Raw genomic sequence first — 57,671 nt, 5'->3', positions numbered from 1 at the left:
AAGACCTCATATTTAATCTAGATATTAGCTCAATGTCCATTTTAAGAGATGAGGGGACGGGTTGTTTATCCCCACAAAAAAAATGCCATTTTAATACTTTTTTTAAATATTTGACCTCATCCCTCTTCCGAAAAACATGGGACCTATCTTGCGCTCCCCCGATACAGGCGAACTCTATATGGCAGTCAGGATATCACTGAGAATCATAAAAATTTATTAGCAGAAATTTTTATGATGATGAGATCTAACTATAACGTGCACTCAAATAAGAGGGGAAGCTAATAGTATATCGAATTATAGAAGTATATGCTAATGAACATTACTTTTCGTTCGTAATTTCGTATTATGCGAGGAAGAACTGTAATTAGGAGAGGTTAAGGGAAAATGCTTCAAAAGAAGTAGGAGGAACATACGTCTTGAAAAAAATACTATTAGTAGGATTAGAATACAGTGGGGCTGATATCGAGCAGGTAGTTATTGAGACAAAAGGATTAGGGGAACCAGAGATATGTGGAGAGCATGCAGCTTTACCTCTATATGAATATGATGTTATTATTATTAATCCACAAAGTTACTCACACTTTTTATTTGGGAGAGCTACAGAACACTCCGCTTCTTTAAAGGAGTTAGGGAGTTTAAAAAAGGAAAACGATAGGTATGATTTTGACACTGTATTTGACGACGGAGAACGTATAAAAGAACTTAATATAGCAATTAGTCAAGGTGCAAAATTAGTCTGGATTGCAGTTGAGGATAAGAGAGAATCTTTTTATGGGAAACGTACTTCATATCAGGGCTATCTAAACGATGATGTAAAAGACGAACTTGAGCATAGTTGCAAATATCGTAAAAGATCAACTCGATTAAAGATAATAAAGAAAAATAACTTTAGTGGATATTTTGAATCGCTCAGCCAGTGTGGTTGGGGATTGACTTGGCAACCACGTAGTAAGGATGAGTCATGGTTGGCTGAGACACCTGAAGGATATTGTCTTGGGAAAGAAATAATGGTAGATGGTAGTACCGCTTGGTTATTAACGCCCCCTACGTCTCCTGAAGCATTAAACGTCCTAATAAAATGTATGCTGTCAGGCGAAGTTGGCATAACAAAACAGAAAAAGGTAGAGGATAAAGTTAAAATTAAGCATATTCCTAGTGGCGATATCATTTCCCATATCGGCAGAATGAATCTACTACTCGTTACTGCGACGGAAATAGAAACAAGGACAATTCTCAAATATCTTGCTCCCTTAGACGGTCAAGAAGAACTACTGGAAGGGACTATCGATAATTTAACATATCGAGTTGGAAAGTTCGGGGCATATAATGCTGTTCACTTTCAGTGCGGAATGGGTACGACGGGGCGAGATGCCTCAACGCTTTCTACATATGATGCAATACATAAATGGCAACCAAAGGCTATCGTCATGATTGGTATAGCATGCGGTAAAGATCCGATAAAGCAAAAGATTGGAGATGTACTAGTATCTGAATCGATTACTGCATATGAACCTATGAGAATTGGATCGAAAACAATTCCACGAGGTCCCACTTCTTTAGCAGGACAAGTATTGCTCAATCGATTTAGGAATATGTTGGATTGGGAATTTATGACTTCGCCTAAAACAAAGTCAAGAATGATAGTTGGAGAAATGTTGTCTGGTGACAAACTTATAGATGACCAAGAATTTAAAGATGAACTATTTGAGTTATTCCCAAACGCCATCGGTGGCGAGATGGAAGGGGCGGGAGTATATGCTGCTGCTGCGAGATTAAAACTTCCAGAATGGATAGTTGTAAAGGCAATTTGTGATTGGGGAGACGGTAGTAAAACAAAAGAATCACAGCCGCTAGCGGCTGAAATGGCTACATCATTATGCCATGCGGTATTCAGTAAGCCACACTCATTTGACCAGTTATTATGTCAAACAGAGACAGTACAAGCTGACGTAGTAACGGATTTATATAAGGAATCAAGTAGTAATGAGATACTGCCGATTGATAAAAAATTACTCACAGAAGTATCCGCAGTCTTTACAGGATATAAAATGCATCAGTTTTTTGAAGAATTATCTAACTCAAGGTCAGTATATTTAGAAATGATGACAGATTTTGAAATCGGTTTAAGTCGTTTATTAGCTCCAGATAAAAAAATGAGGAATAGGGATTTAGAAGAAGTGCGTTCATCCTTTCTTTATGCAATTCAAGAATTCCTAAACTTTTCTACTACCACTTTTTCTTCTATTAATAACGTAACTGCAAGGTTCTATGGGGGTGTTAGTGAATTTCAATTGTTAACAACTCATAGAGAGGGTTTTGATAAAGAAGACGTCGAATATTTAGAACTTATACGTAGAATCTATAAAAGATGGGAAGAATTACATGAGCAAGTGCGCGGAGCTCTTCCGGATTTTGATTGGTGCTAGATTGTTTAATTCATTCTACAAGGGCGTAGAATCAGTTCAAACAAAGTGAAATAGAGAGTATAATTAAGATGTCAGTGTACTACTGATTATCCATTTTACAACCAGTGCCTCATTTGAATAAAGCGCTACTTAATAGATCATGTCAACATGTACATAAACCTAAAGCGCTATTAACAGATATCGGAACAGAAGAACTAGCTCACATGGAAATGATAGCAGCTATGGTCTATAAATTAGTGGATGGAGCTACGCCTAAAGACTATGAAGAAGCTGGCTGGGGCGGACAATATGCTCAGCATAATCATGGTCTATTTTGGACAGATGCCAATGGCGTACCTTGGTGTGCGTCCTATATTGCCTGTCTTGGTGATCCGATTGCGGATTTAACAGAAGATATGGCAGCAGAGCAAAAAGCACGAGTAACGTATGAGCATCTGATTCAGTTGACTGATGATCCATGTGTAAAAGATACATTACGATTTTTGTGGCAACGTGAAGTCGTACATTTCCAGCGCTTTGGAGAAATGCTCAATACGGTGCAGGAACATATGAGTAAGAGCAATATGTGGTGTGGATGTGAGATGAAGGAGTAGAAAATGGAAAAGGCATCTGAGAATCAGTGGTGATACTGGATTTTCAGATGCCTTTTCTATCATGATTTTCAGCAAAAACATACTGGATGAATTTTTGAATTGTCTCCGGAACTTTCGGTTTGTCATTTTTTACATAAAGAAAAATTTTAACGGGTTTTAGATCCGAACTTATATCTATCGCATAAGCCATCTTTTCTGTTTTTAATCTTATGGGTAAAACGGCTATGCTAGAGCTGGTTTCTATACCGGTAAGGATTGGCTCTATGATGTCATATTCAATCAACTTATAATTCGTTATAACGTTTCGGTTTAAAAAATCAATCGTGGCTTTTCGATAAGGGCAATTTTTATCACGGCTCATCAGGATAGGATGTTTGGAAATGTCTTGAATGGAAACCAAATTATTGGCTGTCAGCCAACCGATTGTTTCATCGCATGAAAAAATCGGTTTGAGCTCTTGCTGTTCGACGGGGCGATTGAGAAGGATGGCATCAAGATTTCCATGAAGTAGAAGAGAAATCAATTCATCCAGTGGTCTTGTATAAACAGATAAGTTTAGAGGAAGGGCGGGCATGAGGGATGCCAGATATCCTGTAGTTATCGAGGGAGTAGCACCAATTTTCAATTCTGGTTCGTAATTTGAAATGGCGGATGAGGCTTCTGCTAATAAAGCCAATATCTTATCCGCATATTCAAATAAAAGTTTACCACTGGGTAATAGTTGTACGCCACGGTTAGTTCGAATGAATAGCGGTAAGGCAAGTTCTTCCTCTAACGCTTTGATTCGTAATGTAACATTGGATTGTACGTAACCTAGCTGTTCTGCTGCACGTGAGATTGAGCCCAATTGAGCTACTTTATAAAAAATTTTTAAGTCGTTACTTTCCATTCACCATTCTCTCCTGTTATTATTCAAATTAATACCAAGTATCGTTATTGATTATTATACATGGATAAGGTGAAATACTATAATAAAATCATCAGAAAAAAGCGACTCACATTGAGAATGCTTTAGAAAAAAATGGGGTGAGTTTATGATAGGCATGCAATACAAAGTGATATTGCCAAGCAACTATGATATGGACATGATAAGAGAAAGGGTAAAAAATAATGGATTTAAGATGGACGGTTTCCAAGATTTGAAATGGAAGATGTATTTAATCGCAGAAAAAGATAAAAACGGCAATCTGCAAAACGAATATTCGCCACTTTATCTATGGGAAAAACATGATGGAATGAATAAATTTTTATTTGAAGGTTTTTACGATAACATACTCAATTCATTTGGCTGGCAACATGTCAATATAGGGGTTCCTATCTTGGATACGACGTCAGAAAATATAAAGAATGCCAGATTTGCTGTAGAAATTACTTATGAAATTGAACCTAGTTTGAGTTTGAGAAAGTTAGTCAGCGAGATGAAAGGGCAAGAACTTGGCTTGAGAAATGATTTAGAAAGTATTACGATTTATAATCCAGATAAGTGGAAATATACAAAATTTTATTTTTTGCAAACGTTGGAAGACAATGTTTTTGAATTTGGAAAGGTGTATACGATACTCCATATTTCACAGTAAAAGAGACATTACATTTTTTGTGGCAACGTGAAGTCGTACATTTTCAGCGCTTTGGCGAAATGCTCAATACGGTGCAGGAACATATGAGTAAGAGCAATATGTGGTGTGGATGTGAGATGAAAGAATAGCAATTTAAAAATCCTCTGACAATCAGTTATCGTACTGATTGTCAGAGGATTTTTGTATGGCTCTTTTGGTGTGCCCAATTGAGGTTACTTGACTTCTTCTTCTCATATATGACAAAATAAGAACAACTGTCAGTTGGATCTTATTTGACGTAATCTATAAGCATAAGAAACCATGCTGCCTAGATTCAGAAAAAAATTATAAACGATGTAATTGTATTGAAAGTTGATCTAGTAATGCACTATTGTCAATTCCCATCATCAAAAGGCCATACCGGAGACCAGCATAGATGGGCTGGTAACTAAGGTCAATCACTTGTAAACCTGGACATGTACCAGCTAGTTCTTTAATAACTTGACGGTGGATAATTGCATTTTTTAATACACCACCAGATAGGACTAGGCTAAATTCTGCGTTCTGCAGGTCTAATTTTTTTATGACTGTAAAGGCCATGTCTTGGAGTTCGCGGCAAGCACCTTGGATAATTTTCTCCCCTTGAGGGTCACCTTCTTCTGCTAGTTTCATGATGATTGGCGTTAAAGCGGCAACTTGTGCTACAGAGAAGCGAGGGCTATATACCCAATTGATCAATTCATCAACATCTGCCAAGGAGATTTCACTTAACAGTGCAGCTAACATGCCAGAGGATTTTTCCCGGCCATCATAGCTTTTTAGAACATGAGTAATCGCGGCTTTACCAATGGAATATCCACTACCTTCGTCACCAACGAGGTATCCCCAGCCACCGACACGAGTCTCCAAGCCTTCTTTGGTGATGCCGCAGGCAATGGAACCAGTGCCTGCAGCGATTAGTACACCGTTATTTTGTCCCACTGATCCTTTTAATGTCAGCATGGCATCATTACATAGATAGATGGTATCAGCCGTTATATTTGCGGAAATTAATGCTTGATTTACGATTGATGCCAGGGCGGCTTCATCTTTTTTTGTGTCTAGACCAGCTAAACCCAAGACTACACAGTTGATATGTACAGTCTGTTTTTTTACAAGGGTGGTTAATAACACAATCAAATTCTCAGTGGCCTTTTCTGCACCAATGCTATGATAGTTACAAGAATTGCCTTGGGCAAAGCCAAGTATCTGTCCGTTCTTATTACAAAGTGCTGCTCGGCACCCTGTGCCACCTGCATCTACAGCTAAAACTGCTACTTCCTTCATATCAATTGCCACCTTCTGACTAGAATTTTTCTTCTATCATAATACCGGTAAAGTGAACTTGCAAGATCAATCATTACAATGGAGTGTGAAAGCGTGACAAAAGAACAAGAATTAGCCAATCAAATTCAGGGAATGGTTGGTGGTAAGGAGAATATTCGTACGGCAACTCACTGCATGACTCGCCTGCGTCTTACGATCATTGACGAGTCTAAAGTCGATGTGTCAGCTCTAAAAAATCTTAAAGGTGTCCTTGGAGTCGTTGAAGGGTCAGAGCAGCTGCAAATTATTCTTGGACCTGGTGTTGTTGGTCGGGTAGCTGCAGAAGTAACAACGCTGACAGGGGGACAACTGGAAGAAGTCAAAGATTTAAAAAGCCAAATTAAAGAGAAAAACCGCACGCCGGTTAAAATGTTCTTAGGTAAGCTGGCTGCTATTTTTGTGCCGCTGATCCCAGCCATTGTTGGGTCTGGTATGGTGGCAGGCTTAACCAATATTGCCATCCAATCAGGCGCTAATCCCCAAGGAAATTTTATTACGATCTTGAATGTAATCGGCTGGGGGTTCTTTTCTTACCTCGGTATTTTTGTAGGAATCAATACAGCCAAGGAATTTTCGGGTACACCAGCTATCGGGGGGCTGGCAGGAATCTTGATTATCAATCCTGCCATTGCGACGATAACGATCAATGGAATGCCTCTCGTTCCTGGGCGGGGTGGTTTATTTGGCGTGATACTTGTTGCTTGGTTTATGACCATGGTAGAGAAACAAGTGCGTCGAGTCGTACCGAATGCTCTTGATATTGTGATTACACCACTTGTTACTTTACTGATTGGTGGATTTGCTTGTTTCTATGTATTGCAGCCGATCGGCGGTGTATTATCTGATGGCATTATCAATTTATTTAAAAATCTGCTTGATATGGGTGGAGCTGTTATCGGCTTTATCCTTGCTGGAACTTTTTTACCTGTTGTCATGACCGGTCTCCATCAAGGATTAGTACCGGTTCATATGGAATTTTTAAATATACAACAGGCCAATCCGCTCATGCCTATCTTAGCGATGGCTGGTGCTGGACAAGTAGGGGCTACAGCAGCGGTATACCTAAAAACTAAAAATAATAAGTTGAAAGAAATCATTAAAGGGGCACTGCCAGTAGGTATTCTTGGTATCGGTGAGCCGCTGATCTTTGGCGTTACATTGCCTCTAGGCCGACCATTTATTACGGCTTGTATTGGAGCAGGTTTTGGCGGAGCATTTCAAGCGGCTATGCATGTAAACTCCATTGCACTAGGGTTGTCAGGACTGCCGCTGGCTTTTCTAATTAAACCTGGTCATATCACTTATTATTTAATGGGAATTTTGATTGCTTATGTGGCTGGATTTATCATTACTTGGCTAGTTGGTTTTGAAGATCTGCAAGAAGAGGACTATGAACAACAAGGGAAAGGGGGAATATAAGAATGTGGGAAAAAGGTATATCGGCCTATGTGGGAATGGGGTATTCTCTTGAAAGCATCTATCGTTATCTAGAGCTTGCTAAAGACTATGGATATACTCGCTTGTTTACATCGCTGCATATTCCGGAAGCAAATGCTGCTGTGATGTTAAATGATTTTCATAAGTTTATGGCTCATGCAGTGAAATTGGGTTATTCCATTACAGCAGATATTTCTCCTCGCGTCTCTCAAATGCTTGGTGCTACTCTATCGGATTTTTCTGCATTAAAAAAGCTGGGTTTATCAGCAATACGTCTTGATGATGGCTTTTCGCCAGAACAAATTGCGGCCATGAGTGTAACAAGCGGACTGGATATTGAAATCAATGCCAGTACGATCACTCCAGACACGTTGCAGCAAATCCATGATGCTAAAGCCGATATAACTCGGATGCGCGCTTGCCATAATTATTATCCACGTCCTGAAACAGGGTTGGCGTTTTCTCTCTTTGCTGAACGTTGTCAGCTCCTGCGTAGTTATAAGATACCTGTCCTTGCCTTTATTCCGTCTCGGAGTTGTCCTCGTGGTCCTATTTTTGCTGGCCTGCCTACACTAGAAAAGCATCGATTGATTTCCCCGCAGCTAGCTGCCAAAGAGTTATTGGCATCTGCGTTAGTCGATGGACTTCTCTTCGGTGATCCAATGGTGGGGGAAGAGGAATTGGCTTCTGTAGCTAGCCTTGAGCCTAGCAATATTGAACTGCAGGTGATCGTAGAAGCAGACGCCTCTGCTGCAGAGCGAGAAATTTTATTTGCTGCTCATACCAATCGTACTGACCCTGGAGAATGGGTCATTCGTTCTCAAGAAGCTCGCGGTATATGCCAGACAGTCATTCCAGCACGTGTAAGCATACCACGTAAGGTTGGAGCCATAACCATCGACAACCAGGACTACCTTCGCTATATGGGTGAAATGCAAGTGGTTCGATCCTCAATGCCCGCTGATCCGCGCGTTAATGTGGTGGCGCATATTATTGCTGAAGAACTTTTTCTGCTGGATTATATCAGGCCGGGCGGGACTTTTCGGTTAAAGGAGTTTGTTGCAAATGAATCTTGAGAAACTAGTAACGGAAGCTCGTAATCCAGACACGATCAATATTGACAATCAATCCAGTCTAGAGATTATAGAACTTATAAACCAAGAAGATCAAAAAGTTGCTATGGCTATTCGAAATATTTTGCCGGATATTGCTAAAGTCGTTGACTACATTGTTGAGGCTTTGCAGTCGGGAGGTCGTCTCTTTTATCTTGGTGCTGGGACAAGTGGTCGGATCGGAATTCTTGATGCATCAGAGTGCCCACCGACTTACGGTACGGATCCTGAGCTGGTACAGGGACTCATCGCTGGCGGAGCACAAGCCATTTTACGGGCTGTAGAAGGAGCTGAGGATTCGGATACTTTGGCAGCTGAAGATTTAAAAAGTAAACAACTAAGTCCATTAGATATCGTGATTGGTATTGCTGCCAGCGGCCGAACTCCCTATGTAATTGGTGGTCTGCGCTATGCAAAGTCAATGGGATGCAAGACCGTATCCTTAACCTGCAGTCCTGATTCTGAGATGAGCAAAGTCGCTGATCACAGCCTAACAGTAGTAACGGGACCCGAAGTCATTATGGGATCGACACGGATGAAAGCGGGTACTGCCCAGAAAATGGTGCTCAATATGCTGACAACAGCCACTATGATCAATCTCGGGAAAGTCTATAGTAACTTGATGGTCGATGTACAGGCTACGAACCTAAAGCTAAAGGAACGTGCAAAGCGAATTGTTATCTTGGCTACTGGAGCTGACCATAAAGAGGCTGAAGAAGCTTTAAATGCTGCAGGCGGCTTAGTAAAACTAGCGATTATCATGATATTGGCAGGGGTTTGTGCTGAAGATGCATCCCAATTGTTAGAAACAGGTAACGGCTTTGTTGCAAAGGCTTTGGCTCTGGGAGACTGCAAAACCAACTAATTGCTGGCAAATCAAACAGCAAGAAAAAAATTATTGTGAGGTGTCTTTATGGATATTCCAGGAATCGAAACAATATTTACGAAAAGTATGACCCTTACCATCGAAAAAAGAATGGAAAAAACAGATTCCATCAAATTTTGTGATCGCCAAACAACTCCAGCTTTATCCGCGGACCTTGCTGCAGGATTTTGTGTAGGAGCAGCGCTGGGTAAGATCACACTCAAACAACCGCTGATTGATGCTGGTTGCTCTTATTTAGAGGCAATCTCAAATAAAAATTTGGAGGAAGCGGTTGCACGTACATATGATTTTTATAACTTGACGCGTGCGCGTTTAAGAACTGCAAATGAACTATTTCAGCTGTTTATTGAACAGGCTACGATTGATACAGAGACTAAAAAATTGGCAAGCAATGTTGCGGAGCTGTTTTTTCAAACAACCATTGAGGGTGATGAGTAATTTTATGTGGTAAATAATTAGGAATGATGAAGATCAAAAAAATAAGTGGACATTAGATAAGGTGCTGTGCAGAAATGAATTGTTCTGTACAGCACCTTATCTAATTCAAAACTAGAATATCGTAAGCCATCCCATTTTCCTACTGTCGGTTATCGATTTTTGAAGAGAGAGCAGCTGGCTTGTCACGATCAAGAAGGAATCTTTGTAGTAAAGCATAGCGTACTATGAAAAGGTTACTAAACTCTCGATAAAAGGCGAGCTACAATAAGGCCTAGTTGCAGTTTGAATTGGTCTTGTGAATTTTCGGGATCGAATCCGGTGATCTCGTAAATACGATTTAACCGATATTTGAGAGTATGCCTGTGAACGTAGAGTTTTTGTGATGTTTCTTTTATCCTGCTATTACATTCGAGGAAAGCTTCAAAAGTGGTAACTAGTTCACTTTTATGATTTAGATCATAATCAATGATTGGGGATACAGTCTGCAAGTAATAGTTGTACAATTCCTTTTCGTTCACGTTATTACCAAACAGATTATAGGCGCCTAGGTCTTCATAGTATAAAATACAATCTTTTTTTTGTAACCGATAGCCAATTGATAAGGCGTGTTCAGCTTCTTGAGAACTTTTAGGAATATCAGAGAGTTTGTTATAGATCTGACCGATTCCAATGGAAGCAGTAATTTGCATTTCTCCTCTTATGATTGCTTGTAATGAGTGAGCTATTTTTGAAATTTCTGCTTTACCTGTCGCGGTGTTAACTTGAAGCAAAATGATGAGTTTATTACTTTTATATTTTAGCAATGCTTGTTTTTGATAAGATTGTAAAAAAAAACGAATCAATGAAAATAGATTCTGCTTAATTTCCTGTAGATGTTCTTCACTATGATTTAGAATAATATCGTTTAAGTTATCAATTGATACGGAAAAAATGATGAATTTTTTTGCTAAATCAAAACCAAGATAATTTGCTCTACGATGTAAGATCTTTTCTGTTTTTATATTATTTTCGAGAAGATCATCAATGAAGTCACCTTTAACCCTCTCTTCTGCTTCCCATATAGCTTTTTCTTTTAGGATCTCTAGAGTGCTAATCGTGGCAGCAGAAGAAATTGCGATTTTTTTCATATCTTCAAGGACTTTTTCATCGGTGAGTACAGAGATATAACCATAGATATCATTACCAACCATGAGAGGCTGTAAGAACTGATAAGGAATGTCAGAAGGCGTATTCTTAAGAGATAGTATCGAGTTTATCGCATAAGTGAGTAATTTTCTTTTTTTCAAAGACTGATACTCCATTTGAATTTTTTCAGAATCTACATAACAAGAGCTCTTATCTAGCCCTGAATAGGTTAGAAGATTAAAGTATGTATCTAAAATTCTTACTGGTGCTTTAATCAGTTCAGATAATACCTTTGCAACTTGTGGGAGTCCTTCATTTTGCAATATCACCAGAGTCAAACGATCGTGAATCAGACGAGCATATTCGAGCATTTCCATTTGGCTATTTATAATTTGTTTAGCAATAGCCTTGGTCAGCTCTGAAAAGACAATATGTTTTGGTAATTCTAAGAGGGGAAAATTGTATTCATTACACTTTTGAATAATGGTGGGAGGTATTATGTCTAAGTAATAACCAGTTTGGATAGCAAGACCAGCTAAATTGCGTTTAGCCAAGTAGGGAATTAATTCATCAAGTAGGTTAGGACTATCAGTCAGGTCAAAAGCGGTAGTGATTAATAATTCACCTTCTTGTAATGAACTTACTTCATCAAGTAATTCCATAACACTGACCCATTTGATCTCTCGATCGAGTCCGGTTTTACCTGCGATGATTTTTGTTTGGTTCATCACATCGATGGCCAAGGCTGCTTGTACTGTAATTCCCATAACATAACACCTACAATCATATTTTGCTTTTTTATTATAACAATGATGGGCATTTAGACACTGAGTATAACTGGATGGCATTAGAATACTGCCTCTGGTCCAATGAAGCCGTCATATCAATATGGTATATTGACATTATCTTAAATGGAGCAGCTCAACGATTCTTGTGAAAGTGAATGATGAATTACTTCCAATAATAGTGTTTTTCTTTTGCTAACTCTTCAAAACGTTTGATTCGATCAATGGACTTATCATGGAATTTGGTGATTGATTCCATGATGATGGTATTGATTACGACTGATGCAGCTCCCATTGAGTCAGTAAAGGCAACGGAATGAGACGGTGCATAAATCACATAATCAGACAGAGGGACGCAAGGAGATAGTTCATCATTTGTTATGGAAATGATGGGCCACTTGAGGGTTCTTAAATATTCAACGATTTCCAGTGTTCTTGCAGGATACCTAGGATATCCAAAGACAATAACCGCTACTTTTTTACCCTCCCAGGGTAAAAAGGAGTCAAAGGTATGAACGCCTCCGTCATTAATGGTCAGTACTTCTTTTGATAAAGCGCGAATGAACATATAGCTGCAATAATTGGCTAGAGCAGCTGATGAACGCAAACCGATAATCACAACTCTCTCGGTTTCGCCGAGCAAATCAGTAACATCTGACATCACTTGTGGAGAAAACTTGGCAATCAGTTCATTAAAATTTTGTTCTTCAGCTTTTATGATATCCATTAAAATATTGGTTTCATCACGTTTGGTTTTGACGGATAATTCCGCATATTTAACCATTGTCATTTCATTACGGATGATTTGCTGCATCTTTTCTAAGAATTCAGGATATCCTTTGTAGCCCAGAAAGCGAACAAAACGGATCACGGAAACTTCCGATGTTTCTACTTCAGTTGCCCATTGCTGTGCTTTCATAAATGCAACATCAATAAAATTATTAACGACGTAGGTCGCTAGTTTTCGATACACACTAGTATAACTTTCTTGTTTGGATTGGATATGTAAGAGAAAATCATCTTTATTTTTTATATTATTAATTGATAAATTCATAATCAATACTACCTTCCCTTTTTTCAATAGACTGTTTTATAAAGTATAGCATTAATAGTTTTTAATTAAAACATGTTGTAAAAGCAACCACAAAAAAAAATTGACGGAAAAACTACAACGTTGATATAATTCAAAGTAAAACATTGATAGAAAATAGTGCTATATTGACTCTTAATAGCAGAAAATTCTAAGTCTAATAGGCTTTATTATAACAAGAATGGAAAAAGGAGGTGATTATACAATGTAATTGATCATTTTTAAGACAACTATTATTGAAAAAATCTAAATGTTAGGTGACAAAACCTTAATGAGTGAAACGCAGTACAATTCAAATGCGGAATTTACCATAAGGCAAACCGGTACTAATCGTGACTAAGACAAAATTAAAATTTAATATTTGAGAAGGAGCTGAAAGAGATGGATGATACTAAAAAACACGTATCGTTTAAAGTAGCTATACTTAATATTTTAATTCTTGTGGTTTCAGTAGGAATAGGTAACGGTTTATACAAAATGCCCCTCGACACTTCATTTATTGTAGCAATAACAGCCATTGCTGGAGTTGTTATGGTCAGCAATGGGTATAAAGGCAAGGAAATACTAGACTATTTCTTCGATGGAGGTAAGAAGTCAGTCAGCGTTATGATCCTTCTTATGGGTGTAGGTGCGGTCATTGGTTCATGGATTATATCTGGTGTCGTGCCAACTCTCATCTATTATGGATTAAAGCTGATATCACCATCTTATTTTTTAGTCAGTGGTTTTCTTTTTTTATGCTTGATTTCCTTTTTTATAGGAAGTGCATATGCGACGGCTGGGACAGTTGGTGTAGCTCTTATGAGCATTGGTTATGGAATGGGATTTCCACCAGCAGTAACGGCTGGTATGGTTTTATCGGGAGCCGTATTTGGAAACAAAATATCACCTTTTGCTGATACCACGAATATGTGTATCGCTGTAACAGGCGTAGATCTAGTCGAACATATTAAGTCCATGTTGTATTCCGTCATACCAATATTTTTTGCCAGTGCAGCGATCTATACATATATGGGAATATCCTTTGCTCATGAATCCCTGGATCAGTCCAATATCAATTTAATAATTGATTTAATTGATAAAAACTTTGTCATTAGTCCACTTTTACTATTAGTGCCGATTCTTACGATTGTACTCATTATTAAGAAAATGCCTCCGGTTATTGCCTTGTTGTTGGCGACTTTAGCTGGGGCCGTTGTCGGGCTTATTTTTCAACCGACGTATGATTTAAAAGCGATCTTTACTGCCATATCCAAAGGATTCCAAATTAATACAGGAGTACCTAAAGTGGATTCTTTGCTCAATCGAGGTGGTATTGCAAGTTTTATGGGAATTGTTGAGAATGTTTTCTTTCTTATGGGGGCTAGTGAGATCTTACAAAGGACAGGTACTACAACTGCCATACTAGAGAAAGTAAGCAAGGTGATTCGAGGTTCTACAAGTTTGGTAATTGCAAACTTATTTACAGGTTTGGTGGTAGATGGGGTCACAGGAAGCCAATATCTAGCAATCATTTTACCTGGAGAAATGTTTAAACCCTTATATCAAAAATTAAAAATAAAGCTTACAGTGCTCTCTAGAACACTAGAGGATTCAGGAACAATATTCGCCTTTCTGATTCCCTGGTCACTAAATGCGATCGGTATGGGCGCAATATTAGGTGTTCCAGTGACTGAATCATATATTTATGCTTATCAGCTTTGGTTGTCTCCTATTCTCTGTATTCTGTTCGCTGTGACTGGAATTGCCATATGGAAAGAAGATTCAGCGGAAGAACAAACTCAGGAAGTTAGAAAAAATTTGGCTGGTTAATTAGTTATAATAAGGGGGAGAAAAAATGATTATTGGTGTATTAAAAGAAAACAAAGAAGGCGAATCAAGGGTTATCGTAACCCCAACTGGTGTATCCGAATTATGCCGTTGTGGTCATACGGTATTGGTGCAGAAAGATGCAGGGACTCAAGCTGGTTTTTCCAATGATGAGTATGTAGAAGCAGGGGCTCAATTGCGTGAAAGTATGCAAGACATTTATGCAGAAAGTGAATTAGTTGCTAAGGTTAAAGAACTTTTTCCAGAAGAATATGATTTAATTCGCGAAGATCAGATTATGCTTGCTTGTTTTCATCCAGCAGCAAATCGGGAAGAAACAGATGTCATGTTAGATAGAAAGATCATTGGATTTGCGGCTGAAGATACACATCGCTATGGATCGCCAAATTGTGAGGTCGCAGGGAAATTAGGAGCGATCATGGGGACCTTATGCCTGACCACTATGTATGGCGGTAGTGGAAAATTAGTTGGTGGTATGGGTGGTGCGCCAGGCATTAATGCGATTGTTATTGGGGCTGGCATTGTTGGAAAAGGAGCGACTGAGGTACTCGCCTCTCTAGGTGCTAAGGTCATTCTAATGGATGTCAATGTAGGAGTACTAAGAAGTTGCGGTACTATATTCCCTAAAAATGTACATACAGCTTTTTCAAATCAAAAAAACATTGCAGATTTACTTCCTACGACTGACCTTGTGATTAATTGCGTAAAATGGCCTAAGCATAGAAAGGACCATTTAATTAGTCGTGATATGCTAAAATTGATGCAAAAAGGATCTGCAATCGTCGATATCAGTGCTGATTTAGGAGGTGCTATTGAGACTTACCGTCCAACAAGTCACCATAATCCTACTTACATCGTTGATGGAATTGTTCATTACGGCGTTGATAATATTCCAGGTGCTGTTCCTCATACAACGTCAATTGCTTATGCTGCAGTTGTATTACCCCATTTACTTTCCATTGCCAATAATGGAGTGGAAGAAGCATGTAAAAGAGATGCCTATTTAAGAAGAAGTTTGGTGACCTACAAAGGGACATTAACACATGCTGAGACGGCATTGATACAAAATCGTGAAAGAATCACTCCTGAAGAGATGTTAGGATTAACTGATTGCCAAAACCTTGATCGTATCTAAAAATAATCAAGTCATTTGATTTGATCATAAGACGGATCCACATAACACTAAGGCAGTGTTTCAGTATCAATTGCTGAACACTGCCTTTTTTATAACCATCATTTATACATCGTGTATAATTTGGATAAAGAAAATTATGGCATAATTGCCAAAGAATAAGACGGTAGGTAAATGCTATAGTTATATCATGTTCAGGCAGAAAATGCTTATAGAGTACAAAGTATGAATTGAGCGTAATCATGCCAAAAATTACGTTAGGTTATGGCAAAAAGAGTATGAAGAATCCAAATTGAGGGGGAAATAGGATGCGTAACTATAAAGATATTCCACTGTGGAGTCACGTTTCAGAAGAGGAATGGAATGACTGGAATTGGCAAGTTCGTAATCGGATCACCAATGAAGAAGAATTAAAGCAAGTCATTGAACTATCCAGCGAAGAAGAAGATGGTATAAGACAATGTTTAAAAATGTTACGAATGGCCATCACTCCCTATTATGCAACTTTAATGGATCCTGTGGACCCAAACTGTCCGATTCGTAAGCAGGCTGTACCTACCATACGAGAATTGCATAATGGAAAATCAGATATGGCCGATCCGTTGCATGAGGATATTGATTCCCCTGTCCCAGGTCTTACTCATCGCTATCCAGATCGGGCGCTGCTGTTATTGACGGATCGGTGCTCAATGTACTGTAGATTCTGTACGAGACGAAGGTTAGCTGGTGCTACTGATCAAGCTAGAACGATTGAACGTATTGATGCATGTATTGACTATATTCGTAAAACTCCTGTGGTCAGAGATGTGGTCTTATCTGGGGGCGATGCGCTGTTGGTCTCTGATAAGCTTCTCGAATATGTCTTACAACAATTAAGAGACATTCCTCATGTAGAAATCATTAGAATTGGTACACGGGCTCCAATCGTGCTTCCTCAGCGGATTACTCCTGAACTTTGTACAATGATTAAAAAATATAACCCAGTATTTATAAATGTACATTTTAACCATCCCTTAGAAGTCACCAAAGCTTCTGCTGCCGCTTGTTCGATGTTGGCGGATTCTGGTTTTTCCTTAGGTAATCAAAGTGTATTACTCACTGGTATCAATGATTGTCCTAATGTTTTGAAGAAGTTATTTCATGAATTATTAAAGATCAGAGTACGGCCCTACTACTTGTATCAATGTGATCTTTCACAAGGAATCGAGCATTTTAGAACTTCAGTTGCGGCAGGAATTGAAATCATTGAAACGCTGAGGGGACATACTTCAGGATTGGCGATCCCTACTTATGTGGTCGATGCGCCTGGAGGAGGAGGTAAAATTCCTGTCATGCCACAGTACATGATTTCTCAGTCTGATGGTCAAGTCATTCTTCGTAATTATCAAGGAAATATCTTTGGTTATACTCAGCCGCCAAAACATTATGTCGATCCTGAGCAACCATGTAGTCTTTGTGGCGAAGGACACGTTGTAATGAATATGGAGAGATGAGGACGTTGTGATTTTAAATTTCATAGGGGTAGACGAGGAGGCGTTTTATGATGAAAGGATCAATCTATGGTATTCATCGTGTGATTGAACCAGTAGGGACTTTGCCACAAGCTGCGTGGAAAATTGATAACAACATGGACATCAATGATAATGAGATCCTCATTGATGTTGATGTATTAAATATTGATGCTGCTAGCTTCACCCAAATCAAAGAAGAAGCTCATTATGATATAGAAAAAATTAAAAATATCATGCAAGACATTGTGAAGCAACGAGGTAAACATCATAATCCAGTGACTGGTTCTGGTGGTATGTTGGTTGGAACGGTAAGGGGGATTGGATCAGATTTAAAAGATCGCATTGACTTAAAAGTAGGAGATCGGATTGTCACCCTTGTATCTTTATCTCTTACGCCATTGGTCATTAAAACAATCAAGAAAGTTCATATAGATCGAGATCAGGTTGAAATTGAAGGGCAGGCTATTTTATTTGAAACAGGTTTATATGCTAAGCTTCCTACTGATTTGGCAGATACATTGGCGCTCGCTGTGCTGGATGTGGCAGGGGCCCCCGCTCAAACCGCTAAATTGGTGAAACCTGGAGATACAGTCGTAATTATTGGGGGCGGAGGTAAATCAGGCACTCTCTGTATGTACGAAGCACGGAGAAGAGCGGGTGTAACTGGCACAATCATTGGTATCAGCTATGATGAAGCCAGCTGCCAGCGTTTACGGGAGCTGGATTGGGCTGATCATGTCCTTCAGATGGATGCAAGAGACGCCGTTTCTGTTATGGATGCTGTGGCAAAAGTCACCCAAAATAAAATGGCTGATGTGACCATCAATTGTGTCAATATTCCAGGTACTGAGATGGCTTCAATTTTGGCTACGCGCGATGAGGGAACGGTTTACTTCTTTTCCATGTCCACGAGCTTTACCGCGGCAGCTTTGGGTGCAGAGGGAGTCGGTAAGGATGTTACTATGATGATCGGGAATGGTTATACCCACGGGCATGCAGAGGTCGCTCTCAATATCTTAAGAGAAAGTCCACAGATTTGTCAGCTTTTTCAAAAGATTTATGTGTGAGCAAAGGAAAGAAACAGAGGGATTTGACAAAATATTATGCAACCGTGAGATGACGAGCATTGCGATTGTCGGTATGGCGAAAAATGTTGGTAAGACAGTTACATTGAATTATTTGGTCAAGCAAGCTACAAGGCAAGGATTATGTTTAGGACTTACCTCAGTAGGCCGAGATGGTGAAAGGCGAGATGAGGTTTATCATACACCCAAACCTAGAATATTTGCCCCAGCGGGCTGTCTTTTGGCGACAGCACGGGGGACTTTGAAAAATAGTGAGATCGAAATTGAAATAGTCAAAGAGACTGGATTTTCCACAGCCATGGGAGATGTGATCATCGGGCGGGCCCGTGAATCAGGTTACGTAGAATTAGCTGGCCCCACATTGATGAAAGATCATCGAAGTCTACTACATGAGTTGTTACAAAGCGGAGCTGACCGCGTTATGGTAGATGGGGCATTGGATCGGGTCAGCCTAGCAACCCCTTCTTTAGCTCAAGGAATTATTCTAGCAACGGGAGCCACTTTAGGTGGTAGCGCAGATGTGGTGATGGAAAAAACAAGAGATCGAATTGAACGGTTTACATTACCACAGGTTGATGTCTCTTATTTAGAGTACTATCACCAAGTTATGGAGCATAGTAAAGTCGCGCTGATTGACGTTACTGGGGTAGTAACTAGTTTGCAAGTCGAGGGATCTCTTGTAGCGGGTGAAATGCTTAGGCAGCAGATAACCCCATTAACACGAACCGTTGTAATGGGAGGAGCTGTTGGCAATGGGGTATTGGAAGGATTAGTGTCCAGTAAGACACGAGGTAATTATCTAGAACTCGTAATTCGGAATGGGACTTGTTTATTTTGTGATAAAAAATTGTGGCGTAAGTTTGTAGCCATGGGTGGTTCTATAAAGGTAGTAGACCCAATTCGTTTAATGGCGATTACTCTCAATCCCACCTCCACAAAGGGGATTGAATTTGCATCTCGAGAGTTTTTTGAACTAGGAGTCAAAATGTTCAAACCTTATCCCGTAATGGATGTTGTTATGGGTTATTGTTCCATTGAATGTATAGTGTAGGTACGATTGCCGATAAAGGAGGGGATAACGTGGCATATCTTTCTATTGATGAAAAACTGGTGGCAACTGCCCGTGAATCAGCCAAAAAAATTGCACAACAGGTAAAACAAGAGGTTGATGCCTTTACCACGACTACTGTTGAAAGGGCTACATTACGACTTTTAGGTATAGATGGAGTCAATCATGCAGGAATTCCATTAGCGAATGTCATTGTGGAACATTTAGCAGAAAAAAATATAGTAAGTAAAGGTGTGACATTGCCCATCGTAAGCGCCATGGAGCGATATCAAATGACAGCGCAAAAAGTGGCTGAATCTGTTGCCCAGGGGCTATTCGATCTCAGTGTTACTCCTGAGAACGACCAGGATAAAATGAAAGACTTATCGATTAAGTTGGGCGAAGAAGCTTGTCATAAGATTAAGAAAAGAAGCAAAGAACGAGAACATATGATCAAAAGTTTTGGGAGAGGCGAAGCGCCATATCTTTATCTGATTGTAGCGACGGGTAATATTTACGAAGATATTGAACAAGCTACAGTCGCCGCGCGGCAAGGTGCTGATATCGTTGCCGTGATTCGCACAACAGGACAGAGTCTGCTTGATTATGTTCCTTATGGTGCGACAACTGAGGGATTTGGTGGTACTTATGCAACACAGGAAAACTTTCGCCTCATGCGCCAGGCATTGGATCAGGTGGGAGAGGAGATTGGAAAATATATTCTCCTAACAAATTATTGTTCAGGGTTATGCATGCCGGAGATTGCAGTGATGGGGGCGATGGAGCGCCTTGATATGATGCTGAACGATTCCATGTATGGCATTATTTTTAGAGATATTAACATGCGGAGGACTTTTATTGATCAGTTTTTCTCTAGAATGGTAAATGCCTATGCTGGAATTATCATTAATACTGGGGAAGATAATTATTTAACGACTGCCGATGCTTATGAAAAAGCTTATACCGTGCTGGCATCGCAGTTTATTAATGAACAATTCGCCCTTTTATCTGGTTTGAAAGAGGAACAGATTGGACTCGGGCATGCTTTTGAAATCAATCCAAATATGGAAGATGGATTTTTATGGGAAATATCTCATGCTCAATTAGTACGACAAGTTTTTCCTCATTCACCCATTAAATATATGCCACCGACTAAATATATGACAGGTAATATCTTTAAAGGACATACTCAAAATACGTTATTTAACGTTGCTTCAGTCCTCACAGGTCAGAGTATTCATTTATTAGGTATGTTAACGGAAGCGATTCATACGCCTTTCCTGCAAGATCGCTTTTTGAGTGTTGAGAATGCACAGTATGTATTTAATACAATGAAGCATATTGGAGAAGAAATTGAGTTTAAGCCTAATGGACGTATTCAGAATAGAGCGAATAAAGTGTTAATTGAGGCGTCTGGAATGTTGAAAGAAATTGAAAATATAGGCTTAATGGAAGCTATCAAACAGGGGATGTTCGCGGATATCAAGCGTCAGCCTGAGAGCGGTAAAGGGTATTCAGAAGTCATTGTGAAGGATGACGATTACTTTAACCCCTTCATTCAGTTGATGTTAGGAGGGGGAAACCATGAAACAAGGTAAAGAGCAAGTGAGACCTTATGGTGATACCATGGACGATGGTGCTATGCAGCTATCCTTTACCCTTCCTTTAAAACTAGATGAGATGTCTTGTGAAGCAGCGCGGACCCTAGGTGAACAAATGGGGTTAACAGATGTAGGAGTCACATATAGCCGTGATTTAGGTCAAGGATTTTCCTTCTTTATCATTTATGGTAAATATACTGGTTCAGTGGATATCTCTAAGATTACGGTCAACAAAGTAGAGTGTCAAAAAATGAAGAAGGAAGAAGTCGATCAGTTTATCAGCGCGAAATTTGGTCGAAAGTTAAACATTCTAGGAGCGTGTATTGAGAGTGATGCCCATACTGTTGGCATCGATGCCATTATGAATATGAAGGGATATAACGGCCATAAAGGACTAGAGAGCTATCATGAAATGAATGCATATAATCTTGGTGCTCAGGTTAGTTCAGAAGATTTTGTAGCTAAAGCCATAGAAATGAAGGCCGATGCTTTGTTGGTCTCTCAGATTGTGACCCAAAAAAATGTCCATTTAGCTAATCTTACTAAATTAACAGATCTTCTAGAAGCGGAAAGCATCCGAGATCAAATCATTCTTGTCGTAGGCGGACCTCGTATTACACACGAACTGGCAAAAGAATTAGGATATGATGCTGGTTTTGGACCTAATACCTATGCGGAAGATGTAGCTTCTTTTGTGGTACAAGAAATGGCTCGTAGAGATAAGAAATAAATCGGTACTGACAGCGTTAAGAAATGAAAAGGAGTTATGATGAATCATGGAAAAAGAACAATTAAATCTTACAAAATCCTTAGCAATGTATGAGGAGGCTCAAAAACTTTCGCCAGGAGGATTGATGGGGATCAGACGCCCCTATAACTTCGTATCTGGAGAATATCCTATTTTTCTTAATAAAGGATACAAGGGACATATTATCGATGTGGACGGTAATGATTATATTGATATGCTGTGCGCCTATGGGCCTATCATTTTAGGGTATGATGAAAAAGAAATTAATGAAGCAGTGATTAAGCAAATGGATTCAGGATTTTGTTTTTCTTTAGTCCAACCTATACAAAATGAACTGCAAAAACGATTGGTCAAATTGATACCTTGTGCTGAAATGGCTATTTTGGTCAAGACTGGATCAGATGCCACCTTAGTCGCTACTCGAATTGCTCGGGGGTATACTGATAAGAAAAAAATACTGCGTTGTGGATATCATGGATGGCATGATTGGTGTGTTGAAACTCATGGCGGAGTTCCAGACGAAATTAGCAAATTGACGATTGAATTTCCTTATGGAGATTTGCACGCTTTGGAAGAGGCTTTGAAGAATAATAAGGGCGATGTGGCAGGAATTATCATTACACCTGTCGGGCATCCTACCAACCAACCTGTTATGGCACCTCCTGAAGGATATTTACAAGGTGTTCGCGCCTTGGCTGATCAATATAAGGCAGTGTTGATTTTTGATGAGATTCGTACTGGATTTAGAGTTGCGATGGGCGGTGCTCAAGAACGTTATGGTGTGACTCCGGATTTAGCTACTTTTGGTAAGGCCATGGCGAATGGATATGCCATTAGTGCTTGTGTGGGCAAAAGTGAATTTATGCAAGTTGCGGAAAAGAAAGTATTTGTCAGTTCTACTTTTTTTCCGAATAGCCTCGAAATGGTAGCTGCTATGAAATGTATTGATATTTTGGAAAGGGAAAAAGTCATTGATGACATTTGGCGGCGAGGGGAAAATTTCCTAAACAAGCTGACTAAGATTGTTGGTGATTCGGGGATTCCTGCTCTTGTTTCGGGTATTCCGCCAATGCCTTATTTAACGTTTGATAAAGTAGATCAGTATTATGGAGAACGTAGGACTTGTTTTTACACAGAAGCCATTCGCAGAAATCTCTTTATTCAGCCCTATCACCATTGGTATATTGCTTATCGTCATACGAATGAGGATCTTGATTATGCCTTGGATACGATTGAAGAGGCACTTGCTATAACGAAGAAACGTTATCCTGTAAAATAAATAAGATCTTAGTTAAGACGGTAAAACACTGCGTGCGTAGAAAGAAAAATAATGGGGGATAGCATGGAAAAGTTGATGATTACAGCAGCAATGGTTGGTGCTGAGGTTACACGACGAGATCATCCAGGGATACCAATCACTCCTGAAGAAATTGCTGAAGCCGCCTATGAGTGTTATAAAGCTGGTGCTTCCATCATACATTTGCATGTGCGTAAATCAGATGGTACGCCAACTCAGGATATAACTGTATTTAAAGAAACGATGACATTAATTAAAGAAAAATGTGATGCCATTATTCAAATTTCTACTGGTGGTGCTGTTGGTATGGCCTTTGAAGAAAGGGTAGGACCTGTAAGGTTGGGGCCAGAAATGGCAACGCTGACAGCTGGATCGGTGAATTTTGGTGAAGATGTATTTATTAATTCTCCTCAAGATATAGAATTATTTGCATTGACTATGAAAGAATATGGTGTAAAACCTGAGATTGAAGTATTTGATACAGGGATGATATCCACGGCTATCAAACTGGCTAAAAAAGATATTTTTGTTTCACCACTTCATTTTGATATGGTCATGGGTGTTCCGGGCGGAATTGAAGGAACACCGAAGAATCTTTTACAGTTAGTTGAGTTATTACCTGGAAATGCTACCTGGACGGTTGCAGGAATTGGGAAAGGCGAATTACCCCTAGGGGTAATGGCCATCATACTAGGTGGGCATGTGAGGGTTGGATTTGAAGATAACATCTATTATTCAAAGGGAATTTTGGCAGATAGTAATGCTCAATTGGTAGAACGGATTGCTCGCATGAGTCGCGAACTGGGGCGTGAGGTAGCGACGCCAGAAGAGGCTCGTAAGATTTTAAAAATAAATAAGGAGACTTTATATGATAGATAAGGTCATAACGATTGAGCAAGCAAGCGAATATCTCTATGATGACATGGATGTCATGATTGGTGGTTTCTTGGGTGTTGGCACACCAAATCGTTTAATCCAGGCTATGGTAGACAAGAAAATAAAAAAAATGACACTCATAGCCAATGATACTGCATTTATAAATCAAGGTATTGGCCCACTGATTGTAAATCAGCAAATCAAAAAAGCGATCGTTTCTCATATCGGGACAAATTCTGAAACTGGTAAGCAAATGCTTGCCAATCAGCTAGAGGTGGAGCTAGTTCCTCAAGGAACATTAGCCGAACGTATACGATGTGGTGGGGCTGGTTTGGGTGGTATATTAACACCAACTGGTGTAGGAACGATTATTGAAGATGAGAAGAAACTCTTTATGATTAATCAGAAAGAATATCTCTTAGAGATGCCTTTGCGTGCCAATGTATCCTTAATCAAAGCTAAAAAAGCTGATCGATTTGGTAATTTGGTATATGAAAAGGCGGCGCGCAACTTCAATCCATTAATGGCAATGGCAGCTGATTTTGTCATTGCTGAGGTCGACGTACTTGTAGAAGATGGTGCAATTGATGCTGATGAAGTCATGACACCTGGTATTTTAATTGACAAACTTGTGTGGATGGGAGAAAAATAATCATGATACACTCGGATGCTAAAGGAACAATTGCTAGGCGTGTGGCCCAAGAATTAAAGAATGACGATGTAGTAAATCTGGGAATTGGATTACCCACCTTAGCCCTAGATTATTTAGATGAAAATGTAAATGTGATTCTTCATTCAGAAAATGGATTCATCGGTTTAGGACCCGTACAAGGTATAGAGAATTCCAATCTAGTGAATGCAGGAGGACAGTTTGCAGGTATTGTTAGTGGTGGATCTACATTTGATAGTGCCATGTCATTTGCACTCGTTCGTGGTGGTCATATTCACGTTACAGTGCTTGGAGCTTTACAGGTAGATGTAAAGGGCAATCTTGCAAACTGGATGGTTCCAGGGAAGATGATTCCCGGTATGGGTGGTGCTATGGATCTAGTCGTCGGAGCAAAGAAAGTAATTATTGCTATGGAGCATTGTTGTAAAGATGGTTCACCTAAAATTCTTAATCATTGTACCTTACCTCTAACTGGTAAAGGTGTAGTTAATATGCTGATTACAGAACTCGCGGTTTTTACTGTTCAGCAAGATGGATTAATGATGGATGAAATTACTGAGGGCATTAACATCGAGTATGTTCAAGCAAGAATGGAAGCCCCATTTAGTGTTAATCCAAATCTAAAAGTGAATCCTGTTTTTTTAAGTCATCAATGAGAGAAATATAGATGGAATAAATAGAAAAAAGTATTTGAAAACCAGCTGTTTTGCTGGACTTTCAAATACTTTTTTGCATAATTATAAACTATTAAATTTGAAATCTGCTAACTGCTTCTTGAAGATTCAGGGCGAGTGTAGCAAGGTTTTGGGTAGATGAGGCGATTTCTTCCATGGATGCAGATTGCTCTTCTGTAGCGGCGGATACTTTCTGGGCTTCGCCTGCTGTGTTTTTACTAAGGTTATCAATCTCATTCACGGAGGATACAATTTGTTGGCTACCACTTGCCATTTGTTGAATCGCAACAGAGATTTCTTTAACTTGACTGGATACTTCTAATACAAGAGTTGCTATTTCTTTAAATGCATATCTTGCGCTAGTAACAACCTCTGTTCCGATTTTTACTTCATGGGTACCTTCACTCATTGCAATGACAGCTTTGTCTGTATCTTCTTGAATTTCACTGATTAATTTAGCGATCTCTTTGGCAGCGTCCTGTGATTGTTCAGCAAGCTTACGGACTTCTTCTGCGACGACAGCAAAACCGCGTCCTTGCTCACCTGCTCTTGCAGCTTCAATTGCGGCATTGAGTGCTAGTAGGTTTGTCTGTCCAGCAATGCCTGCGATTGTATCTACAATTTGTCCAATTTCTTTAGAACGCTCACCGAGCTTAGCAACTACTTGTGCAGAACTATTGACTGTTTGTTCAATTTGAGTCATTTGGTTTACAGACTTCTCAAGTGATTTGCCGCCTTCATTTGCCTTCTCGGCAGCTTGTGCAGATTTCCCAGCTGCAAGATTGGTATTAGTAGACACTTGCTGGATGCCTGAGGACATTTTTTCAACGACGGTTGCTGCTTTATTGGTTGTAATAACTTGCTTTTCTGCACTATTTGCCACTTGGTTAATTGATTCAGCGACTTGATTTGCCGCATGGGCAGAGTGGGCAGCACTTGCTGTTAATTCTTCACTTGAAGCAGCTAGTTGTTTTGATTGAGAGTATACCTTGGTAATGAGTTCATGCAAATTTTTTCGCATTTCTTGAAAGCCTTTTGCTAATTGTCCAATCTCATCTTCTGAAAAAATAGTTATTTCTCGTTTTCGGAGGTCGCCTTGGGATAAGAGCAGGCATTCATCTCTAATGAGGATAATCGGTTTAGCAAAGGTTCGTGCAATGAATACAACAGATACAGCGGCGATGAATAGGCATATTAGTGAAAGAATGAGCATTGTGTGTGCCAGAGTGTTTATTTCCAGAGTTGCTTCATTGGCGGGCGCTGCGATTGTCATGACCCAACGTTGGCTGCCAGGTAAATCTATAGGGGTAAGAACTGCAATTCGCGGTATATCATCAACAAAGGTATAGATCCCTTGTACCTGTTGATTCGATTCGGCGGCAGACTTGAATAAATTAAGTAAGCTATCATCAAGTTCTGTTTTAGGCATTTTAAGTTCGCTGTTTATCTTCTTTTCGCGAAGATTGAGCTTACCCATGAATTCTGGGTGTTGAGGATGGGCGATAATTGTACCTCCATCATCTGCTAATTGACCATAACCCGTATCTAAAAATTTGAGGTTGCTAATTACATTTGTGAGTCTATTGACAGAAAATGTTCCAACCAGAACCCCAGTCAACTGATCATTATGCATAACAGGAACAGCCAAAACGACAGCAAGTTTACCTGTAGATTTGGAAACTAGAGGGTCGGAAACAGCCACTTTCTTTGTAGAAATTACTTTTTTAAAATAATCACGATCGTTGTAAGAGAAAGTTGCTCCAGTGTTCGTGGTCCCTGCACCATCAGGAGAAATGAAAACAATAACATCAAAAGTACCGAATCTTTTTTGATTTTCTGCCATAGCTTTGACAATCAGCTTTTTATCACTACCTGTAGAGATGTCTTGGATGCTGGCTAACCCTTCCAGCTGAGAGATCATAACATTTATATCACCTTTGACGCGATTGCTATAGTCAGTTCCCACTGCCGTTGCGGTTTGGCTAATGCTTTTTTCCAAGGCTTGCCTTGACAGATAATAGCTGGCCCCCGATAGTACACTTACTACTAGGAAAATAAGAGGCAAGAAAATAATGAATAAACGGGTTTGAATGTTTTTAACTTTCATTGTTCTAAGACTCCTTTCCATAAATTCATAGACATAAGTCAATTTAAAGAATAAGTCAGACTTGAACCTGCAAATCAGCTAGGAAGACCTGATTGCGCCCATGGCGTTTGGCTGTATAGAGAGCATCATCTGCATGGTGGATTAGAGTATCGGCAAGAGATGTGCTTCCATTTAAGGATGTCACACCAACGCTGACCGTAAGGAATAGTGTAAGATCGCCAGACATAATTGGATCTTGGAGGAAGGAGTTTCGGATTCGATTGCACATGGTATTGGCATCTGCAGCTGTAGTATCAGGAAAAATTAACAGGAATTCATCGCCGCCATAACGTCCTACTAAATCATAAGAGCGTAGGGAATTGAGAATGCGAGCGACAGCCTCAGTCAGGACTATATCACCCACTAGGTGACCATGAGTATCATTAATCTCCTTAAAATGGTCAATATCCAGCATCGCAATTGACAGTGGGGATTTAGAGCGAGTAGATCTTTTTATTTCCTCATCGAGACGCTCTAAGACAGCACGACGGTTGAGGGCATTTGTGAGGGGATCCCAGTGAAGAAGCTTTAAGAGATCACGTTGCATTTGTACAATACGTATCCCAACACGAAGGCGCATACGTAATTCATTTCCATTAAAAGGGCGGGTAATATAGTCGTCAGCTCCAGCGAGAAAACCTTCGGTGATTTCCTCGTCTTTGTCTTTGCTCGTAATCAAAATGACGTAACTATATTTCGCTGACTGAAGACGCTCGAGGGCAATTCTGCGGCAAACTTCCAGCCCACTCAGCTTTGGCATAACCCAGTCAAGTAGAACAATTTGTGGAGCATCGTCTCTCTGTAAAATTTCCCAAGCTTCTTCGCCATCGTGGGCTTCGATACTTCTCATATCCATTTCTTCAATCATGTTCCTTAACATGCGGCGGTTGACAGATTTGTCGTCAGCAATCAAAATACGTATCATCATAAACCTTCTTTCAACGAATGATTAACAAGAATGTCTTTAAAATAAGTGTGTATATTCGATCTCTATTTTTCGTATTGGGATATCACTTGTAACGGTTTCGGCGCGAGTATATTTTGTAGCGATTCGATTGGAAAGGTCTAAAGCTTGAATGGCAGTAACCTGAAATCCGCGAATACCATTGTCATAACCGCCTAAGCTGGATTTACCTTCTGGGATCGCATTATCAAGTAATTGACCAACAACCAATTTGAAAGCTTGTCGATCAGTAGCTTGATAGTTAATCCCAACAAGTAGAGCTTGATTAGCAGTTGAGGCGGAAGAATGAACAAATTCAGAAAGCAATTCGCCTTTTCCAATGGGTGAATTGATGCTAAATCCCACAAAATCATCAGTTTTTTTTGGTAAATTTGGTATATGAAGATAACTAGCTAATAAGCGTGTATCGCCTAAATAATGAGCGAATTCTGTCCCGAAGAAGGTTCTTGATCGAGCGTCTTCAAATAGAGCGGGATCAAGACGTCCGCTTACGAAGTGATAATGATCAAGGCCTCTATCAGCACGAATATCAACCCCACGAAACATGCCTTCTCCTACATTTGAACTGTTGTCAAACATTGCTCCATAAGCACCCAAATAAGTATCTTGGCTACCGATGACGAGCGTTTGGCGAGGATTTTTCCAGATTAGGCCATATTGATCAAGGGCTGTTTTATCAGAATCTGTGCTGTTGCCACTGTATGATTGATGTCCTAGACGTAAGAAGAGTGAGGTTTGTGCAGATAAAGGAGTTTTTGCATTGATACGTATAGTCCTTTCTATGAACTCTAGATCAGCAATACCAGGGGTTTTATATTGAAGGGATTCGTATTTTACGGTTGCTTCTCCTTCAATGGAGAGTGGCTGAGCTTGAACAGAGTTTTGTAAGGAGCAGAAGATAATAAGAAGTAGAAGGTACGTCATAAATTCATTCCTTTGCTGTATAGTTGATATGAGATACGATTTCTTGTATTGCGGTGAGTTCCTGTTCTAATTCGTCTAGTAATTTAAGCATAAGGTTGGTATCATAGTTTTCAGAAAAGTTTTCAGCAAATTTAGCTAATTCATAGGTGCGGTTGGCCCCAATTGTGGCAGCAATACTTTTTATGCCGTGCATTTCATCAAGGAAGCTAAGATAATCTTCTGACTTTAAGGTTTGTCGCAAGTTGCTTAGGCTGTTATTCATGTCGTGAAGAAAGTCACTGATGATTTCTTGTGCTAGCTCCGTGTGGTGATCTAAGGCTTTCAGTAAATGTTTGTAATCAAGAGAAAGATATTGATTTTTTAATATGGATGATCGGGCAGTGGCATTTGCTGCTTCAGCAGCGGCTAATTGTCGTTCAATTACTTCGTAAAGATAGGCTTTTTTAAATGGTTTGGGAACATAGTCATTCATTCCTGCACTTAGACACTCATTCTGATCCTCAGCTAGGATATGAGCTGTCATAGCAACGATTGGGATCGCTGGGTTTATAACATGAGATCGATGACTACGGATAGCGCGGGTTACATCTAGGCCGCTGATTCCTGGCATTTGTACATCCATAAGGACGAGATCATAGTGGACAGTCGCCAAGGCAGTAAGGGCTTCGGCTCCACTAGCTGCCGTTGTGGCTTGGTAGCCACCTTTATGTAGTAGGGTAAGAGTTAGCTTTCTATTGATTTCGTGATCATCTACTACTAAAATATGAGGTGTGCGAGCTCGCGGTGTAGTAAGTTTTAGATCAGGCATTACCGAGATTGGTTTAGTATTAGGAATTAGTAGTTCCTTAGGTTTGGTTAAGGGAGTGGTAAACCAGAAGGTAGAACCTTTTCCTAGAGAACTGATGACGCCAATTTCTCCACCCATGAGATGAACTAATTTTTGTGAAATAGCGAGTCCTAGTCCTGTCCCGCCATAGCGACGTGAGATTGAAGAATCACCTTGTGTAAAGGATGAGAATAGCTGAAGTTGCTTTTCAGGGCTGATGCCTATGCCAGAGTCTGTGACACTGATTCGTAGGATTAATTGCGTAAGGGTTTGGGAGTCGATTGTAACATCGATGGAAATCGCACCTTGATGCGTGAACTTAATGCCATTACTAATCAAGTTTAAGAGAATTTGGCGCAAACGATAAGGATCACCGATGAGCCATTGGCTGGCTGTTTCTCCGATATTCCAAGTTAATTGAAGACCTTTTTTTCTACTTTGAGGTATTAAAATCGTAGTCGCATCTCGGATGACGCTTCCGATCTGGAGTGGCAATTCTTCTAAATATGTTTTTTCAGCTTCAAGCTTGGAGTAATCTAAAATATTATTGATGAGAGAAAGGAGCATATCGGCCGATGAATGGATCAGTTCAAGCTGCTCTTGGGTTTCAGGCAATAGTTCAGTATCGAGTAAGTGCTCTGAAATACCAATAATGCCATTCATGGGAGTACGCAATTCGTGAGTCATAAGAGCAAGAAATTCACTTTTTGCTCGATTTGCTCCTTCAGCGGCTATTTTTGCTTCACGCAGTTGCTGGGTCTGTTCATTGACCATCTCTTCTAAGTGATTACGATGTTTAATTAACTCATTTTCTTTATATTCTAATTCGTGGGAGTATGTAAGGAGTTTCTTATGAGTTAGGGTAAAGCGGTCCATTAAAAGAATGATGAAGGTTATAATGAGTATCAACATGCCTACGTGTAAAACTTTGAAAGGCAGTAAGCGAAGGTTGATACTGCCAAAAACATCGAGCAAAGCAGAGATTATAAATAGTGAAAAGCCTAAAGCAAATAAACGCGCATTGGGATTCCGTTCTTGAATTTGTTGTACTGTTATAAATAAAATAATGAAGATGTTTACTAACTCTAGATAGTTGAAGCAGGTGACTGTTTTGATTAAGGGATAGAGAGAGAACTGGTCGGCCAACACGACTGCGATATAGAACATGGCATCCAGAAGCCAGAGGTAACGCAGTAAGTTCTCTCGTCTAGCATTAAATAGGCTAGAAACAAATGCGACTAACCACAGTGGTAAGCTATACAAAGAGAGGAGGTCGAGATAAGTCCAAAATAGAGGGAAGGGTAATAAGATTAACCTGATTTTTGTTTGTGTAAGTGTATAAATTCCTATAGCTATGGAAAACATGCCAAAATATAAATGTTCAGATAACTTGCGCTCTAATCTATAACTGATACCAGATAATATACCGGCGAGAAGGAAGAAGAATGAACAAAAGGTAGCAAAGAGATCATTTTTTAGTAGATCAAGTTGGAACGTCGCGCCATTAACCAATAGAGGAGGAGCAATAAGACCAATGGTTTCATCTTCAGAATAAATTCGTAGAAATAAAGTTTGACCGCTCCATTCCGGGCGTAAAGGGAGTAGGTACCAACTCCAGCCTAAAAACTGATGATTTTCTAATTGATCCAAAGTACCAAAGGTATAAATCTTTTCTCCGTGGATATACGCTTCAAAAAGTTGATCGATCCCTGGTAAATAGAGTGAATCAGATAGTGCAGTAACATTTGGTAGAGATATGGCAAGCCAAATAAAATGCTGATCATTGACTAAAAAAGGTCGTTCAAGGATGGGTTGTATCGACCAACTGGATTCTTTTTCTGGTGATTCTTCTAACCAAGTGAGTGCACCCGTTGAAGTTTTGGGGCTATCACCCCAGCGATAATACCAGCCTGTATTCAATTCTATTTGGTTGCCCTGAACCGCAAAGAGTGGCGTGGTTTGCTCTTGCATATGCCATGAAGGTAAAAGGATGAAAAAAATGAAAAAGACGATGATACCGATTGCTAAGCTAAGAGGCAGGCGCACATGGCGATCGATGGAGAGAAACGGGGGTAAAAACATTCAGCTAACCTCCTGAAAAGAGTGAATGAAAAAAGTTTCTTAATGAATAAGCATTCTGGACAAGAATGAAAAAACCTTTTTAAAAAGCATTTTTTATAGGAAAAAAATGCTTTTTTTGATAAAAAAATGATTATTTTGACATTTTTCGACGTTCTATAAAAATTATAATAAATTTAATGATATTCATGTTATGCAGTGAGTTCTGATTTACTATTTTCATGATAAAAATCCAGTTAAATTCGATAATAATTCAAGATGCTTTTTTGATTGCTATAGGACTTAGTTCCTATTTTTTTATTGACGATATATGCAATATAGTGTAATATAAAAGGAAATAATAGTATATTTTGGCAAACCTGTCGAAAGTCAGGGACGCAAAGCCATGGGTCTAAGGGGCATAATAGCCTACGATTGCCAGGTTGCTTTCAATTATAGTTGTAAGTAGCACCTTGGTATAAGGTGCTGCTTTTTTTATTGGAATTAGAAAGCATATCGCTTTCTCGATTCCGAGTAAGAACGACTCGGTTTTTTTGCCTAGGTCTGACGAATTGGCAAAAGAAAAGTCTTTTCTTAGTTTGAAAGGAGGATTGGCTTTCATGGCACGAGTGCAATCTGTGCGAATATGCGATGTCCAAACGGGTATGATCCTTGCAAAGGATGTTTTAACAGAAAATGGGAGAGTTCTTCTTTCGCAAGGTGTCCGATTAACAGATCAGTGTATTTCTGCTCTGCGAAAAAGAGAATGCCCCTTTGTTGAAGTGGTTTACAATGAGCGTATTGATTTTCATACGAAATTTCGTTATAAGCATAATAAAGTCGTCAGAAGTAAAACTGCTTTTGAGGGCTTTTATCAAGAGACAGTGCAGATTATTAAAGAGGCTTTTGAAAGTATTCGCTTATCAAATCATCTTCCCTTAGATGTTATTCACAGACTCGTTGATTCTCATATTGGACCGCTTATGGATACTTATGGAGCACTAGAGTATATACAAAATATTCGAGTCCATTGTGATTATACTTATCGTCATTCGATCAATGTTGCTATTATTTCTGGGATTTTAGGTAAAGCTATCGAGTTAAAGAAATCTCAACTAGAAGATTTAGTGATAGCTGGTCTTTTGCATGACATCGGTAAGATCAGTATTACATTAGATATTTTAAATAAGCCTGGGAAACTGACTCAGGAAGAAATGGAACTGATGAAAACTCATCCAGAGAATGGTTATCAATTTTTGTTACAATATAGCCAACTTGCCGAGTCAGTTAAGCGGGGAGTTTTGCATCATCATGAAAGAAATGATGGTAGCGGTTATCCAAAAGGCTTGACAAAAAATCAAATTAGTTATTATGGTAAGATTGTTTCGATTGCAGATATTTATGATGCCATGACAACGGACCGAGTTTATCGCAAAAAATTGACGCCTTTCTCGGTTGCGGAAACTCTAGTTGAACAAATGTATCATCAACTTGACCCTAATTTATGTTTAGCATTTTTAAATACGATTAAAAGTAGCGTAGCAAATAGTATTGTATCCCTAAGTAATGGACAACAAGGAGAAGTGGTGTATCTGCATCCTACTCCAACAATTAGTCCAATTATAAAATTGATGGATGGTACTTTTTTGGACTTAGCTAAAAATAAAGAGATTGGAATTTTGGATATTATAAATGATAAAATATAAAGAATATAAAAAACATCTGAGTACCAGAAAAAATGCTGGTTTTCAGATGTTTTTTTAGAATTTAAATAAGAGTAATAAGCTAAACCTGAATCTAAAGTGCGCTGTTTAGGTCTTTAATGAATGCCATGACAGCATCCTCAGTGGTAGCCCACGAAGTGACAAGACGAATGGATGAGTGATTATGATCGATTTTAGACCAGATATAAAAGGAATAGTTTTTTTCAAGTTTTGTAATGAGGGAGTTAGGCAAGATCGGAAAGATCTGATTAGAAGGGGAATCGGTTAAGAATTGGTAACCAGCCGTAGTGATTGCATTTCTTAGTAAATTAGCCATTTCATTAGCATGTGCTGCCAAGTCAAAATATAAATCATCCTTAAAAAGTTCTAAAAATTGTATGCCTAAAACTTTACCTTTTGCCAGTAAGGCTCCTTTTTGTTTCATGTGGAAACGAAAATCATCTTTGAGAATTTCGTTACAAATGACAAGAGCTTCACCGATAAGGGCACCGTTCTTAGTTCCTCCAATATAAAAAGAATCGACTAAGGCAGCTAGATCTGTAAGAGTGATATCATTCTCTTTTGAGGATAGGGCAGAGCCGAGTCGTGCACCATCTACGAATAAAAAGAGATGATTCTCTCTGCAGCACTGGCTTAGTTGTTCTAATTCTGCCTTTTTATAAATAGAACCAATTTCACTAGGATTTGAAATGTAGATTAATTTTGGCTTTACCATATGTTCATCGGTATGCCCATCGATCACGGTTTTAATATGGTCAGGTGTTAGTTTGCCATCTGTTACTTCAACAGAGATGATTTTATGTCCTGTGGCCTCAATGGCACCCGTTTCGTGTACCAAAATATGACCAGTACTAGGAGCAATGATTGCCTCGTGAGGTCTTAAGAAAGCCGAAAGGGCGGTAAGATTGGTTTGAGTACCACCAGAGAAAAAATGAATATCAACGTCCTTTCGACCAATTTTTTGTTTTAATAATTCAATGGCTTTGAGTGTATAAGAATCTGTCCCATAACCTTCAACTTGTTCTAGGTTTGTTTCAATTAAGGCCTGTAATATTCTAGGGTGAGCGCCTTCACTATAGTCATTTTTAAAGCTATACATTATATCGATATCCCCTTTTAATTTAATGAACGTATCTCATTTGGTGCATGATCAAATTGTATAAAAACTATTGTATAGAATAAACGAATGTTATTCAACTTTTTAAATGAAACTTCTAGATGTTTTGTTTAGGTTTGTCCCTGTTTTATTCGATACTATTAATGATAGATGTTAAAGAGAGTGAGAATAAGAATTATTGCAAGGATGCAATAAAGGGAGTATGAATTCATCATGAAATCAAGGAGGAGTTCGGGATGAAAATTGTAAATTCAACAGTTGTTATGGCAAGTCAGCATGATTTGGTGGAAAAGGATGTAGAGCAGCAGATGGTGCATGTATGGGACAATACGAATCCTACTGCCGCAAAAGAGGCCAATGGCCTAGAAGATGTTCTTAAACAAGCCAAGCAAGATGTAGTCGAAATTTCAGCAAAGGCAAAAGAATTATTTGCTGAGAAGGTTCAATCGAGTCAAGGATTATCTAAAGATCAGTCTACGATTCAATTGAGTAAAGGCGATGAACAAAAAATTCGTCTGGTACAACTTTTAATTGAGGCATTGACGGGCAAAAAAATCAAGTTTAGTTTACCCATCACGGAGAAGGCGCAAGAGACTCCGCCAGCTGAAATGAAAAATTATAAACTTTTTTCTAGCCCTGCAAGAAATCTTGTAAATTCTCAAGCGCCGCTTTTAGGATGGGGGATGGAATATCATTCCTACAAGGCTCATAGCGAGCAAGAATGTACATCTTTTCAGGCTGCGGGGATTGTAAAAACCGCTGATGGTAAAGAAATTGATTTTTCGGCGCAAGTAAATATGAGCCGTCAATTTTTATCTGAGCAGCGAGTGGATGTTAAGGCTGGTGACGCATTAAGAGATCCTTTAGTGATTAACTTTGATGGTGGTGCAACGCAGCTTACAAATAATAAGTTTTATTTTGATATTGATTCAAATGGGACACAAGAAAAAATGTCTTTTGTCAGTTCAGGCAGTGGTTTCCTTGCCCTTGATTTGAATCATGATGGTGTGGTTAATAATGGTAAAGAATTATTTGGTCCAGATAGTGGTGATGGTTTTGCCGATCTAGCAAAATATGATTCAGACGGTAATCAATGGATTGATGAAAATGATCCAATTTATCAAGATTTACGCATTTGGACTAAAGATGCAGATGGTAAGGATCAATTATTTGCTTTAGGTCAAAAGGGAATCGGAGCTATCTATTTAGGTAATGTAAGTACGGAATTTTCCGTAAAGGATAATACCAATCAATTGCAAGGACAAATTCGTCAAACTGGTATCTTTTTAAAAGAAAATGGTCAGGTTGGAACTATTCAACACGTGGATTTGGCGATCTAAATACCCATAATTAAAACCCTGGCATTTGCCAGGGTTTTAATTATGGGTATTTAGATCCTAAACTGGAGAATAGTAACGTCTATTTTTCAGGATCCATAATAGCGATATCCCCTTCTTCGCCAGTACGGATACGAACTGCATTGGCAATCGGATAGATAAATATCTTACCATCACCAATTTTTCCTGTTTGGCAAACTTTTTTTGCCGTTGCGATCACTAGGTCCACAGGAACTTCACAGACTACAATTTCCACCTTAGTTTTAGGTATCAGATTAATTGTGTATTCCTGTCCACGATAGATTTCTTTATGTCCTTTCGTCAAGCCGCAACCATAGACTTGGGACATGGTCATACCAGCGACACCAATTCCGTTCATGGCTTCTTTAAGTTCATCAATTTTTTCTGATCGTGTAATGATTTCAATTTTTGTAATTGGTTTCATCATTTTTCCTCCCTTATTTCATACAAGGTAAGCATTTAATTATTGATCTTGATATACATAAGCACGTTCACCGTGTCCGCTGACGTCCATACCAGCAATTTCTTGCTCAGGGGCAGCCTTGATTTCCATAAACATACCAATGAATTTAACAATAAGGAAGGTCATTACAGCTGCGAATATCCAGCTGCTAGCCACGCCGACGAATTGAATTGCGACTTGACTTGCATTTCCAAACAGTAATCCATCAGCACCAGCAGAGTTGATATCTTTTGAAGCAAAGATACCAGTTGCAATAGCGCCCCATGTACCACCCATACCATGAACACCAAAAGCATCAAGTGAATCATCATAACCCAATTTGTTTTTCATGATTGCAACTGATAAGTAGCAAATCACACCACCAATTAGGCCAATCACGATGGCAGATAGTACGCTAACAAAACCAGCACCAGGTGTAATGGCAACGAGGCCTGCAAGACAACCAGAGGCTGCTCCAAAGAGGGTTGGTTTACCATGATGGAACCATTCGACAATCACCCAAGAAACAATACCAGCAGCTGCTGCCATGTGAGTAGTTGTGAAGGCGATAAGTGCAGTACCGTTGGCACCAAGTGCACTGCCTGCATTGAAACCAAACCAACCGAACCATAACAAAGATGCACCAACAACAACCATTGGTAAGTGATGAGGTAACATTGCTTCGTGCCCATAACCTTTACGTTTACCAATTAATAAGGCAAAGACCAAACCTGACACACCAGAAATAATGTGAACGACAGTACCGCCAGCAAAGTCGAGTACTCCGTATTCTCGGAGCCAGCCACCAACACCCCATACCCAGTGGGCTACAGGATCATAGACTAAGGATGCCCAAAGTAAAACAAAGACGAGGTATGCAGGGAATTTAACACGTTCAGCAAGTGAACCAGAAATCAGTGCAGGTGTAAGAATCGCAAACATACCTTGGAACATCATAAATGCGATATGAGGAATTGTAGCAGCGTAATCGGCATTTGGATCGGCTCCAACGCCATTAAGACCTACCCAGTCAAAGCTACCAATCAAATTATTAATATCAGGACCAAAAGCGAGGGAATAACCAAAAACGGCCCATTGGATGGAGATGACTCCAAGACAAATGAAACTTTGCATAATTGTACTTAATACGTTTTTACTACGTACCATACCACCATAGAATAATCCTAAAGCAGGGGTCATTAAAAATACAAGAGCGGAGCAAATTGCGACAAATGCAGTATCGCCTGTATCAATTTTTGGCAGTTCAGCAGCGACTTCTGCGATGGCTCCTGTAGTTTCTGCATCTGCAGCAAAAGCAATAGGAACTAAAAATACAGTTAACATGAGGAGAAGACTTAGCATTGCAAATAGTTTTTTCATAATTGAATCTCCCTTCCTTTTCGTGGTTTTTTGATGAATGATAAAATTGCTTTGAAAAAAATACAAAGCGCCCTTTAGCAATTGAGCTAAAGGACGCCATTGTCCAGAATGAATAAATAAGAACAGAAAAAGCCTTCGCAATTTGTATGCGAAGGCGACATTGCCTATATCTTATTTATTATTTTAAGTCGATAACTATCCGTTTCAAAAACGTTTATTATGTGCTTGATCGACTATGGGCTTATTATAGCATTTACACTTCTTGAATGCAACACCTTTTTTGAGAATCTTTTCTGAGAGCTTTTTTACAAATTTATAAAATGAAGGACCTTTGTTTAAGCTAAGGACTTATTAGCAGGAAATACGCAAAATCTTAGGGAAATAGAAGAGATAAAATCATATGAGGCTAAGGGATAAAAATGGGTAAGGAGACACTAGAATGAAACTTATGCATACGAGTGATTGGCATATTGGAAAAATTGTCAATCAGCGACACATGACATTTGATCAAGAATATATATTAGATAACTTAGTTAAGATGCTGGAGGCAGAAAGACCTGATGTACTAGTGGTGGCTGGTGATATCTATGATAGAGGGATACCGCCCGTTGAAGCTGTAGAGTTACTTGATAAGGTTTTAAGTAATATTCTCTTACAATTGGGCATTCCGATTATTATGATTGCCGGCAATCATGATAGTCCTGATCGCCTAGGGTTTGGCAGTCGGCTTTTGCGCGATAAGGGGCTTTATATTTCAGGGCCTTTGCTCAAAGACATTCAAAAAGTTGTGTTGTGCGATGAATATGGACCAGTTAATTTTTATCTGATTCCGTATGCTTCTCCTGCTGTTGTGAGAGAAGTTTTTGCGTGTAATGAGGTTTGTGATCATGATACTGCGATGAAAGAAATGATTAGATGCATTCGCGAGAAGTGGAATGCAGAAGAACGAAATGTTGTCGTGACTCATGGCTTTATTCGTGGTATGGAGGAACTAGAACAAAGTGAATCGGAAAAACCATTGTCCATAACCCTAGCAGTGGGAGGGACTGATTTTGTGGATGTAAAACACTTTGATGGTTTCGCGTATACAGCTTTAGGACATTTGCATGGGCCTCAGCAAGCAGGATCTCCACGCGTACGTTATGCAGGCTCACTTTTGAAATATTCTTTTTCTGAAACCAAGCAAGAAAAATCTGTCACTCTAGCTCAAATTGGGAAAGACGGTGAACTGTCAATCGAGTGCAAAAGTTTATTACCATTGCGAAACATGCGGCGAATCAAAGGAACATTAAAAGGGTTACTTGATCCAGAGGTATATGCAAATACGAATATAGAAGATTATTTACATGTGACATTAACAGATGAGGGTGAGCTAATTGAGCCAATGAGTAAACTACGGGCTGTTTACCCCAATATACTCTCCCTTGATATTGAAATCAAAGAGCGGCAGGTCACTGAGAGCAAGACTTCAGCTGGACAAGGCTACAAACATAAATCAAAACTAGACCTATTTAGTGATTTTTATACAGATATGACAGGACAGATGTTTACTGAAGAAAAGGCCCTAATTGTGGCAAAAACGATTAGTACATTGGAAACTGACGAGAGGGAGTTATAAGATGAGGCCACTAAAACTTACGATCACAGCTTTTGGGCCGTATGCAAATCTGCAAGTTATTGATTTTAGAGAGCTTAATGGTCGAAACTTATTTGTTATTACTGGTGATACAGGAGCAGGAAAAACAACGATTCTTGATGGGATTTCTTATGCCCTCTATGGCAAAGCGAGTGGGCGGGATCGGGATGGAGAGAGTCTGCGTAGTCATTTTGCTGTTGCAGATCTGCTGACTTCCGTTGAATTAGAATTTGAATTGAGGGGGCAACGATATTGGGTGAGGCGGATTCCAAAACAACGAAAAAAACGGACTCGTGGTGAAGGATATACAGATCAAAATCCTGAAGCTGAATTTAAAAATCTTGATGGGGAAATTAAGGTAGTGACTGGGGTTAAAGAGGTGAGTGAGAAAATCGTTCAACTGATGGGTCTTAGTTATGAGCAATTTAAGCAGATTATTATGATCCCCCAGGGAGAGTTTCGCGAACTATTGAATGCAGAGAGTAAAGTGCGGCAGGAAATATTACAAAAAATTTTTGGTACGGAAGGGTTTCGCCGGGTTCAAGATTTATTTGATGGTCAAGCTAAAGCCTTATCTCAGGATGTTAACCGTCTTGTTAGTCAGCGTAATGAATGGATTCGTAGTTTGGATGGAAGTGGATATGCTCCATTGTTAGCAGTGTTGGAAATGACGGATTTTAATGTACCCTTGGTGATGGATGAGGTTGAACGGGCCATTGAGCTTGATGATATGAATGGGAAGAATCTGCAAAGTAAGATTGATGAGTACGAAGGGCAAGTGACGATAAAGCAGGAAGAAATATTTCAGGGTAAGGGTACTAATCTCAAATTCACCATAAGGGATAAAGCAAAGCTAAAAAAGATAGAGCTTGAAGCTCAGCGTGATGAATTTGAAGAAAAAAAGAGTCAATTGCAGCAGGCCCGCAAAGCTTTAGGACTTACGGGAGTTGATGACTATCGTAATAGTCGAGCAGATTATGTGGCAAAAAAAGAAAAAGAACTCATTCAGAGTAAAGAAAAAGAAGAAAAAACCAAAGTTGATGCAAAGATGGCCCAGCATAACTATGAACTGGAGAAGAGTAAAGAAGAAGAACGCAATGAACAATTCGCAGAGCAGACTCGATTAGAGGCTTTGATGAATAAAATAACTGATTGGGAAGTGGGACAGAATCGAGTTGTCAAGTTAGAACAAGAGTTAGCGGCAGCCCAAAGAGAACGCGAAGAAGGCAAAAAACAAGTAGAGATTGCCAGAAATGAAGTGCAAGAATATCAGATCAGTTTAAATAAAGGGAAAGAGATTACTGTAGAGTATGAGCGAAAAGTCAGTGAATACGAAAAAATAACTGGGATATATGATAAACTTAACACTCTGCAAGAAGAATGCAATCATCTGGTTATTTTAAAAGAATCTATATCGATCCTAAAGGAACAGGTAACAGAGCATTTTATCAAATATGAAAAGACCCAGACTGATTATGAAGAAGCTCAGCATTTATTTTTTGAAGGACAGGCAGGTGTACTTGCATCACAATTGAAAGTCGGTGAGGCGTGTCCTGTATGTGGTTCAGATCATCACCCTAAACTTGCAATCCTATCAACAAATAGTCCGACGGAAAGTCAGTTAAAAAGATTGCTCAACAATTATAAACAAGGACGAGAAATTTATGATGAAGTGAAAGGTCGTTATGAGCGTAGTAAGGCAGATGAGCATGCTCAATCTCAGATCTTATCTAGATTGCAAAAAGAATTAGACGAAAATGTTTCCGAATCCATCGCAGAATTTAATGTTACTGAATTAATAGAGTATGTTTCTGAACAATTACCTAACTATCAATTTGATCGTGAGCAATTACAAGTTGAAATAACCAAAATTGCATCGCAAAAAAATAATGCAGAAGGAATAGAAAGACGGCTAAAAGAAAAAACAGAAACTATTACTAGTTTGACTGTAGCCCTTGAAGAATTAGACCGTCAATATATTGAATTATTTGCTCAATTGCAAAGTGCTAAGGATGCACTGAAAAAAATCGCAGCAGAGTTGCCTTATGATGTTCGGTCGGTGGCAGACCTTACTATGAAGCTAGAGAGTGTACAAAAAAAGTATCGACTTATGAAACAGGCTTTAGCCAAGGCCGAAGAGAAAAACCGTGATCAACAGATGAACTATGCTACAGCAGTAACTGAAAGAAGTGGTATTGAAAAAGTTTTACATGAAGGACAAGCAGACCTTCTGCTCGCTGAACAAAACTTTATGACAGCTTTGCTGACAGCAGGTTTCAATGACGAATTTGAATATGGTAGAGCCAAGCTAAGGGAAAATGAAATTGTTAGTCTCGAAAAAGAAATTAATACTTATCAAGAAGAACTTCGGTCAGCAACAGACTCTTATTTCCAAATTGAGCAAGAGGTAGAAACTCTCACTCCTGTGGATGTAATCGCCCTTGAAGGCAAATTATTAAAATTGCAAATAGAAAAAAAAGAACTGATCGCTGAGCGCACGACCTTGATGACGCGTCAGATTCATAATCAGAAAATATTGAAAAAAATTGATACATTAATAGGGGAATTGGAATGCCAGGAAGAAGAATATTTGTTAATTGGGCATCTTGCGCGAATTGCTAAAGGGGATAATGAACAAAAAATCAGTTTCGAACGTTATGTGTTAGCAGCTTTTTTCAATGATATTATTGAAGCTGCTAATGGTCGTCTGAAAAAAATGACCGGTGGGCGTTATGAGATGAGTCGTATTTCGCAAAAAGGGAAAGGCGGTGGACAGAGCGGTTTAGAGATTGAGGTTTTTGATTATTATACAGGGCAATCTAGGCATGTGAAAACCTTATCTGGAGGAGAAAGTTTTAAAGCATCTTTAGCGCTTGCTTTGGGACTGGCTGAAGTTGTTCAGTCTTATGCAGGGGGCATTAGTTTGGAGACCATGTTTGTTGACGAGGGTTTTGGTACTCTTGATCCTGAATCATTAGATACAGCTATTAGTTGTTTGATTGAATTGCAACATTCGGGACGTTTGGTAGGTATTATTTCTCATGTCCCAGAATTAAAAGGCAGTATTGATGCACGACTGGAAATTGAAGCCTATAAAGATGGCAGTCGAGCTCAGTTTTCCATCATGTAAGTCATGCAATTCGTGAAGAAACTGCTCAGTAAAGGTTTCAAAGTAAATTCAAAGCCTTGAATGGTAAAGTCATAAGAGTTTTATGGTTGGCCAAGGATAGTTAAAATCTAGATGATACAAGAGACTTCGGATGCTTTTATCGAGTCTATTGGAATCGAAAAATATGAGTACTAAAAATATTGAAGGGATGGTGTAGTATGAAATTAACATTGCAGAAAAAAATTATAGGTGGCTTATCAATTTTACTTTTATTTACCATGATCATTGCAGGAAGTTCCATTTACATGATTGATCACATGAATCAAACTTTGAAAAGGTTGGATAAGACGTCCATCCCCCAAGCCCTGTTGACAGAAAAAGTCGCAACGAATGTGGCGCTACAGGTTATGTTCATTCGTGGCTATTTACTTACTAGTGAAGAAAGTTATGTGCAAGAATATAAAAAAATCAGCGAGGAAAATTCTAAGTGGGAAGATGAACTAGCCGAAAAATCTCTCACAGAGCGCGGAAAAATTCTAGCTCAAGAAGTAAAAAAGTTAAATGAGACTTATGATAACATTGTATTAGTAAAAATTATTCCTTTGAAACAGAGCGGAAAAGAGCAAGAAGCGCTATCAATTCTAAAAAATGAAGGGGATTCAACAGGAAAGGCTTTAATTGGCAAAATTCACGAATATGTTGAGTATCGTGAACAAGTAATAGGATCTTTTATGAAACAAGCTCGTCAGGATGGAGATAAAACTGAGTGGACCATAGGGGTCATCAGTGTCTTTTCTTTACTTGCTGGCGTAGGGATCGGTATTTTTGTGAACCGCTCTGCATTGCAACCGATCAAAGCAGCTACACACAATTTAGGGAAAATGGCGCAGCGCGATTATACTTTTAGCATTCCCGAGACCGCTCGTGCGCGGGAAGATGAGATTGGAGAATTGGCGAGAGGCATGCATACCGTTTCAAAGACCATGAAAGATATTATTGGCCAGCTTATTGAATCTTCAGGGCAATTAGGGGCTTCCTCAGAAGAATTGACAGCCAGTGCTGAACAGTCAGCCCTTGCAGCAAACCAAATTGCAGAAACCATTGGTGAAGTTGCTGCAGGTGCATCCACCCAGCTACAGTCAATTGATGTCACAACAAAGGTTGTTGAACAAATGACGACGGGCATTCAAAAAATTTCTACTGACACTGAACACGTTGCTAATGCTGCTGAACAAGCATCAACTTCAGCAAAGAGTGGTGAAGATATCATTGAAAAAGCAACAAATCAAATGAAAAATATAGAAAGAACAGTTGGCGATTCGGCACATGTCGTTGCTAAGCTCGGCGAAAATTCTAAACAAATTGGAGAGATTGTAGATACCATTTCAGCGATTGCTGGGCAGACTAATTTATTGGCATTAAATGCTGCGATTGAGGCTGCACGCGCAGGCGACCAGGGACGTGGTTTTGCTGTTGTAGCTGAAGAAGTACGCAAACTTGCTGAACAGTCCCAAGAGGCATCCAAACATATTGCGAACTTAATTGGTGAGATTCAAGGTGATACGGATGATGCAGTGGTAGCCATGTCAAAAGGTACTCGTGAGGTACAATTGGGAACAGAAATTGTTAATTTAGCAGGAAAGACATTTAGTGATATTGCCAGTCTTGTTGAACAAGTATCGGATCAGGTGGGGAATATTTCGACCGCCATCCAAGAAAATGCAAGTGGCAGTCTGCAAATCATCTCTTCAATCAAAGAAATTGATCAGATTAGCAGAGCGGCTGCAGGACAAATGCAAACCGTTTCTGCTGCGACTGAGGAACAGTCTGCATCGATGGAAGAAATCGAATCTTCTGGTGGATCATTGGTAAAAATGGCAGAAGATTTACAAAATATAGTTAATACATTTAAAGTTTAATTACTGATAAGAGCACTCTGATCATTCAGAGTGCTCTTACTGAAGCAGTCTCTATTATGGAGATTGCTTTTTTTATTATCAATAATTTTCCAGAAAACTATTAAGAAATCTATAATATATTACGATATATATAGAAAGCGCCAAGGAGGGCGATGAGGATGGTAACGAAGGTAGCAGGTGTATCTCGAGTTACTTTTCAGAAGAATGATCAACGTCAAACCAAGGATGGAGATAAGAAGAAATCGGGAGATCAATTTAAAGATGTTTTAGCGAAAGTCCTCATGGGCTCTCCAGAAAAAACGATAGGATATAGAAGATAGGGTCTGCGGGCTCTATTTTTTTTTATATCTAAATCGATATTGCATTAAAAAGATTAGTTGATAGTAAAGGACCTTACTTCAATTGATCTAGTTAAGAAAAATAAAACTTGGCGTAGGTTACTTTTTCTTATAGAATAAAAAAACGAGTGATAGATCTAAGAAAATGAGCATTTAATCAATCAAGTCAGTTTTGTAGAAAAAGGAGAGTAAGAACAATGTATTTTTGCATACCATATATTGATCGGATTGGCATTGTCCATGATATTACCTTGATTCTAACGAAACGGGAAATTAACATAGTATCAATGGAAGTGGAGGAAGGGGTGGTATTTTTAGAATGCCAAGCCGTTCCATATGATCAACGCGATGGATTTATCCAAGAACTGAGCAGTATAAGGGGCGTGCAGGGAGTAGATGAAATTTCTTCTATGCCATCGAAGGAACGAGCTGATCAGCTTGATGCTATTCTAACCTCTGTCCACGATGGCATTTTGGCTGTCAATCATCATGGAATCATCACCCAGTGTAATCCAGCGGCAATTCGTATGCTAAGGTTACCCACGCAACAAATGCAAGGTCAACCCCTAGGACCGATTCTTTTTAAAAATTTATTGATACAGGAAACACTAGAGACTGGTTGCCATTATCATAATCGAGAAGTATTCATTGCCTCAGATCATGGATATTGTGTTGTGAGCACAATACCTCTAAGAAATAATGGCGGTGATGTAATCGGTGTTATTGCCCTGATTCGTGACACACAAGATGTAAGAAATTTAATGCGTAGTATGACGACCTCCTTACCGATGACCTTTGCTGATGTTCCCTTTGCGAGCCCAGCTATGGAACAAGTGCTTAGGCAGGCTCGGCGCTATGCCAATAGTGACTCGACAGTGCTGATTCGTGGTGAAACAGGAACTGGTAAGGAACTCATTGCAAGAGCCTTACACAGCGCATCTGCACGGGCGAATGCTGCTTTTGTGCCTATTAACTGTGCTGCGATTCCAGATACTTTGCTTGAAAGTGAATTGTTTGGATATACGGAAGGAGCTTTCACTGGGGCGATCAAAGGTGGAAAACCAGGACTGTTTGAACTTGCAAATGGTGGCACCTTATTTCTTGATGAGGTAGGGGAAGTATCAGCTCATTTACAAGTTAAAATGTTAAGGGTACTTCAGGAGCAACGTGTACGGCGAGTAGGAAGTAATAAGGAAGTAGCCATTGACGTGCGAATTATCGCTGCTACTAACCGCAATTTAGAAGATATGGTAGCGGATAAGATTTTTAGGGAGGATTTATATTATCGGTTAAATGTTATTCCTCTTATGGTACCGCCACTTCGAGAACGTTTTGAGGATATTCGATTATTAAGCGAACTATTTCTAAAACAATTTGCCGATAAATTACAACGCTTAGTCATAGGATTTTCACCTTTGGCAATGCAACGCTTAGAGGGATATAGTTGGCCAGGTAATGTGCGAGAATTAAAAAATATTATTGAACGTGCAGTCAATCTTGTTGACGGATCAGAAGTGCAGTCAGAACATATTTTTTTAGGACGTTTATCAGGATCGCCAGAAACCCCTCCTTTGGTGCAGTTTGAGACCTATCAGACCTTAGACGAGCGTTTGGGCGAAATCGAACGAACTATTTTACAAGAAACTTCCCGCCGTTTTGGTTCTTCCAGGCGGATGGGAGCAGTACTTGGACTCTCACACACGGCAGTATTGAAAAAGATGCGCAAATATCAGTTACCCATATAAAAGTATGCAAGTAGAATCCGATGTAATTGGTTTCTGCTTGTATTTTTTTATCTAATCAAAAAGTGGAGGTCTTTTCGATTCAAAGTAGGGAAAAGTCGCTTTTTGTCTATATTTAAGAAATTGGTATAAGCCAATGAAGTTTTTTTGGAAACATTTCGAACCAATGGAACGATTTTTGTAATTAAAAGTTTCCAAAAAGAAATGGTTTATTCATATAAAATAGGGATTTTAATGTTGGCATGATTATTGCAATGATAGATTGCCAAGAATATAAAATGGATTTTTATGGGTAATGACAAGGGGCTATGTAAGAAAAAATAAGGGGGATTTAATCATGATTATTGGTGTAGTAAAAGAAATTAAAAATAATGAAAACCGGGTGGGTTTGACTCCTGCAGGAGCGGCAGATTTGTGTAAAGCTGGTCATACTGTATTGATGGAACAAGGAGCTGGCTTTGGTAGCGGCTTTTCTGATGAAAGTTATGTTAAAGTTGGTGCTAGCATCATTGCTGATAAAAAAGCATTATTTGATCGTTCTGAAATGATTATTAAAGTAAAAGAACCATTAGCTGCAGAATATGATTTGTTTCATGAAGGACAAATTTTATTTACATACCTCCATTTAGCTCCAGAACCTGAACTTACGCAAGCTATGCTTGAAAAAAAAGTAATTGGTATTGCTTATGAAACCATTGTTGGACGCAATAATACATTACCTTTATTGTCACCAATGAGTGAAGTTGCAGGTCGTATGGCCATACAAATCGGTGCACAAATGTTAGAAAAACCTTGGGGCGGCAAAGGTATACTCCTCGGTGGCGTACCTGGCGTAGAATCAGGGCAAGTTGTTATTATCGGTGGCGGAATTGTTGGTACCAATGCAGCTAAAATGGCTGTTGGTATGGGAGCACGCGTTACCGTTATTGATAAATCAGGCGATCGTCTTGCTTATTTAGATGATATTTTTGGTGGTCGCGTTACGACTGTAATGTCCAATAGCTATAATATTGCGAAATGGGTTGCTAAAGCTGATCTATTAGTTGGGGCAGTACTTGTTCCTGGTGCTAAAGCTCCTAAACTTGTAAGCGAAGAAATGGTTAAAGAAATGGAAGCTGGCTCTGTTATTGTGGATGTTGCGATTGATCAAGGTGGTTCTATAGAGACAATCGATCGTGTGACAACTCATAGCGATCCTACTTATACTAAATATGGCGTAGTACATTATTCAGTAGCCAATATGCCTGGTGCAGTGGCTCGTACTTCCACTTTGGCATTAACGAATGCTACATTACCTTATGCGTTACAAATTGCTAATAAAGGTTGGAAACAAGCGTTAAAAGATGATGCTGGTCTTGCAAGAGGACTTAATGTGTATAAAGGTCAAGTCACTTTTAAGGCTGTAGCTGATGATCAAAATCTTCCTTATACTTCAGTTGATGAAGTTCTAGCATAAGATAATTAAAAAAAAGAAAACTAAGGCTTACGCTACGCCGTAAGACGAGGCGGAAGTCTTAGTTATCTTACTTACGATGAAAAATATATAGTTGAAATTTGTAAAATAGTTTACGGAAAAACATACTCACGTTTATATTATGGGTATGTTTTCTTTTTATAGTTAAATATTGGATAAAATTGGCAGGAGAATTATCTGAAAAAATAGAATAATGAAACAATGGGGAGCTTCATGGTCTTTAGTATTTTATTCTAAGGTCGGTTATATGCAGCGAAGGAGGTGAGAGTTTAAAGGTCTGTGGGCAATCAAAAAAAACCAATATAAGGAGGCGTATTTTTATGGAAAAAAATAATGCATTACGTGAAGATTTGCACCGTGGTTTAGAAGAACGTCATATTCAGTTGATTGCACTCGGTGGAGCTATTGGTGTAGGTTTGTTCCTTGGATCTGGTGGCGCGATAAAAACGGCGGGTCCATCATTAATGTTGGTATATTTTTTAGCAGGTATTATTATGTTTTACATTATGCGGGCATTGGGCGAAGTTGCAGTTGCCTACCCCGTTTCCGGAACATTTAGTGCTCATGCAAATATTTTTTTGGGGCCACTGAATGGTTATATTACTGGTTGGACGTATTGGTTTATGTGGGTTGTGACTTGCATGGCAGAAATTACGGCAGTCGGGGTTTATTTTACTTACTGGGTACCTGAAGTACCTCAATGGATTCCTGCTTTATTAGCTCTTGTTGCGATGACAAGTGTTAATTTAATTAGTGTTCGTCTTTTCGGTGAATTTGAGTTTTGGTTTGCTCTGATAAAAGTTGTAACTATTTTAGCCATGATTGTTGCAGGATCTGCTATGATTCTCTTTGGTATTGGCAATGGCGGTATTGCAATTGGAATTTCCAATCTGTGGTCATATGGTGGCTTTTTCCCATATGGTATCGAAGGTATGTTTATGTCTGTTGTTATGGTCATGTTCTCCTATCTGGGGATTGAATTGATCGGTGTTACAGCAGGTGAAGCAAAGAATCCAGAAAAATCATTGCCTGCGGCGATTGATAAAGTATTTTGGCGGATTCTAATTTTCTATGTTGGAGCCTTATTTGTCATCATGTCGTTATATCCTTGGAACCAAATTGGTACTATTGGTAGCCCTTTTGTTTTGACTTTCAATAAACTTGGGATTAGGGCAGCTGCTGGAATTATTAATTTTGTGGTGCTCACTGCGGCCTTATCTTCTTGTAATAGTGGGCTTTTTAGTACAGGGCGGATGCTTTATAATTTATCACTTCAAGATAAAGCGCCAACAATATTTAGCAAATTAAATGACCGGAGTGTACCAACAAATGGTATCCTCGTATCATCCCTTTTCCTGCTGGTTGGTGTAGTTCTTAATTATCTTATGCCTGCACAGGTATTTGTATATGTTACGAGTGTAGCTACTTTTGGTGCACTTTGGATATGGGGTGTCATTTTGATGATTCAACTGAAATATCGGCAAAGCTTGACTGCTGAGCAGATTGCAGGAATCAAATATCCCATGCCCCATTCTCCTGTATCGAACTGGGTGAGTATGCTTTTCTTAGCTTTGGTCGCGGTGATCATGTTCTTCAATGAAGATACCCGCGTTGCGCTTTATATTGCACCAATCTGGTTTGGACTTCTTGTTGCTTCATATTATGGATTTAATATGCATAAAAACAATATACCTTTGGTCACGTCTATTGACAAATAGTAGGATTTAGTAGTATAAGAAAAGAAGGCTTTAATCGTTACTATTTCTTGACTAAACCTTTTGGCCGAAGATAGACAGGGGGAACTCGACATGTTTGAACGAGCAGTGTGGGCGGAAATTGACTTAGAAGCAATTGCCCATAATGTAGGACAAATAAGAAAAGTGACAGCAAGTAATGCTCAAATTTGTGCTGTAGTGAAGGCTGATGCCTATGGACATGGGGCGGTAGCAGTGGCGAGAACCGTACTACAGGCAGGTGCCGATCGCTTGGCAGTCGCGATTTTAAATGAGGCATTAGAACTTCGCCGAGCTGGTTTCAGAGTGCCAATATTAATTCTCGGGTATACACCAGATACCCAGGCAGCTATGGTCGTCGATCAAGATATTACCCAGACCATATTTACCATTGAATCAGCTCAAGCTTTGTCAGGAGCTGCTGTGGCGGCAGGGAAAACTGTGAATGTTCATATCAAAATTGATACAGGTATGGGAAGAATCGGCGTTCGTCCTGAGGATGCTGGAGATTTTGCTGTAGCGGTATCAGAATTACCAGGAATTAAGATTGAAGGTGTATTCTCTCATTTTGCCAACTCTGATAGTGCTGATAAAAGTTTTGCCTATGAACAGTACCGTCGATTTACCCTTGGTCTAGAATTGATTGAGGGCAAGGGAATACAAATTCCGATTCGTCATATTGCCAATAGTGCGGCGATTTTGGATCTGCCTGATATGCATTTGGACATGGTAAGGCCAGGTATCATTTTATATGGCCTATGGCCTTCTGATGAAGTCGACCATACCTTAGATTTGAGACCGGCTATGCAGCTCAAAACTCAAGTCGGGTTTGTCAAAGAGATGGCCTCTCATACATCAATTAGTTATGGACGGACTTATTTTACAGAAACATCGAGTATCATTGCCACGCTGCCTTTAGGCTATGCTGATGGATGGTCTCGCTTATTGGCTCATAAAGCCCAGGTGCTCCTTTGCGGAAAGCGCGCACCTTTAGTTGGGCGGGTATGTATGGATCAATGTATGGTCGATGTGACTCATATTCCAGGGGTAAGGGTTGGTGATGAAGTGTTACTGTTTGGTGGGCCTTCTTTACCAGTGGAAGAAGTTGCGAAACATATGGAGACCATTAATTATGAAATTGTATGTATGGTAGGCAAAAGAGTACCGAGACTCTATCGATAGTGCTGGCTTGTTACAAAAACAATATAGGAAAGTAAAAGAACTTGGCATGGCCAAGTTTTTTTTTATAGCAGTCGAGAAAGGGACTAGAGTCACATTCTTTTTGGCAGGGAAACAATGTGGGAGAGACGAATAATAACTTTTTAGGCATTGTGAGATTCGGAAAGGGTTGATTATAATTATGATTACGAAAAAAAAGGTGAGAATAGAAAAACGTATTGTTTTTTTTCTGAGCGCACTGATGCTGGCTATTTTTCTTGTAGCGGGACGTATTGCATGGATACAATTTATTGATGGTAAAAATATGGTCTCCAAAATAGCAACACAATTAAGTGAAAGTAAGGCATTATATTCACCACGTGGTACGATTTATGATAGAAATGGAAGAGAACTTGCGATTAGCAGCATGACTAAATCCTTATATGCCAATCCCTCAGAAATTAAAGATGCCGATCAAATCTCAGAAAAATTGGCGATTTTATTGGAAATGAATCCTGCAGATATCAAGACGAAACTGACTGCAGGTGGTCAGTTTATTTGGATCAAGCGTATGTTAGAGCCTGTTGTATCTGAAAAAATACAGGCATTGATAAAACAAGATGATATTAAAGGTTTGGCCTTTGTCGAAGAAAGTAAACGTTATTATCCTAATGATACTTTGGCTGCCCAAGTACTTGGCTTTGTTGGTACAGATGATATTGGTTTAGACGGTCTTGAAATGACTCTCGATAAAATTATAAAAGGCAATCTATTTAAACAGTTAATTGATACTGATAGTCATGGTATCCCAATTTTTAAATCAATTTTTACATTTTCTCCGAATAAACAAGGCAAAAATGTATATCTTACATTAGATAGCGGTATTCAATTTATTGTAGAACAAAGTTTAGATAAAGCTGTAGCAACGACTGGTGCAAAGGGAGCCAGTGTGATTGTTATGAACCCTCACACTGGAGAAATCTTGGCTATGGCTAATCGTCCAACATATAATCCTAATCAGTTTTATAAGTATACTGATAATGAGTGGAAAAATCGGGCAGTAGCTTATAATTATGAACCAGGTTCCACTTTCAAAAGTGTTGTAGCCGCTGCTGCACTGCAAGAAGGAAAAGCATATCCAGAAGAAATATTTGTTGATAAGGGCTATGTAGAAGTATCGGGTAGGCGTATCCAAAATTGGAGTGGCGATGCTTATGGTAATGTTTCTTTTATTGAGATTATCAAAGAATCAATTAATACAGGATTTGTACAAATTGGTATGCGCCTCGGAGCATATAAAATGACGGAATATGCTAAAGCCTTTGGATTTGGTCAGGCGACGGGTATTGAATTGCCTGGTGAAGAAGAAGGATTGCTTTTTGATCCCAAGGATATGCGTGATTCGGATACTGCTACCATGGCCATTGGCCAAAGTATTGCTGTCACTCCTTTGCAATTAGTTAGGGCTGTAGGGGCAATTGCTAATGGGGGAGTACTGCTTAAACCACATATTATTAAAGAAATCCGTAATGTTGATGGCTCTCTTGATCGGGAGATAGCAGTTGAATCTTTAAGGCAAGTGATTACTCCTGAGACCGCTAGGACACTGACAGGTATGATGGAAAAAGTAGTGTCAGAGGGTGGCGGTATAAAGGCAAAAGTAAAAGGCTATCATTTTGCTGGAAAAACAGGTACAGCTGAAAAACTTAAAGATAGTGGCAGTGGTTACTCTGCAGGACGTTATGTTGCTTCTTTTGTTGGATTTGGGCCAGTAGAAGATCCCCAAGTGGTAGTTTTAGTGGTTCTTGATGACCCTTATGGAGTATATTATGGTGGACAAATCGCTGCACCTGTAGCTGGTGATATCTTAGGGCAGATTATGCGCCATCTTAATATTCGTCCTCAGCCTGCCAATGAACCAGTGGTGCCTAATGCTCAAAAACAAGCTCCAGTCATCATGGAAAAACCAGTAATACAAGCCCCTGCTGGCAAGGTTGTTGTACCCAATGTTTTAGGTATGAGTATGCGTGAAGCTGGGGAATCTTTCAATAAGGTGGGACTTGCCATTGTACCTATGGGGACAGGCATAGCGGTACGCCAAAGTATTCCAATGAATACAATTGTTGACCCAAGTACTGAAATTGCCGTAATTTTTGAAGGACAATAAAAAAAGGGCGGCTATGCCGCCCATTGTTGCATGATCAAGGTTGTTTGTTCGCGTCGTATTGAGCTGTGAGAGTGCTAGAAGTAGCAGTTGCACTTGTACCACTCATACCCGATTCATACTGCTCAATCATTTTGCGAACCATGTGACCGCCGACGCGTCCGCAATCCGCAGAAGTCATAGTTGACCAACCTTGAGAACGGACTTGATCAGAAATACCAAGTTCGTTGGCCACTTCTAATTTCATGCGATCAAGAGCATTTTCAGCACCAGGGTTCACTGGTTTTTTACTTCTGGACATATAATCACCTCCCTATGTTGGTATAATCATAGTATCGACGTAATGCGTTTATGTTATGCTGTGTTTTATTATGTAAATAGTTCCAAAGATGTTGAAAAAAATAGAAGAGTGATTAAAATTATCCTTATAACAGGAATTAGTATTTTAGTGACGAATAAACAAGTATCATAGGGGAGGACTGTGCAATTGACTGCAATCATCTCTAAGAATAGCAATGGGAGTGACAAACATGCATGAAATGGCCATTGCTCAGGGAATACTGGACATTGTACTTAAGACTGCAGCTGAGAATAAAGCAAGAAAAGTGACTGGTGTTAAATTGCTCATTGGGCAGATGACGCAAATCGAACCTGAATCTCTTACCTTTGGATTTGAGGCATTGGCCATGGGGTCGATTGCTGAAGGCGCTCATCTTGATATAACAACGATACCTCTTGTTGGAGAATGCAATAGTTGTAAGCAACAGTTTTCTATTGAAAAATATTGTTTTTTATGTCCTCACTGCAACTCAGCTAATATTGCAGTTGTATCAGGAAGGGAACTAGCGGTAGATTATCTGGAGGTTGAATAAAATGCAAATCAAAGTCATGACTAATATCTTAGATCGAAATGACCAAATTGCCGCTGAGGTACATGAACGATTATCGGCAGCGGGAATTTTTGTCGTAAACTTGTTAGGATCACCTGGCTGTGGGAAAACGTCACTTCTTGAAAATACCATCGCAGGTCTGAAGGGTGAACTTTCTATGGCTGTGATTGAAGGGGATTTGTTTACTGCAAAAGATGCCCAACGCATAGAGCAATATGGCGTACCCGTTGTGCAGATTAATACAAGTGGTGGATGCCATCTTGATGCTAATATGGTAAACAGTGTATTAGATCATCTGAATCTTGAGACCCTTGATCTGATTGTAGTTGAAAATGTAGGCAATCTAGTATGCCCAGCTGAGTTTAATATTGGAGAAGATGTTAAGGTAACAGTACTTAGCATTACCGAAGGTGAGGATAAACCAATGAAATATCCTCTTATTTTTAAACAAGCCAGTGTAGTTATTTTAAATAAAATTGATTTGTTACCTTATACTAATTTTGACATGGAGTCCGCAACTCAAGATATTAAGAGTATTAATCCTAATGCGGTATTGATAGAAGCCTCGTGTCGGGCTGAAACCGGTTTGACTGAGTGGTATGATTGGCTGAAAAAACAGGTGAAAATGAAACAGTCAAGGAGTATATAAGGATGCTCAATCAGAAAAAACAAGAGGATAAAATTGAATCTATGCGTGCCCGACTTCATGAATTGGTCATGTCTAAAGCTGGCAATCTAATTGATGAAGAAGTTGGTGAACTTAGTGCTCAATTGGATAAATTAATTGTAAAATATCAAAAAACAATGGCTAAACCTACTCAGAGAGTATTCTGAGAACGTTAGACTCTTTAGTAAACTAGAATTTATAAATAAAAAGTTGAATGTAGTTAAAAATGTTCGGAGGGGAATTCATATGATTGATGAAAAAGATTGGGAATTATTTAAGCAAAAATTTAAAAATAAAGCCAGTATTGATCTTAATGATTATAAACCAGCCCAGATGCAACGCCGAATCAATAATTTGATGAGTCGTTATGGTGCTCAGACCTATGTAGATTTCTTTAATTTATTAGATAAAGATGCTAAACTGTATAAAGAATTTATTGATTATATGACAATTAATGTAACAGAATTTTTTCGTACACCAGAAAAATTTGCTGAATTAGAAACCAAAGTATTACCTGAATTATTAGCTAAAAATCCAAGACTTAATATTTGGAGTGCAGGTTGTTCTGTTGGTGCAGAGCCTTATTCCTTAGCAATGATTTTAAAAGATATGACCCCTAATGTAAAACACCGTATTTTGGCGACGGATCTTGATATCGAAATGTTAGGAAAGGCTAAAAGCGGTGTATATACAAACACTGAATTTAAAAATATTTCAACAAATCGAGCATCAAAATATTTTAAACAAGTTAATAATACTTATATCATTGATGAAGATATTCGATCACGGATTGAATTTAAACAACATAATTTGTTACTTGATAAATTTGAAACAGGTTTTGATTTGATTTTATGCCGCAATGTAGTTATTTATTTTACTGAAGAAGCAAAAGATGGATTATATCGTCGCTTTTTAAGTGCATTAAAACCAGGTGGTGTCATGTTTGTTGGTGGTACAGAAGCCATATTGAATTTCCGTGACATTGGTTTTGTGAGCTATCTTCCATTTTTCTATCGCAAGCCTTTATAAGATTCCCCAATTGGAGAGTCGATAAAAGGTGTGTAACAAGTAAGTTAGGAATGTGCGGGTCATTGTGTGTTCATCAATTGTCTGTCCTGCAGTGACGTCGACGGTTTGAACGACGTGTTGGTCTACAAAAAAAATAATTTCACCAATCTTTTGCCCCTGATAAACAGGGGCTTTTATTGTTTCTGGCAAATCAAGAGCCACTGTAATATGTTCGTAATCCGTGGCTTTTACGACTAGACTGGCCTGGCTGGCAACAACGGCATCGACCATAGGAGTAAGACCTTTTTCGACAGGTATGGCACATAAAATATCATCTTTATTTGCATATTCATATAATTCAAATGTATCAAAACCATATTTTAAGAGTTGCATTGAGTCGTTCCAACGAGAATGATCATGTAATACAACGGCAATAAGTTGTTGATTGCCACGGGTCGCACTTGAGATAAGGCAGGGGCCAGCTTGATTGGTCGTACCTGTCTTAACGCCATCTACTTCCTCAAGTAGCCATAATAATTTATTGGTATTACGTAAATTTTGATCATGTTCTTTACCACGTCTATCTAACCAGTCAATGCTGGTTTCTCTTGTGTTAACGATTGTCGCAAAAGTAGGATTTGTTAATGCGTAGCGAGCCATCCAGGCTAAGTCAAAAGCGGTGGAATAATGTTCGGGAGCACTAAGTCCATGAGGATTGGCAAAGTGGCTGCCTAGAGCATTTAATAATTCTGCTTTATGATTCATAAGGATAACAAAATTTTCAACAGAGCCAGCGAGATGTTCAGCAATCGCGACTGCAGCATCATTGCCTGAACGCAGGAGTAAGCCTGTTACTAATTCACGTAAGGAAATTCGCTGACCTGGACTTAAGTGCATGGATGAACCCGCAGTACTTGCTGCTCTTAGGCTGATTTTTACTTCATCATCAAGATGACCACTTTCAATGGCAATGATGGCTGTTAGGACTTTAGTTGTACTTGCTGGCGCACTTCGAATGCGGCTATTTTTTTCGAACAAGACTTGACCAGTTTTTCCATCGAGTAATATAGCTGACTCTGCATGTATTTTTGGTGGCGCACTGAAAGTAAGTTGTGCAGGCAGACAGAAAAAAAGACAGAGTAGGAGCATTCTTGTTAAATAAAATCGTAGAGACATGGCAATCCCCCTCCGCAAAGTTACTATAGTATATTGTAGCGCAAGGATAATCATGCAAGTTATCAGGCATATCTTGACAACTTATTGCGTACTATCCAAGAAGATGATGATAGGGGGTAAGGGAATGCGGAGTTCTCGATTTTTGGGAGTGGTATTTAGCGCGGTGATTGCTGCTGCTGTGCTTACACAAGGGATAACTTCTGATCAGGAAAAAGTCATAAAAAAGGTGCCAACAACTCATAAAGTAGTGGCACTGACTGTTGACGATGGACCCCATTATAAAACGACGCCTCAAATGCTAGCAATACTGAGAGAGAAAAAGGTGAAGCTAACTTTATTTATTTTAGGTGAGAATGCTAAAAGTCATCCAGAAATTTTAGCGCAAGCTGTTGCCGATGGACATGAAATTGCAAACCATGCTTATAGTCATCAG

Annotated in this window: 47 protein-coding genes and 1 riboswitch (1 of these 48 only partly in view); of the genes, 34 read left to right on the top strand and 13 right to left on the bottom strand. The window is 39.2% G+C overall.

Annotation, left to right across the window (positions count from 1 at the left end):
* Positions 1–416: 416 nt before the first annotated feature.
* Together ACAN52_RS15100 and ACAN52_RS15095 are read left to right on the top strand one after the other, a co-directional pair.
* On the top strand, positions 417–2,426 hold the full coding sequence (locus ACAN52_RS15100; RefSeq protein ID WP_378955747.1) for a hypothetical protein: 2,010 nt from the start codon (positions 417–419) through the stop codon (positions 2,424–2,426).
* 104 nt (positions 2,427–2,530) lie between these two features.
* Positions 2,531–3,019: a manganese catalase family protein gene (locus tag ACAN52_RS15095; protein ID WP_378955746.1), complete on the top strand. Its 489-nt coding sequence runs from the start codon at positions 2,531–2,533 to the stop codon at positions 3,017–3,019.
* Positions 3,020–3,062: 43 nt separating this feature from the next.
* Here the strand turns inward: ACAN52_RS15095 and ACAN52_RS15090 are convergent, their stop codons facing one another.
* Entirely contained in the window at positions 3,063–3,908 is an 846-nt protein-coding gene (locus ACAN52_RS15090; protein WP_378955745.1) for a LysR family transcriptional regulator, read from the bottom strand.
* Positions 3,909–4,053: 145 nt separating this feature from the next.
* Here ACAN52_RS15090 and ACAN52_RS15085 point away from each other — a divergent pair, with 145 nt between their 5' ends.
* Positions 4,054–4,596, top strand: a complete 543-nt coding sequence (locus ACAN52_RS15085; protein WP_378955744.1) for a DUF4865 family protein — start codon at positions 4,054–4,056, stop codon at positions 4,594–4,596.
* Between the two features lie 324 nt (positions 4,597–4,920).
* Here the strand turns inward: ACAN52_RS15085 and ACAN52_RS15080 are convergent, their stop codons facing one another.
* Positions 4,921–5,901 carry an N-acetylglucosamine kinase gene (locus ACAN52_RS15080; protein ID WP_378955743.1) on the bottom strand — a complete coding sequence of 327 codons (981 nt, stop codon included), beginning with the start codon at positions 5,899–5,901 and terminating at the stop codon, positions 4,921–4,923.
* A 93-nt stretch (positions 5,902–5,994) separates the two neighbouring features.
* On the opposite strand from ACAN52_RS15080, the gene ACAN52_RS15075 reads away from it, so the two are divergent.
* From ACAN52_RS15075 to ACAN52_RS15060, 4 genes are read left to right on the top strand one after another with little or no spacing between them, the layout of a single operon-like run.
* Entirely contained in the window at positions 5,995–7,359 is a 1,365-nt protein-coding gene (locus tag ACAN52_RS15075; RefSeq protein ID WP_378955742.1) for a PTS transporter subunit EIIC, read from the top strand.
* A gap of 2 nt (positions 7,360–7,361) precedes the next feature.
* Positions 7,362–8,453: a DUF871 domain-containing protein gene (locus ACAN52_RS15070; RefSeq protein ID WP_378955741.1), complete on the top strand. Its 1,092-nt coding sequence runs from the start codon at positions 7,362–7,364 to the stop codon at positions 8,451–8,453.
* Positions 8,443–9,354: an N-acetylmuramic acid 6-phosphate etherase gene (gene murQ, locus ACAN52_RS15065; protein WP_378955739.1), complete on the top strand. Its 912-nt coding sequence runs from the start codon at positions 8,443–8,445 to the stop codon at positions 9,352–9,354. The genes ACAN52_RS15070 and murQ overlap by 11 nt, the downstream gene beginning before the upstream one ends.
* Before the next feature lie 48 nt (positions 9,355–9,402).
* On the top strand, positions 9,403–9,813 hold the full coding sequence (locus ACAN52_RS15060) for a hypothetical protein (RefSeq protein ID WP_378955738.1): 411 nt from the start codon (positions 9,403–9,405) through the stop codon (positions 9,811–9,813).
* Between the two features lie 236 nt (positions 9,814–10,049).
* Here the strand turns inward: ACAN52_RS15060 and ACAN52_RS15055 are convergent, their stop codons facing one another.
* Together ACAN52_RS15055 and ACAN52_RS15050 are read right to left on the bottom strand one after the other, a co-directional pair.
* On the bottom strand, positions 10,050–11,705 hold the full coding sequence (locus ACAN52_RS15055; protein ID WP_378955736.1) for a PucR family transcriptional regulator: 1,656 nt from the start codon (positions 11,703–11,705) through the stop codon (positions 10,050–10,052).
* Positions 11,706–11,889: 184 nt separating this feature from the next.
* Complete coding sequence (locus ACAN52_RS15050) at positions 11,890–12,777, bottom strand: MurR/RpiR family transcriptional regulator (RefSeq protein ID WP_378955735.1); 888 nt, start codon at positions 12,775–12,777, stop codon at positions 11,890–11,892.
* A gap of 393 nt (positions 12,778–13,170) precedes the next feature.
* On the opposite strand from ACAN52_RS15050, the gene nhaC reads away from it, so the two are divergent.
* The 11 genes from nhaC (at position 13,171) to ACAN52_RS14995 (ending at position 25,267) form a co-directional block, all read left to right on the top strand.
* A complete protein-coding gene (nhaC, locus tag ACAN52_RS15045) occupies positions 13,171–14,625 on the top strand; it encodes a Na+/H+ antiporter NhaC (RefSeq protein WP_378955846.1) in 1,455 nt (484 codons plus the stop codon).
* A gap of 25 nt (positions 14,626–14,650) precedes the next feature.
* On the top strand, positions 14,651–15,778 hold the full coding sequence (locus ACAN52_RS15040) for an alanine dehydrogenase (protein WP_378955734.1): 1,128 nt from the start codon (positions 14,651–14,653) through the stop codon (positions 15,776–15,778).
* Positions 15,779–16,083: 305 nt separating this feature from the next.
* A complete protein-coding gene (ablA, locus tag ACAN52_RS15035; protein ID WP_378955733.1) occupies positions 16,084–17,268 on the top strand; it encodes a lysine 2,3-aminomutase in 1,185 nt (394 codons plus the stop codon).
* Between the two features lie 47 nt (positions 17,269–17,315).
* On the top strand, positions 17,316–18,353 hold the full coding sequence (locus ACAN52_RS15030; protein ID WP_378955732.1) for an L-erythro-3,5-diaminohexanoate dehydrogenase: 1,038 nt from the start codon (positions 17,316–17,318) through the stop codon (positions 18,351–18,353).
* Positions 18,346–19,422: a hypothetical protein gene (locus ACAN52_RS15025; protein ID WP_378955731.1), complete on the top strand. Its 1,077-nt coding sequence runs from the start codon at positions 18,346–18,348 to the stop codon at positions 19,420–19,422. Before ACAN52_RS15030 ends, ACAN52_RS15025 begins: the two co-directional genes overlap by 8 nt.
* 29 nt (positions 19,423–19,451) lie before the next feature.
* Positions 19,452–21,017 carry a lysine 5,6-aminomutase subunit alpha gene (locus tag ACAN52_RS15020; RefSeq protein ID WP_378955730.1) on the top strand — a complete coding sequence of 522 codons (1,566 nt, stop codon included), beginning with the start codon at positions 19,452–19,454 and terminating at the stop codon, positions 21,015–21,017.
* Positions 21,004–21,750 carry an OAM dimerization domain-containing protein gene (locus ACAN52_RS15015; protein ID WP_378955729.1) on the top strand — a complete coding sequence of 249 codons (747 nt, stop codon included), beginning with the start codon at positions 21,004–21,006 and terminating at the stop codon, positions 21,748–21,750. The genes ACAN52_RS15020 and ACAN52_RS15015 overlap by 14 nt, the downstream gene beginning before the upstream one ends.
* Positions 21,751–21,796: 46 nt before the next feature.
* On the top strand, positions 21,797–23,047 hold the full coding sequence (locus ACAN52_RS15010) for an aspartate aminotransferase family protein (RefSeq protein ID WP_378955728.1): 1,251 nt from the start codon (positions 21,797–21,799) through the stop codon (positions 23,045–23,047).
* Positions 23,048–23,110: 63 nt separating this feature from the next.
* On the top strand, positions 23,111–23,944 hold the full coding sequence (locus tag ACAN52_RS15005; RefSeq protein ID WP_378955727.1) for a 3-keto-5-aminohexanoate cleavage protein: 834 nt from the start codon (positions 23,111–23,113) through the stop codon (positions 23,942–23,944).
* Positions 23,937–24,593, top strand: coding sequence for an acetate CoA-transferase subunit alpha (gene atoD, locus ACAN52_RS15000; protein ID WP_378955845.1), 657 nt, complete (start codon positions 23,937–23,939; stop codon positions 24,591–24,593). The genes ACAN52_RS15005 and atoD overlap by 8 nt, the downstream gene beginning before the upstream one ends.
* Before the next feature lie 2 nt (positions 24,594–24,595).
* Positions 24,596–25,267 carry a 3-oxoacid CoA-transferase subunit B gene (locus ACAN52_RS14995; RefSeq protein ID WP_378955726.1) on the top strand — a complete coding sequence of 224 codons (672 nt, stop codon included), beginning with the start codon at positions 24,596–24,598 and terminating at the stop codon, positions 25,265–25,267.
* Positions 25,268–25,358: 91 nt separating this feature from the next.
* Here ACAN52_RS14995 and ACAN52_RS14990 read toward each other — a convergent pair whose 3' ends face one another.
* From ACAN52_RS14990 to ACAN52_RS14975, 4 genes are read right to left on the bottom strand one after another with little or no spacing between them, the layout of a single operon-like run.
* The gene (locus tag ACAN52_RS14990) at positions 25,359–27,392 is read right to left on the bottom strand and encodes a methyl-accepting chemotaxis protein (protein ID WP_378955725.1); all 2,034 of its coding nucleotides are present in this window, start codon (positions 27,390–27,392) and stop codon (positions 25,359–25,361) included.
* A gap of 55 nt (positions 27,393–27,447) precedes the next feature.
* The gene (locus tag ACAN52_RS14985) at positions 27,448–28,356 is read right to left on the bottom strand and encodes a GGDEF domain-containing protein (protein WP_378955844.1); all 909 of its coding nucleotides are present in this window, start codon (positions 28,354–28,356) and stop codon (positions 27,448–27,450) included.
* Positions 28,357–28,395: 39 nt separating this feature from the next.
* Entirely contained in the window at positions 28,396–29,319 is a 924-nt protein-coding gene (locus tag ACAN52_RS14980; protein ID WP_378955724.1) for a hypothetical protein, read from the bottom strand.
* Between the two features lie 4 nt (positions 29,320–29,323).
* Positions 29,324–32,227, bottom strand: coding sequence for a response regulator (locus ACAN52_RS14975; RefSeq protein ID WP_378955723.1), 2,904 nt, complete (start codon positions 32,225–32,227; stop codon positions 29,324–29,326).
* A 339-nt stretch (positions 32,228–32,566) separates the two neighbouring features.
* A riboswitch (cyclic di-GMP riboswitch) is annotated at positions 32,567–32,654 on the top strand.
* A 169-nt stretch (positions 32,655–32,823) separates the two neighbouring features.
* Between ACAN52_RS14975 and ACAN52_RS14970 the strand changes: the two genes are divergently transcribed.
* Positions 32,824–33,909 (top strand): HD-GYP domain-containing protein, encoded by a 1,086-nt coding sequence (locus tag ACAN52_RS14970; protein ID WP_378955722.1) that lies wholly within the window; start codon positions 32,824–32,826, stop codon positions 33,907–33,909.
* 91 nt (positions 33,910–34,000) lie between these two features.
* Here the strand turns inward: ACAN52_RS14970 and ACAN52_RS14965 are convergent, their stop codons facing one another.
* Positions 34,001–35,026: a threonine aldolase family protein gene (locus ACAN52_RS14965; RefSeq protein ID WP_378955721.1), complete on the bottom strand. Its 1,026-nt coding sequence runs from the start codon at positions 35,024–35,026 to the stop codon at positions 34,001–34,003.
* A gap of 254 nt (positions 35,027–35,280) precedes the next feature.
* Between ACAN52_RS14965 and ACAN52_RS14960 the strand changes: the two genes are divergently transcribed.
* The gene (locus tag ACAN52_RS14960) at positions 35,281–36,384 is read left to right on the top strand and encodes a hypothetical protein (RefSeq protein WP_378955720.1); all 1,104 of its coding nucleotides are present in this window, start codon (positions 35,281–35,283) and stop codon (positions 36,382–36,384) included.
* Positions 36,385–36,463: 79 nt separating this feature from the next.
* Here ACAN52_RS14960 and ACAN52_RS14955 read toward each other — a convergent pair whose 3' ends face one another.
* Complete coding sequence (locus ACAN52_RS14955; protein ID WP_378955843.1) at positions 36,464–36,826, bottom strand: P-II family nitrogen regulator; 363 nt, start codon at positions 36,824–36,826, stop codon at positions 36,464–36,466.
* Positions 36,827–36,865: 39 nt separating this feature from the next.
* Positions 36,866–38,224: an ammonium transporter gene (locus tag ACAN52_RS14950; RefSeq protein WP_378955719.1), complete on the bottom strand. Its 1,359-nt coding sequence runs from the start codon at positions 38,222–38,224 to the stop codon at positions 36,866–36,868.
* A 439-nt stretch (positions 38,225–38,663) separates the two neighbouring features.
* Between ACAN52_RS14950 and ACAN52_RS14945 the strand changes: the two genes are divergently transcribed.
* From ACAN52_RS14945 to ACAN52_RS14905, 9 genes are all read left to right on the top strand, one after another.
* Entirely contained in the window at positions 38,664–39,842 is a 1,179-nt protein-coding gene (locus ACAN52_RS14945) for an exonuclease SbcCD subunit D (RefSeq protein ID WP_378955718.1), read from the top strand.
* 1 nt (position 39,843) lies between these two features.
* Entirely contained in the window at positions 39,844–42,990 is a 3,147-nt protein-coding gene (locus ACAN52_RS14940; RefSeq protein ID WP_378955717.1) for an AAA family ATPase, read from the top strand.
* Between the two features lie 197 nt (positions 42,991–43,187).
* Positions 43,188–44,888, top strand: a complete 1,701-nt coding sequence (locus ACAN52_RS14935) for a methyl-accepting chemotaxis protein (protein ID WP_378955716.1) — start codon at positions 43,188–43,190, stop codon at positions 44,886–44,888.
* A 158-nt stretch (positions 44,889–45,046) separates the two neighbouring features.
* Positions 45,047–45,208: a hypothetical protein gene (locus tag ACAN52_RS14930; protein ID WP_378955714.1), complete on the top strand. Its 162-nt coding sequence runs from the start codon at positions 45,047–45,049 to the stop codon at positions 45,206–45,208.
* 215 nt (positions 45,209–45,423) lie between these two features.
* Positions 45,424–46,971, top strand: a complete 1,548-nt coding sequence (locus ACAN52_RS14925; RefSeq protein ID WP_378955713.1) for a sigma 54-interacting transcriptional regulator — start codon at positions 45,424–45,426, stop codon at positions 46,969–46,971.
* Positions 46,972–47,305: 334 nt separating this feature from the next.
* A complete protein-coding gene (gene ald, locus ACAN52_RS14920) occupies positions 47,306–48,424 on the top strand; it encodes an alanine dehydrogenase (protein WP_378955712.1) in 1,119 nt (372 codons plus the stop codon).
* Positions 48,425–48,762: 338 nt separating this feature from the next.
* Positions 48,763–50,160, top strand: a complete 1,398-nt coding sequence (locus ACAN52_RS14915; RefSeq protein ID WP_378955711.1) for an amino acid permease — start codon at positions 48,763–48,765, stop codon at positions 50,158–50,160.
* Between the two features lie 90 nt (positions 50,161–50,250).
* The gene (gene alr / locus ACAN52_RS14910) at positions 50,251–51,357 is read left to right on the top strand and encodes an alanine racemase (protein WP_378955710.1); all 1,107 of its coding nucleotides are present in this window, start codon (positions 50,251–50,253) and stop codon (positions 51,355–51,357) included.
* 178 nt (positions 51,358–51,535) lie between these two features.
* Positions 51,536–53,500: a penicillin-binding protein gene (locus ACAN52_RS14905; RefSeq protein ID WP_378955709.1), complete on the top strand. Its 1,965-nt coding sequence runs from the start codon at positions 51,536–51,538 to the stop codon at positions 53,498–53,500.
* 34 nt (positions 53,501–53,534) lie between these two features.
* Here the strand turns inward: ACAN52_RS14905 and ACAN52_RS14900 are convergent, their stop codons facing one another.
* Positions 53,535–53,798 (bottom strand): small, acid-soluble spore protein, alpha/beta type, encoded by a 264-nt coding sequence (locus tag ACAN52_RS14900; protein ID WP_378955708.1) that lies wholly within the window; start codon positions 53,796–53,798, stop codon positions 53,535–53,537.
* 229 nt (positions 53,799–54,027) lie between these two features.
* On the opposite strand from ACAN52_RS14900, the gene hypA reads away from it, so the two are divergent.
* The 4 genes from hypA (at position 54,028) to ACAN52_RS14880 (ending at position 56,083) form a co-directional block, all read left to right on the top strand.
* On the top strand, positions 54,028–54,369 hold the full coding sequence (gene hypA / locus ACAN52_RS14895; protein ID WP_378955707.1) for a hydrogenase maturation nickel metallochaperone HypA: 342 nt from the start codon (positions 54,028–54,030) through the stop codon (positions 54,367–54,369).
* A 1-nt stretch (position 54,370) separates the two neighbouring features.
* Complete coding sequence (gene hypB / locus ACAN52_RS14890) at positions 54,371–55,036, top strand: hydrogenase nickel incorporation protein HypB (protein ID WP_378955705.1); 666 nt, start codon at positions 54,371–54,373, stop codon at positions 55,034–55,036.
* A gap of 2 nt (positions 55,037–55,038) precedes the next feature.
* The gene (locus tag ACAN52_RS14885) at positions 55,039–55,221 is read left to right on the top strand and encodes an aspartyl-phosphate phosphatase Spo0E family protein (protein ID WP_378955704.1); all 183 of its coding nucleotides are present in this window, start codon (positions 55,039–55,041) and stop codon (positions 55,219–55,221) included.
* A 79-nt stretch (positions 55,222–55,300) separates the two neighbouring features.
* Complete coding sequence (locus ACAN52_RS14880; protein WP_378955703.1) at positions 55,301–56,083, top strand: CheR family methyltransferase; 783 nt, start codon at positions 55,301–55,303, stop codon at positions 56,081–56,083.
* Here ACAN52_RS14880 and ACAN52_RS14875 read toward each other — a convergent pair.
* Positions 56,078–57,238 carry a D-alanyl-D-alanine carboxypeptidase family protein gene (locus ACAN52_RS14875; RefSeq protein WP_378955702.1) on the bottom strand — a complete coding sequence of 387 codons (1,161 nt, stop codon included), beginning with the start codon at positions 57,236–57,238 and terminating at the stop codon, positions 56,078–56,080. The genes ACAN52_RS14880 and ACAN52_RS14875 overlap by 6 nt on opposite strands.
* A 124-nt stretch (positions 57,239–57,362) precedes the next feature.
* Between ACAN52_RS14875 and ACAN52_RS14870 the strand changes: the two genes are divergently transcribed.
* Positions 57,363–57,671 carry the start of a polysaccharide deacetylase family protein gene (locus ACAN52_RS14870; protein ID WP_378955701.1) on the top strand. 387 nt of this gene lie beyond the right edge of the window, so only the first 309 of its 696 coding nucleotides appear in the window; it begins with the start codon at positions 57,363–57,365; its stop codon lies off the right edge, out of view.

Source organism: Pelosinus sp. sgz500959, from assembly GCF_042610375.1.
Lineage (GTDB): Bacteria > Bacillota > Negativicutes > DSM-13327 > DSM-13327 > CTSoil-075.
Note: the sequence above shows the minus strand (reverse complement) of the source record. Positions and strands in the feature narration are given on the sequence as shown.

Coding starts and splice junctions, on each gene's coding strand:
- ACAN52_RS15090 (WP_378955745.1), bottom strand. CDS start 3,908: ATGGAAAGTAACGACTTAAAAATTTTTTATAAAGTAGCTCAATTGGGC.
- ACAN52_RS15085 (WP_378955744.1), top strand. CDS start 4,054: ATGATAGGCATGCAATACAAAGTGATATTGCCAAGCAACTATGATATG.
- ACAN52_RS15080 (WP_378955743.1), bottom strand. CDS start 5,901: ATGAAGGAAGTAGCAGTTTTAGCTGTAGATGCAGGTGGCACAGGGTGC.
- ACAN52_RS15070 (WP_378955741.1), top strand. CDS start 7,362: ATGTGGGAAAAAGGTATATCGGCCTATGTGGGAATGGGGTATTCTCTT.
- murQ (WP_378955739.1), top strand. CDS start 8,443: ATGAATCTTGAGAAACTAGTAACGGAAGCTCGTAATCCAGACACGATC.
- ACAN52_RS15060 (WP_378955738.1), top strand. CDS start 9,403: ATGGATATTCCAGGAATCGAAACAATATTTACGAAAAGTATGACCCTT.
- ACAN52_RS15055 (WP_378955736.1), bottom strand. CDS start 11,705: ATGGGAATTACAGTACAAGCAGCCTTGGCCATCGATGTGATGAACCAA.
- ACAN52_RS15050 (WP_378955735.1), bottom strand. CDS start 12,777: ATGAATTTATCAATTAATAATATAAAAAATAAAGATGATTTTCTCTTA.
- ACAN52_RS15040 (WP_378955734.1), top strand. CDS start 14,651: ATGATTATTGGTGTATTAAAAGAAAACAAAGAAGGCGAATCAAGGGTT.
- ablA (WP_378955733.1), top strand. CDS start 16,084: ATGCGTAACTATAAAGATATTCCACTGTGGAGTCACGTTTCAGAAGAG.
- ACAN52_RS15030 (WP_378955732.1), top strand. CDS start 17,316: ATGATGAAAGGATCAATCTATGGTATTCATCGTGTGATTGAACCAGTA.
- ACAN52_RS15025 (WP_378955731.1), top strand. CDS start 18,346: ATGTGTGAGCAAAGGAAAGAAACAGAGGGATTTGACAAAATATTATGC.
- ACAN52_RS15015 (WP_378955729.1), top strand. CDS start 21,004: ATGAAACAAGGTAAAGAGCAAGTGAGACCTTATGGTGATACCATGGAC.
- ACAN52_RS15010 (WP_378955728.1), top strand. CDS start 21,797: ATGGAAAAAGAACAATTAAATCTTACAAAATCCTTAGCAATGTATGAG.
- ACAN52_RS15005 (WP_378955727.1), top strand. CDS start 23,111: ATGGAAAAGTTGATGATTACAGCAGCAATGGTTGGTGCTGAGGTTACA.
- ACAN52_RS14995 (WP_378955726.1), top strand. CDS start 24,596: ATGATACACTCGGATGCTAAAGGAACAATTGCTAGGCGTGTGGCCCAA.
- ACAN52_RS14990 (WP_378955725.1), bottom strand. CDS start 27,392: ATGAAAGTTAAAAACATTCAAACCCGTTTATTCATTATTTTCTTGCCT.
- ACAN52_RS14985 (WP_378955844.1), bottom strand. CDS start 28,356: ATGATACGTATTTTGATTGCTGACGACAAATCTGTCAACCGCCGCATG.
- ACAN52_RS14980 (WP_378955724.1), bottom strand. CDS start 29,319: ATGACGTACCTTCTACTTCTTATTATCTTCTGCTCCTTACAAAACTCT.
- ACAN52_RS14975 (WP_378955723.1), bottom strand. CDS start 32,227: ATGTTTTTACCCCCGTTTCTCTCCATCGATCGCCATGTGCGCCTGCCT.
- ACAN52_RS14970 (WP_378955722.1), top strand. CDS start 32,824: ATGGCACGAGTGCAATCTGTGCGAATATGCGATGTCCAAACGGGTATG.
- ACAN52_RS14965 (WP_378955721.1), bottom strand. CDS start 35,026: ATGTATAGCTTTAAAAATGACTATAGTGAAGGCGCTCACCCTAGAATA.
- ACAN52_RS14960 (WP_378955720.1), top strand. CDS start 35,281: ATGAAAATTGTAAATTCAACAGTTGTTATGGCAAGTCAGCATGATTTG.
- ACAN52_RS14955 (WP_378955843.1), bottom strand. CDS start 36,826: ATGAAACCAATTACAAAAATTGAAATCATTACACGATCAGAAAAAATT.
- ACAN52_RS14950 (WP_378955719.1), bottom strand. CDS start 38,224: ATGAAAAAACTATTTGCAATGCTAAGTCTTCTCCTCATGTTAACTGTA.
- ACAN52_RS14945 (WP_378955718.1), top strand. CDS start 38,664: ATGAAACTTATGCATACGAGTGATTGGCATATTGGAAAAATTGTCAAT.
- ACAN52_RS14940 (WP_378955717.1), top strand. CDS start 39,844: ATGAGGCCACTAAAACTTACGATCACAGCTTTTGGGCCGTATGCAAAT.
- ACAN52_RS14935 (WP_378955716.1), top strand. CDS start 43,188: ATGAAATTAACATTGCAGAAAAAAATTATAGGTGGCTTATCAATTTTA.
- ACAN52_RS14930 (WP_378955714.1), top strand. CDS start 45,047: ATGGTAACGAAGGTAGCAGGTGTATCTCGAGTTACTTTTCAGAAGAAT.
- ACAN52_RS14925 (WP_378955713.1), top strand. CDS start 45,424: ATGTATTTTTGCATACCATATATTGATCGGATTGGCATTGTCCATGAT.
- ald (WP_378955712.1), top strand. CDS start 47,306: ATGATTATTGGTGTAGTAAAAGAAATTAAAAATAATGAAAACCGGGTG.
- ACAN52_RS14915 (WP_378955711.1), top strand. CDS start 48,763: ATGGAAAAAAATAATGCATTACGTGAAGATTTGCACCGTGGTTTAGAA.
- alr (WP_378955710.1), top strand. CDS start 50,251: ATGTTTGAACGAGCAGTGTGGGCGGAAATTGACTTAGAAGCAATTGCC.
- ACAN52_RS14905 (WP_378955709.1), top strand. CDS start 51,536: ATGATTACGAAAAAAAAGGTGAGAATAGAAAAACGTATTGTTTTTTTT.
- ACAN52_RS14900 (WP_378955708.1), bottom strand. CDS start 53,798: ATGTCCAGAAGTAAAAAACCAGTGAACCCTGGTGCTGAAAATGCTCTT.
- hypA (WP_378955707.1), top strand. CDS start 54,028: ATGCATGAAATGGCCATTGCTCAGGGAATACTGGACATTGTACTTAAG.
- hypB (WP_378955705.1), top strand. CDS start 54,371: ATGCAAATCAAAGTCATGACTAATATCTTAGATCGAAATGACCAAATT.
- ACAN52_RS14885 (WP_378955704.1), top strand. CDS start 55,039: ATGCTCAATCAGAAAAAACAAGAGGATAAAATTGAATCTATGCGTGCC.
- ACAN52_RS14880 (WP_378955703.1), top strand. CDS start 55,301: ATGATTGATGAAAAAGATTGGGAATTATTTAAGCAAAAATTTAAAAAT.
- ACAN52_RS14875 (WP_378955702.1), bottom strand. CDS start 57,238: ATGTCTCTACGATTTTATTTAACAAGAATGCTCCTACTCTGTCTTTTT.